Consider the following 57,671-nt stretch of genomic DNA (forward strand, 5'->3'; position numbering starts at 1 on the left):
TCCTAAGGGAGGAAATGTTTATGCGTTAGATTCTATTTATGGAGATCCTAAAGGAAAAATTAAACTAAGTGTTTACGAATCTGGAGTTCAGATGCGTTCTTCTTATTTTGATGGTGGTTCACAATTTGCTCAATTGTATTATACAAATCAGGATTCAGGTACAGATCCTATAAACTTTGATACAAGTAAAATTGGTGCAAGGTTGAATGATGATCCGGATCCGGCACAAAATGATGCATTCTTTTTTAGTGCAGCACAAAGAAAAGATTCAACAGTAGTAGATGCTAATGCAGCTGTAAAAACATATACATATACTTATGTAACTCCGGAAATGCGTTTGAATCTGAATAAAGCATTCTTTTTAGAAAAAATTCTAAAAGCGCCAGCTTCTAAACTTTCTTCTGCAGCTATTTTTCAGGAATATTTCAGAGGATTGTATTTTAAAGTGGAAAAATCAGATGGAAATCCTTCGAATTTAGCGTTATTAGATTTTGCAAAATCCGGGAATGCTAAAATCACAATTAAGTATAAGGCAAAAACAGCTATAACAACTGATCCTGATGATACAATGGAAGAAAAGTCATTGGTTATTAATTTATCAGGGGCTCAGGCTAGTTTGTATCAGGATGTTAAGAATCCAACCTATTATAATGCAGTAACAAATCCTAACAAAACGACGGGAGATGACAGGCTTTACCTAAAAGGAGGTCAGGGATCACTTGCTGTAGTAGATCTTAATGGTTTTGGTGCTAAGTTAGATGAAATCAGAACGAAGAACTGGTTAGTAAATGAAGCTAATTTGGTGTTTTCTATCGATGCTGAGAAAATGGCAGGGGCTTATGAGCCAAAACGTATTTATTTGTATGACTTAGATAATAGTCTGGCATTATTAGATTATAGTTTAGATGGTACTACTGCCACGGCTAATCCGCCTGGTAAAATTATTTACAGTGGTATTATAAATATTGATCCTACTTCAAAAAGAGGGACAACGTACAAAATCAGGTTAACGAATCATATTCGTAATATCATTAAAAATGCAACTGTAAAAAATGTGAAATTAGGTTTAGTGGTTACGGGGGATATTAATACAATAACTTTTGGCCAGTTGAAACTTAAAAATGACATTTTCTCAAATGTGCCAAGAGCCTCGGTTATGAGTCCGTTAGGAACAATATTATACGGTGGAACATCAAGTTCTAATGTTCCTGCCGGGAAAAAACTACAACTTGAGGTCTACTACACGAAACCAAATTAATAAATAATATATGTGTGGAATTGTTGGATATATCGGCCATCGAGAGGCTTATCCTATTGTTATCAAGGGGCTAAAACGACTCGAATACAGAGGTTATGATAGTGCCGGAGTCATGTTATATGATGATGAAACTGGTGTAAAGGTTTGTAAAACAAAAGGTAAAGTTTTGGATCTTGAAGCTAAGGCTAAAGATGTTTTTAATACAAGCGGAAAGATTGGAATTGGGCATACACGTTGGGCGACTCACGGGGTGCCAAATGATGTAAACTCACACCCGCATCTTTCTAATTCAGGTGAGTTGGTAATTATTCATAATGGAATCATTGAGAATTATGCACCGCTTAAAGAAGAATTAATCAAAAGAGGATATACTTTTAAGTCAGATACAGATACTGAGGTTTTAGTAAATCTTATTGAAGAAGTTCAAAAGAAAGAAGGAATAAAATTAGGTAAAGCGGTTCAGATTGCTTTAAATCAAGTAGTGGGTGCATATGCAATTGCTGTTTTTGATAAAAAAAATCCAAACGAAATCGTGGCTGCAAGATTAGGTAGTCCATTAGCAATTGGTGTTGGAGAAGGAGAATATTTTATTGCTTCTGATGCTTCGCCTTTTATCGAATATACTTCGAATGCAATTTATCTTGAAGATGGTGAAATGGCAAATATTAGATTGCACAAACCTCTTAAAGTTAGAAAAATTCAAGATGACTCTTTAGTGAATCCTTATATTCAGGAGCTTCAAATGAATTTGGAGCAAATCGAAAAAGGAGGTTATGATCATTTCATGCTTAAAGAAATCTATGAGCAGCCAAATGTTATAAAAGATACTTACAGAGGAAGACTTCACGCAAATGAAGGAATCGTTCAAATGGCAGGTGTTGAGGATAATTTAGAAAAATTCTTAAACGCAAAACGTATTTTGATCGTTGCTTGTGGTACATCATGGCATGCAGGTTTAGTAGCAGAGTATATTTTTGAAGAATTTACCCGTATTCCGGTTGAAGTAGAATATGCTTCTGAATTTAGATACAGAAACCCAATTATAAACAAAGACGATGTTGTTATTGCAATTTCTCAATCAGGAGAAACTGCAGATACAATGGCGGCTATTAAATTGGCTAAAGAAAATGGAGCTTTTGTTTTTGGAGTTTGTAACGTAGTAGGTTCTTCTATTTCAAGAGAAAGTCATGCAGGTGCTTATACACACGCAGGACCGGAAATTGGAGTAGCTTCGACTAAAGCATTTACAACGCAAATTACTGTTTTGACCATGATCGCATTGCGATTAGGTAAAGCAAAAGGTACATTGTCAAATCCTGATTTTCATGCTTACTTACAGGAATTAGAATTGATTCCGGAAAAAGTAGCTGAGGCATTAGAAACTAACGACAGAGCAAAAGAAATTGCTGCAGCTTTTAAAGATGCGCCAAACTGTTTGTATTTAGGTCGTGGTTATAATTTTCCTGTAGCACTTGAAGGAGCTTTAAAACTTAAAGAGATCTCTTATATTCATGCTGAAGGTTATCCTGCTGCAGAAATGAAACACGGACCAATCGCTTTGATTGATGAGCACATGCCTGTTATCGTAATTGCACCTAAACAAGGTCATTATGATAAAATCGTAAGTAATATTCAGGAAATAAAATCAAGAAGCGGTAAAATTATCGCTGTAGTAACTAAAGGGGATACTCAGGTTCGTGAGTTGGCTGATTATGTTATTGAGATTCCTGAAACTTCAGATGCATTATCACCGTTAATTACAACAATACCTTTACAGTTGCTTTCTTATTATATAGCTGTAATGAGAGGTTGTAATGTTGATCAACCGCGTAACTTGGCAAAATCAGTTACTGTAGAATAATATTTTATTAAAGTACATAAATGTTAAAAAAGCGAGATTTAGGTCTCGCTTTTTTTTATTGTCAAATTTTTTTTCTTCCTGTTGTATTTTTATTAAATCCTCATTTTTTTTGCAAAAAAATATATGTATGCATAGTATTTTTGTTTCTGGGACTTTGTTCTTTGATTTTAATTTAAGAAAACTAATTATCAAATAGTTAAAATTGTAACGAATTTTATATAGAATATTTATTTTTTTTAACATTTTTTTATTAATATCAAAAATATTTGTATTTTGGCTACATTAACTAACCAAAAACAAACCTAAATGAGAGTATGTCTACTAATTATGTTGTTTTTCAGCGGAATAACCTTCGCTCAGAATACAATTACTGGTTCTGTTACTGATGGTAACAAACAATCTATTCCTGGTGCTAACATTAGTGTTGTAGGAGATCGAAGCGGTACTTCAACCGACTTCGATGGTACATTTAAATTGACAACTTCAGTAAAATTACCGTTTACAATTAAGGTATCGGCAGTGGGATTTGAAGCTAAGACTTTTAATATCACATCGGCCAGCCAAAAAGTAAGTGCGGTATTAAAGGATGAAGAAACCAAGTTGAATGAAATCGTTGTTTCGGCTTCAAGAACTCCGGAGAGAGTAATTGAATCGCCTGTTACTATAGAAAGAATGGGAATTCAGGAAATTAAAAATACCACGGCACCCACTTTTTATGATGGTTTAGAGAATTTAAAAGAGGTGAATTTTAATACCAGCAGTATTTCGTTCAAGTCGATTAATACTCGTGGTTTTGCTTCTGTGGCCAATACGCGTTTTATGCAATTGGTTGACGGGATGGATAATTCTTCGCCGGCATTGAACTTTGTGTTAGGGAACTTAATTGGAATTTCAGATTTAGATGTGGCTAGTGTAGAGCTTTTGCCGGGAGCATCATCTGCATTATATGGAGCAAATGCTTTTAATGGTATCTTGTTTATGAATAGTAAAAGCCCTTTTGTTGATGAAGGGATTAGTGTTTATTATAAATACGGACAAACCACTCAAAAAGCGGCTGGAACTAATGATTATAATGATTTTGGAATAAGAGCTGCAAAAGCTTTTACAAAAAGTTTTGCCTTAAAAGCGAACTTTACTTATATGGAAGCAACGGAATGGATTGCTGCCGATACTAGAAGTATGACCGGAGGTTCTGTTGGTCATGCGAATAATCAAAATTATGATGGTTTGAATATTTATGGAGATGAGATAACTACTTTTATTCCAAATGTTGGTCAGGTGAGCAGAACGGGATATCGTGAGCAGGATTTGACAGATAACAAAGTTAAAAATGTGAAAGCAGATTTTTCTGCTCATATTAAACCTTTTAAAGATGAGACAGAAGTTATCCTGCAATATAAAATAGGTTTAGGTAGTACTATTTATCAGGGAGCTAATAGGTATTCTTTGAAGGATTTCATGATGCAGCAAGGAAAAATTGAGGTAAAAGGAAAGAACTTTTTTGCCAGAGTATATGCTACTGATGAGGATGCCGGAAATTCATATGATATGAGATTTGCAGGTTGGAATGTAAACAGGGCTGCAAAATCTGATCAGGAATGGTTTACCAATTATGCTACAGCTTATCAATTATCAGGTGCTGTAATGGGAACTAATGCAAATGAATCTGCAACAATTGCAAGAAATTTTGCGGATTATAATATACTACCTGCGCCAATTTCTTTTATTCCTGCGCCAAAAGGTTCAGCCAGATTTGAGCCGGGTTCAGTACAGTTTAATAATGCACTTGCCACAGTTACTTCAAATCCAGATTTGACACAAGGGGCTAAATTCATTGATCATTCAAAATTGTACCATTCAGATGTGAATTATAATTTCAGGGATATGATAAAATGGGCAGAAATTCAGGTAGGTGGTTCATGGAGGCAATATATTATGGATTCTGAAGGAACTATTTTTACTGATTATGATGGTCCAATTAGTTATAGAGAATATGGTGCTTATGGTCAGTTGACTAAAAAATTCATGGACGACAGATTGAAGTTCACAGGATCTTTGCGTTATGATAAAAGCCAGAATTTTGATGGAAATGTTTCGCCAAGAGTTTCGTTTGTGTATTCTGCGGGAGAATCTAAAAGACATAATTTCAGATTGTCCTATCAAACGGGTTTTCGTAACCCAACAACGCAAGATCAGTATATAGGTTTAGATTTAGGGCCATTTGCTTTAATAGGATCTGCTGCTGATAACTTAGATCGTTTTCAGGAAACTGTAAATGTGAGTGCTGCAGGACAAGCAATAGCGGGTCAGCCGGCAACAATAGGAATGTCTGGTCAAAATGCCTATCACAATGCTTATACAGTAGCCTCGGTTCAGGCGTTTGCTGCTTCTGCAAATCCGGGAGATCTTCAGGTAGCCAACATCGGGTTGGTGAAACCGGAACAAGTTCATGCTTTTGAGGTTGGATATCGTTCGGTAGTTCAGAATGATTTGTCAGTAGATTTAAATGTTTATTATAATATTTATAATGATTTTATGAATACTGCAAGAGTAATATCTCCGTATTATGGAACGGTAGGGACAGATTCTTCAAATCCTGCAGTGCAACAAAGTTATCAGGCTTTGGCATTTGGTGACAGAAGGGTGTATCAGGTTTATACCAATACTACGGCTCAGGTTTCTTCATTAGGTTTTGGAGTTGGTTTGTCTAAAAAGGTATATAAGGATTTTGAATTGGGTGTGAATTATAACTATGCTCAGTTTGATTTTAACCAGGCAGATGATCCAAGCTTCATAGCAGGTTTTAATACTCCAAAGCACAGAATTAAAGCTTCACTTGGTAATGCTAAAGTGATTAAAAACCTTGGGTTTAATGTGAATGTAAGATGGAATACTGAGTATTTATGGCAATCTTCTTTTGGAGACGGAATCGTTCCGGAAAATACAGTTCTGGATGCTCAGATTAATTATGCTTTTACAAAATTAAAATCAGTTATTAAAGTGGGTGCAACGAATCTTTTTGGTTCAGACTATATTCAGGTAATTGGAGCCGGATCTATTGGTCAGCAATGGTTTGTTTCCTGGACAATTAATCCGTAATTATAACAGTAGTAAGATGAAGCGGGTTTCTTTCTTAGATGAAAAATGAGAAAGAAGTAATAATTTTAAACTTAAATAACATGAGAAAAAATATAAAATTGCTATTGTTGGTTTCATTAACCTTTGTGGCGTGTAATAATGATGATAGCAGCGATAATCCGGCAGAAGTTCCGGTTGTTCCGGGGTCTGCAGTGTTTACTAAATACATAGCGCTTGGAGATTCTTTTGCTGCAGGTTACAGCGATAATGCTCTTTTTAAAAAGGGTCAGGAAGGGTCTTATACAAACATAATGGCGCAGCAATTTGTCGCGGCAGGTGGAGGTGCTTTTACAACACCATTTATGAATGATAATCTGGGAGGGTTATTATTAGGCGGGAATGTTGTGGCGGCTACTCGTTTGTATTTTAACGGACAGGCTCCTGTGAATGTTGCCGGAAAACCCACGACAGAAGTTACAACACATCTTACGGGAACTTTTGGTAACTTAGGAGTTCCGGGTGCCAAAAGTTTTCATTTAATAGCATCTGGATATGGAAATGTTGCAGGAGTGGCAAGTGGCGCTGCTAATCCATATTTTGCTCGTTTTGCCAGTTCGCCTTCAACTACGATTTTGGCAGATGCAGTAGTTCAGGATCCAACTTTCTTCTCTTTGTTTATAGGAGGAAATGATGTTTTGGCTTATGCAACTTCGGGAGGAATTGGAAAAGATCAGACCGGAAATATGAATCCTGCTACTTATGGAAGTAATGATATTACTGATCCAGCTGTTTTTGCAAGTGTTTACTCCGGTTTGGTTACGAGTTTGACGGCAAAAGGAGCAAAAGGAGTAGTGGCTAACTTGCCTTACATCACAACTTTGCCTTATTTTACTACAGTTCCTTTTAATCCGGCTCCGCTTACAGCTGCTCTTGCAACTCAACTAAATGCAGGTTATGCAGTTTATAATGGAGGTTTAAAACAAATGGTTGCCAATAAATTATTAACCCAGGAAGAAGCAACAAGAAGAACAGTCAATTTTATAGCGGGAAATAATGCGGTGGTGGTTGTGGATAGTTATTTAACGAATCTTATGGCTTACGGACTTCCTTCGTACAGACAGGCAACTAAAGAAGATTTGATAATTTTGTCCGCCAGAACATTTATTGGTACTACAGTTGGGGGAGATGCAGCAAAAGTAAACGGACTTTCGGTGCCATTGGCTGATAATTGGGTGTTGACAAAAGACGAAATTGCAGAAGTAAAAAAAGCCACAGATGCTTATAATGTAACAATAAAAAGAATTGCAGATGAAAAAGGTTTGGCTTTTGTAGATACAGGCGCTGTAATGACGCAGTTGTCCAGCGGAGGAGTTCGTTTTGGGAATTTTACCATGTCGTCGACTTATGTTACCGGAGGAGCTTTTTCTTTAGATGGTGTACATCCTAGTGCAAGAGGGTATGGTTTGATCGCTAATATTTTTATAGATGCAATAAATGCAAAATATGGTTCAACGTTACGTCATGTCGATTTGGGTATATATCCAATTCAATATCCCGCAACAATTCAATAATGCCAATTTTTTTAGTACGAAAGTCACTCATTTCTAAAATGTAGTGGCTTTTTTTCTTTTCTTAAAAAATGCTATTTTCTGTATTTGAAGCCTGAGTTTTAGGAATCAAACAAAATCGTAGTATTTTTTATAAAAAAAATATTGATTTTATATTTTAAAAAATTATCTTTGCGCTCTGAAAAAAGAGGTATTTTCGATAAACCTAAATAGCTATTTAATAAATACATAAGTAATGTCAAAAGTAATAGGAAAAGTTGCTCAAATCATTGGACCAGTAGTTGACGTAGTTTTCAACGGTAAGGATGTTGAACTTCCAAAAATTTATGATTCACTAGAAATCACTAAAAAAGACGGAACATTATTAGTTCTAGAAGTACAATCTCACATTGGAGAAAACACAGTTCGTACCATTTCTATGGACTCTACAGACGGTTTGTCTAGAGGATATGAAGTAGTTGGAACAGGAAATCCAATCCAAATGCCAATCGGTCCAGATGTATATGGAAGATTATTTAATGTAATTGGAGATGCAATTGATGGTTTAGGAAACTTGCCAAAAACAGGAGAAAACGGTTTGTCTATTCACAGACAAGCTCCTAGATTTGAAGATCTGTCTACTTCATCAGAAGTTTTATTTACAGGTATCAAAGTAATCGATTTGATCGAGCCTTACTCAAAAGGGGGGAAAATTGGATTGTTTGGTGGTGCTGGAGTTGGTAAAACAGTATTGATTCAGGAGTTGATCAACAATATCGCAAAAGGTCACGGTGGACTTTCAGTATTCGCAGGAGTAGGAGAAAGAACACGTGAAGGAAATGACTTACTTCGTGAGATGTTAGAGTCAGGAATTATAAAATATGGTGATGATTTCATGCACTCTATGGAAAATGGAGGATGGGATTTATCAAAAGTAGATATGCCAGGAATGAGAGAGTCTAAAGCTACTTTCGTTTTCGGACAAATGAATGAGCCTCCTGGAGCTCGTGCGCGTGTAGCACTTTCAGGATTATCTATCGCTGAGTATTTCCGTGATGGAGCAGGAACTGATCAAGGTAAAGATGTATTGTTTTTCGTTGATAACATCTTCCGTTTTACACAAGCAGGTTCTGAGGTATCAGCACTTTTAGGACGTATGCCTTCTGCAGTAGGATACCAACCAACTTTGGCAACAGAGATGGGAGCGATGCAAGAGCGTATTACATCTACAAACAAAGGATCTATTACATCTGTACAAGCGGTTTACGTTCCTGCGGATGATTTAACTGACCCGGCGCCGGCAACAACGTTTGCTCACTTAGATGCTACAACTGTATTGTCTCGTAAAATTGCTGAATTAGGTATTTATCCAGCGGTTGACCCGTTAGATTCTACTTCAAGAATTTTGACTCCTCAAATCTTAGGAAATGAGCATTATGACTGTGCACAAAGAGTAAAAGAAATTCTTCAAAAATACAAACAATTGCAAGATATTATTGCGATCTTAGGTATGGAAGAATTATCTGAAGAAGATAAATTATCAGTATCAAGAGCACGTCGTGTTCAACGTTTCTTATCTCAACCATTCCACGTAGCGGAGCAATTTACAGGTATTCCTGGAGTTTTGGTTGATATTAAAGATACTATCAAAGGATTCAACATGATTATCGACGGTGAGTTAGATCATCTTCCTGAAGCAGCTTTCAACTTGAAAGGTTCTATTCAGGATGCTATCGAAGCTGGAGAAAAAATGTTAGCTGAAGCATAATCTAGTTTTCAGTATTCAGTCGCAGTATTCAGTACTGAGACTTTTAACTGAGGCTGTAAACTAAAAAAAGATGATTTTAGAAATAGTATCACCAGAAGCTAAAATATTTTCAGGAGAAGTAACAGCAGTTACATTACCTGGAGTTGACGGAAGCTTTCAAATATTGAACCATCACGCTCCTATTGTTTCTATTCTAGAGAAAGGAACTATTAAAATTGCAGCGTCAAGTTTCAATTTTTCTAAAGATGTAGCGAGTAAATTCACGAAAGTAAATGACCAGACTTATACATTAGAGATCGAGTCAGGTACTATCGAAATGAAAGACAATAAAATTATTGTTTTAGTTGACTAAGGCAATTTTAGAATAAATAAAAAGCCAAACAGAAATGTTTGGCTTTTTTTATTGCCATAAATCATATACTTTTGAAGTATTAGAATCTCTTTATAAAATATTGATTGTTTTATAAAAGCTCAGTAAGCTTTTGTAATTAAGCTTCATCAATTTGATGCAGCCAAATAACTATGTCAAATTTTATAAAGAATATATGAAAAATATAAATAAAGTTGCTGTTTTAGGCGGTGGCGGAAGAACTGGAAATTATCTTGTAAACCAGTTATTGAAAAAAGGATTTAGCGTAAAACTTTTGTTGCGAAATCCTGAAAATTTTACCATTCAGAATCCAGACATCGAAATAATTAAAGGGGATGCCCTTGATTTAGAATCCATACAATTATTGCTAAAAGATTGTCAGGCAGTTGTGAGTACAATTGGGCAACGCAAAGACGAGCCTCTTGTTGCCAGTGCAGCAATCAGGAATATTCTGAAAGTAATGAATAATTACGGAATAGATCGCTATTTGTTATTGGCGGGATTGAATATAGAAACTCCATTTGATAAAAAAAGTGCTAAAACAGAAATGGCCACGGAATGGATGAAAACCAATTTTCCAATAATTCAGGAAGACAGGCAAAAGGCCTATGAATTTTTAGTTGAAAGTAATGTACAATGGACCCAGGTTCGGGTTCCGTTTATAGAATTTAATGATATAAGTGCTGAGATTTCAATAAGTACAGAAGATTGTCTGGGCGATAAGATTAGTGCAATTGATATTGCAAAATTCATGACTCAGGAAATGACAGCATCCAAATTCAACAGACAATCGCCTTTTATAAGTGCAATTTAAATAGTAAGTTACAAACAGCGGGCATGTCAAGCCCGCTGTTTATTTAATATAATTTCAATTTCATAACTTTGCTTTTATGAAATTACCGGAAAATCTAATTCAGAAGCTCGAAAATCGAAAGCAGAATAATTCGCTTAGAAAACTGCCTGTGTTCAATAATCTAGTCGATTTTTCTTCAAATGACTATATTGGATTCGCAAAATCAGAATCGATATTTAAGTCAACTCATGCTTATTTGCTGGAAAACGAAATTTTTGAAAATGGTGCAACAGGTTCGCGCTTAATTTCCGGAAATCATTCGTTGTATCAAATCGCAGAAGCATTTATTGCAGACTTTCATGACGCTCAATCGGCTTTAATCTTTAATTCGGGTTACGATGCCAATGTTGGCTTTTTTAGTGCTGTACCGCAACGAAATGATGTTATTTTGTATGATGAACTAAGTCATGCTTCTATTCGGGACGGAATTATTATGTCGAATGCTAAATCGTACAAATTCAATCACAATGATTTTGAGGATTTAGAACGACTTATTCAAAAATTTCCCGATACAAATATTTACATTGTGACTGAATCTGTTTTCTCTATGGATGGTGATAGTCCAAACTTAGAAGAATTAGTAGGCTTATCTGAAAAATACAATTGTTATTTAGTCATAGACGAAGCACATACTTTAGGTGTCTTTGGCGAAAAAGGAGAAGGATTTATTCAGTATCTTAATTTGCATCACAGAATTTTTGCCAGAATCATGACCTTCGGAAAAGGTTTAGGTTGTCATGGCTCAGTGATTCTTGGAAGCAAAGATCTTAAAGAATATCTGGTAAACTTTGCCAGAAGTTTTATTTATACAACAGGATTATCTCCACATTCTGTTGCTACAATTCTGGTAGCATACCAGCAATTAGAAATTGAAAAACAAAACATCGAAAAATTACGTCACAATATTGTGTTATTCAATCAGCAGAAGAATCTGTTGGGTTTAAAGCCAATGTTTGTTCGAAGCAAATCAGCAATACAATCCGCAATAGTACCCGGAAATGAAAACGTAAAACGATTAGCGCAACAATTGCAGGATAAAGGTTTTGATGTAAAACCAATTCTTTCGCCAACAGTTCCTGAAGGACAGGAACGTTTGCGCTTTTGCATTCATAGTTTTAATTCTGAAGAAGAAATTAATCAAATTCTGAAATTGTTAGAGACTTTATTTTTTAAGATTTAGTATTGTCAGGCTGAGCGGAGTCGAAGCCCATTCCAATAAGCAAGCCTTCGACTCCGCTCAGGATGACACTGCGACTTGTGAGATTATCCTTTTTATTGAGTTCTAAAAGTAAAAAAAATCTGTGACAATCTGTTTGATTCGTTTAATCAGCGGGCCAATTATAGAATGTTACTCCGTAAAAAATCTCTGCAATTCCTTGTCTTTCCTCACTTCTTAAAAAAGTTTTAGTTTCTTTTGTAACGTTTTGAATATTTGATTACTTACGAGTCGTAATCAAAATAACAAAACCATTATGAAATCAAAATCAAATTCTTCAAAACAAAGTGTTTTTAATGTTATCCTTTTTGCTTCAATAGGATTCCTTGTAGGCTTAGTAAGCTACTTTTTAATAAAAATCCTAAGCATCATTTTAACGATCTCAATAGTTTTAGTATTCGTTACTTGGTGGAATAGAAATAAGGACAATAAATATTAAAAAGGAGTTTCAATCAATCAATCAAATACAATCAATCAAAATGAAAAATTTATTTACATCAGCAATCGTTATAATCACTTTAGTTTTTAGTGTATCAGTTCAGGCGCAAACAAAAACGCCAAAATTAGAAAACTCTCTTTTATGGGAGGTGTCAGGAAACGGACTTTCAAAGCCATCATATGTTTACGGAACCATTCATGGTATTTGCCCGAATGATTATTTTATGGCAGAAAAAACGAAAAAAGCATTTCAAAAATCAGATAAACTAATTCTGGAGATTAATTTATCTGATCCTAATGAAATAGCAGAAGCCCAAAAAAGCAGTATTTCGTCAGAGCCGTTAAGTAAGAAGCTGACACAAGAACAATTGTCAAAATTAGATTCGATTTTACAAAAAAATACAGGTTTGAAAGTAAAACAATTAGATGGTTTTACTTTAGCGGCAATTATGGGTTTTATTTCTATAAAGACATTTGATTGTGAAACATTAAAATCATATGAATCAGATTTTATAGATTTGGCTAAAAAAGAAAATAAAACGATTGGAGGTTTCGAAACTGTAAAAGGACAAAGCAGCATATTGTCAAATGCTTACACAGATTCAGAATTGATAGAAACTGTTGGTGATTTTAGTAAGACCGAGACCAAAAAAATGGTTGAAGATTATAAAGCCGAAAACCTGATGAATCTTCATGGGGAGAATGAAAAGGCAATGAGTGACAAAGTTAGAAAATTGATAATTGACGACAGAAATAAAGATTGGGCACACAGAATGCCTGAGATGATGAAAGAGGAAAGTTTGTTTGTGGCAGTTGGAGTAGGGCATTTGCCAGGTAAAGACGGCGTGATTAATTTATTGAAAAAAGCAGGATACAAGGTAAAACCGGTAACGAAATAAAATCGTTTTGAAAGAGAAAGAACAAGAATTTTTAGATCGGATTCAAAGTCATAAAGGAATACTCTATAAAGTTTCTAAAATGTACATGGACAATCATAATGATCAGCAAGATCTGTTTCAGGAGATTGTTTGTCAGCTTTGGAAATCATATGATTCTTTTAGAAACGAAAGTCAGTTTTCGACCTGGATGTATCGGGTTGCAGTAAATACAGCTATTATTTTCTTAAAAAAAGAAAAACGAAAAGTAGATAAATATGAGATTGCTTCAGAAAACATCAAAGATGATGAAGGCGATTCGCATATTAAAGAAAGTCAAATCGATCATTTTTATAAAGCAGTCCAGAAACTGGAGAAAATTGATAAAGCGATTATTTTCTATCAGTTAGAAGGTTTCTCTCATAAAGAAATTGGAGACAATCTGGGAATCTCAGAAGGAAATGCACGCGTGAAATTAAATAGGGCAAAAGAAAAATTAAAAGAAATAATAAAAAATCAAGGATATGGATTTTAACGATATACAAAACGCATGGAATAATGAAAAGACAGAGAATGTTGTGCTTCCGGATAATTTAGCAAAAATACAATCAGCAAATATGCCGTTGGATAAAATTAGAAGAAATCTCAGGCATGAATTTCTATGGCAAATGGTCTTTATAATTTTTTTCGCTTTTATACCTTTTATTTACGCTTTCGAACCAAAAATAGCAAAGATTTACTATTTGTTCTTTAGCATATTTATTGCCGTTTGTATTTATTATTTTGCAAAGCTGTATTTGTTTTATAAACGACTTAATAATATTACATTAAAAACAAAAGATAGTTTGTACGAAACGTATTTTGATGTGAGATTGAATATGGAGTTATATAAGACTTTTGGATTCGCTGTAACGCCTTTTTCAATTTTGTTTTTAATTGGATTTTTCTATACAAAGTTTTCTAAAACTCCTGCTATACAGATAGTTGATGTCAGCGATTCTGAGCTGATTAGTGTTCTCTTAATGATTATTTTCTCTATCTTAGTTATGGGGGTCTTTTTAGAATGGTGGGTGCATTATTTTTATGGAAAATATGCCAGGGAAATAAGAAAAGTTATCGACGAACTAAAAGAAGAGTAGCCGAAAACAATAAACCTATCGTAATGATGGGTTTTGTTTTTAGTGGTATTTTTGCGAAAGCTATTGCACAGAGATACACAAAGAAAAATACAAAGTGACACAAAGCAAAAGTCATTTTAGTGAATCTTTGTTTTTTTTCTTTCTGTATCTCTGCGAAACAAAAAACTTATGAAAATATTTATAACAGGAATTTCTACAGATGTTGGTAAAACAATTAGTGCTGCAATCGTTGTTGAAGCTTTAGAAGCGGATTATTGGAAGCCTGTTCAGGCTGGAGATCTGGATAATTCGGATAGTCATAAAGTTAAAAGCCTATTGAGTTGTCATACTGAGCGAAGTCGAAGTACAAAATCTCAATTCTATCCAAATGCCTACAAATTAAACACACCTGCAAGTCCGCACTTGGCAGCTGAGATAGACGGAATTACAATTAATCTGGAAGAAATCAAAGAACCAGTTACAGATAACCATCTGGTTATCGAAGGAGCCGGAGGGATTTTTGTTCCACTAAATGAAAGCGACACAATTATTGATTTAATACAACCTGATTATAAAATAATTGTAGTTTCAAGACATTATTTAGGAAGCATCAATCATACTTTATTAACGATAGAAGCAATCAGAAATCGTGGTTTTGAAGTTGCTGGAATTATCTTTAGCGGAAGCGAAAACAAATCTACCGAAAGTCTAATCCTGAATAAAACCGGAATAAAATGCATCGGTAGAATTGAGGAAGAGCCTTACTTTGACCAAAATGTAATTCGTGAATACGCTGATTTGTTCCGGGAAAACCTTCTTAGTTTATAAAGAAAAGAATATAAAATAAAGAAAATAGACTTTCCTATCTTTGCCTCTATTAAGAGATATTAAATCTTTGTTTTTTACTCTATTTTCTATATTCTAAATAAGATGACTCTAACAGAAAAAGACAGCCAATACCTTTGGCATCCTTATACACAACACAAAACAGCACAAACTCCAATTGCAATTTCCAGAGGAGAAGGAGTTTTGCTTTGGGATGAAAACGGCAAGGAATATATTGATGCAATTGCTTCATGGTGGGTAAACCCGTTTGGGCACAGTAATAAATTTATTGCAGATGCGATTTACAAGCAATTAACGACTTTGGAGCATGTTTTATTTGGAGGTTTTACACACGAACCAGCAATAAAAGTAGCGGAAAGGTTAATGGAGATCTTGCCAAAAAATCAACAAAAAATCTTCTTTTCTGATAATGGGTCAACAGCCGTTGAAGTTGCGATAAAAGTAGCATTGCAGTATTTTTTTAATAAAAATGAAAAACGTACTACTATTATTGCTTTCGAAAATGCTTTTCACGGAGATACTTTTGCAGCAATGGCAGCAAGTGGAATATCTTTTTACACACAAGCCTTTCAGGGAATGTTTATTGATGTTGTGAGAATTCCGGTTCCGGTAAAAGGAAAAGAACAGGAAAGTTTTGACGCGTTGAAAAACGTGATTGAAAAACATAATTGTGCCGGTTTTATTTTTGAGCCATTAGTACAGGGAGCTGCCGGAATGGTAATGTATGAACCTGAAGCATTAGCAAAATTAATTCAGATTTGTAAAACCAGTAAAGTTTTGACGATTGCAGATGAAGTAATGACGGGTTTTGGAAAAACAGGAAAGACCTTTGCAATGGATTACGTTTCTGAAGAGCCGGATATGATTTGTCTTTCTAAAGCATTAACCGGAGGAACAATCCCAATGGCGATTACGACTTTTACACAAGAAGTTTTTGATGCTTTTTATGATGATGATATTAATAAAGCACTGTTTCATGGACATACTTTTACGGCGAATCCAACAGGTTGTGCAGCAGCTCTGGCAAGTATGGATTTATTGCAGACCGATGAAATGCAAGCCAATATTCAAAGGATAAATAAAAGCCATTTAGTATTTCAGAAGAAAATTGAAAAGCATTCAAAAGTAATAACAGCCAGGACATTGGGCGTTATTTTTGCGGTCGAAATTAAATCCGATTCAGCAGAAAGTTATTACGGTTCTATGCGAAACAAACTTTATAATTTCTTTATAGAAAAAGGGGCTATTTTACGTCCGGTTGGGAATATTGTTTACATTCTTCCTCCGTATATTATGACAGACGACCAGCTTCAAAAAGTGTATTCTATTATTGAAGAAGCTATAGAAATGGTATAAATTTGCCCACAGATTTAAACGGGTTAAACGGATTTTTCGCTGTTTTAAATATAATAATCTGTGTCGATCTGTTTAATCGGTATGATCCGCGTGCCATCTTTCAATAAAACTTCGCGAACTTTGCGATAAAAAAATACCACCATTGAATACCAAAATAGCTATAACATCTTTTTCATCCATTTCTCCTTTAGGAAATACTTCTGCAGGAGTTTGGGAGAAGTATCTCGAGAATCAACATTGTTTTTCTAAACAGTTTTTAGATCAGCAAGAAACTTCAGTTGCTACTCTTGATCCTGCATCAAAGCAAATAATTGCAGAAATAAGAGAATCAGATATTAAATATAAGTTTTTAGATGATTCGGTTTTATTTGCCATTGCAGCTTCCCGAAAAGCGGTTGAACTGGCAGGATGGAATTCTGATGCTGTTTTTGGAATCAATATTGGATCTTCGCGTGGTGCGACAGATTTATTCGAAAAACATTACAAAGAATATCTTGATACGGGCAAGGCACAGACTTTGGCCTCGCCAACAACAACTTTAGGAAATATATCGTCCTGGATTGCACATGATCTGCAAAGTGTGGGGCCTGAAATTTCGCATTCTATAACCTGTTCCACAGCGCTTCATGCATTGTTAAATGGTGTTGCATGGCTAAGATCAGGAATGGCAGATAAGTTTTTGGTTGGAGGAAGTGAAGCTCCTTTAACTGATTTCACAATTGCTCAAATGCGCGCTCTTAAAATATATTCCCGAATCGGTCAGGATGAAAATCCCTGGCCCAATTTAGCTTTTGATTTTGACAAGAGTCAGAACACTATGATTTTAGGCGAAGGAGCCGCAGTTTGCTGTTTGGAAGCCGGAGAGAAACAAAATGCAATTGCATATGTAACTGGTGTAGGTTATGCAACGGAAATCTTAGAGCATAATATCTCTATTTCTGCCGAAGCAACCTGTTTTCAGAAATCAATGAAAATGGCTTTGAAAGATGTTGCTTTAGAAACCATTGATGCGATTGTAATGCATGCTCCGGGAACGATAAAAGGTGACATAACGGAATTACGAGCTATAGAAAAAGTTTTCGGATCTCAATTGCCGCTGTTAACGACTAATAAATGGAAGATTGGTCACACATTTGGAGCTTCCGGCGTACTAAGTCTGGAATTGGCACTTTTAATGTTTCAACATGATACTTTTATTGGAGTTCCGTTTGGGACAAAACAAACCCAGACAAAATCGATAAAAAGAGTTTTAATCAATGCTGTTGGTTTTGGTGGTAATGCGGTGAGTATTTTAATAGAAAAAGCGTAATTCATTTTAAGTATGTAAATATTCTGATTCTATAGAAAAATAATGCTTTGTTACTTAGTTTTCTAAATTCTTTTCTAATTGGGTTACTTTGTCATAAACTAAAAAACTTTCGTATCCTCGTCGCAACATGTAATCACAGAATTTTTTTCGTTTTTTCAGAGTGTTTTTTTCGTTGAGATTATTCCAGCATCTTTCAGAAAGTTGTTCGAACGTGGTTTCATATTCTTCGGCAGTGATTTCTTTTAAGGCGAGCGTAATATTAGTCGATGAAACCTGTTTCATTTTAAGCTCATTCGTAATCCTGATTCTGCCCCAATGCTTAATTCTATGTTTGCCTCTGGCAAAACTGCACGCAAAACGGGTTTCATTTAAGAAATTGTTTTCAATTAGCTGAACAACCACAACATCAATTTCATCAGGAAACATTTTTAAACTGTATAATTTCGAAATTACCTCACTATGACAGCGTTCCTGATAGGCACAAAAGTGCTCTAATTTTAGAATTGCGTCTTTTATTGTGAAAATTGAATTCATGTTTTTTAATGGTTATTGCTAAAAAAAGAATCATTTTAATTTAGCGTATTGAACACGGCTTTGAGTTAGAATTGTAACTGTTATAATAAATTTTTAACGGTCTTAATTGCTATAATCGGAACTTCCTTGTTTTGTTTAATGCAAAAAGCAAATTTAAATATAAATAGTACGAAGGTAAAATAAAAAAACAGCTGAAGTTCTATAAAACTTCAGCTGTTTTTTTATTCAGGTTTATTTTAGGCACTCTTTCTTAAGTTCTCATTTGTGTTTTCAATCGCCTTCTCGTTTTTATAATCAATCCATTTTTGACCTTTAAATTTTCTCATCAAAATATCAAAATGGCGCATAACGAAAATATTATAAACTGCTTTTGATAAATTGGTAATACTTTTAGGAAAAGCACGTAAACTCATAGAAAAACCGGGAGTCAGATATTTCATATAATGCCAATAACCTTCAGGCATGTACAAAACTTCGCCGTGTTTTAAATTAGTAATATAGCCTTCTGTATTTTTAAGGGCAGGGAATTTTTCGTAATCGGGATTATCAAAATCAATGTCCTCTCTTGAAATTAATGCATGAGGTACTTTGTACATGTATTTAGACTGATCCGGAGCAAAAAGCATACATTGTTTTTCGCCATGAAAATGAAAATGCAGGATATTCGAGTAATCGATATCATAATGCATAAAAACTTTTGAGTTTTCTCCGCCAAAAAATAACATTGGCATTTGTTTGACTAATTTTAAGCCAATATCTGGCCATAAAAAATCTTCTTTTAGTATTGGGACTTCTTTCATTAGATTGTAAAGAAATATGCGATAATTAGTAGGCTTTGACTCTAATAGATCGACATAATCGCTCATCTTCATTTTAGTATGCGCTTCGTTAAAGCCATCTTCATGATTTACAGGCCTATTGTCGTATAAAGGGACAATAGTCTCGCCGGCGATTTCTTTGATATAGGACAATTTCCATTTTTGATAAGCAGGCCAATCTTCAGTTAGCTCTTCAATAACAACTGGAATTTGATATTTTACATATTGGGAAATAAAATCAGCTTTTGAGATCTTTTTTACCCTTTCGATTTGCTTTAACTTCATCTCTTAAATAAAAAAATTGCTTATAACTCTGTGTCATAAGCAATTTAAAAATATTTCGCGAGATTTATTAACTCATTTAATTAATTTTTTGATTTGATCGAAGCTTCAAGGTTTCTTTCAATTGTATGCCCCGGTCTTGACCATTTAGGTTTTTCGCCCAATGTAGTAAACTGCGAATCAGTTGCTTCTACTGTTTGTGGTTGAGAAACCTTAACAAATGGTTTTTGCGGAATCAATCCCAGTAAGTCAAACATTTTCATGTCTTCCTGTACGTCAGGATTTGGCGTTGTCAATAATTTATCACCTGCAAAAATAGAATTTGCACCGGCAAAAAAGCACATTGCCTGTCCTTCGCGGCTCATATTTGTTCTTCCTGCAGAAAGACGTACCTGAGTATCCGGCATTATGATTCTGGTTGTTGCAACCATACGGATCATTTCCCAAATTTCAACCGGTTTTTCTTCTTCCATCGGTGTTCCTTCAACAGCAACCAAAGCATTGATAGGCACAGATTCAGGTTGTGGGTTCAAAGTTGAAAGCGCCACGAGCATTCCGGCTCTGTCTTCGATGCTTTCTCCCATCCCGATAATTCCTCCGCTGCAAACCGTAACATTCGTTTTACGGACGTTTTCGATCGTTTGCAAACGGTCTTCGAAACCACGGGTAGAAATCACATCCTTATAATATTCTTCAGAAGTATCTAAATTATGGTTGTAAGCATATAAACCGGCTTCAGCCAAACGTTGCGCCTGGTTTTCAGTAATCATGCCCAAAGTACAACAAACCTCCATGTCTAGTTTATTGATGGTACGTACCATTTCTAAAACCTGGTCAAATTCTTCACCATCTTTTACGTTTCTCCAGGCGGCTCCCATGCAGACACGAGATGATCCGCTGGATTTGGCACGCAAAGCCTGGGCTTTTACCTGACTTACGCTCATTAAATCATTTCCTTCAACACCTGTGTTATAGCGGGCAGCTTGCGGGCAATAACCGCAATCTTCAGGACAGCCTCCGGTTTTGATAGATAATAAAGTAGATACCTGTACGACGTTCGGATCGTGTTTTTGCCTGTGTATTGTTGCTGCTTCATACAGCAAGTCCATCATAGGTTTATTGTATATGGCGATTATCTCGTCTTTTGTCCAGTTGTGTTTGGTAGTGTTCATTAGTTCATTGTTTTTGGAGCTTCAAAAGTAATTAAATTGTTCTAATCAATGATGCTCATCGCTTTAAATGAATATTTTGCATGAAATTTCAAAAAAGAAGCATTCTGAAATCATATAATTGTAAAAATTTATGATTTTAGAATGCTTAAATGATAGTTTTATTTTGAAATGTTAATCGGCGACATACTTATTGTTCCAGTATAGCATCATCATTAAAGTGACAATTACTGACGATGCGACTCCTTCAAATAACAAACAAATACAGTAGGTTGGTACGGACGGATTTCCTCCAAACATAAAAGCTTCTGATAAGGTTTTTACATAAGCATCTCCGCCTCTTGCATAACTATATACTAATAATCCAAAAACACTCATCGCTACACCAACTACAGAAGTTGCCATAGCAGAAACCGCATTCGATACAAAATTGGTTTCTCCTTCCTGAAGATTCATCTTCATCGTTTTATTTACGCCATAAAATATAAAAAATACATTCAGCGTCCGTAAATAGAATAAATGAGCTAAACCTAATACGTTCATCAATAGAAAATAAATTCCTATACCAAGGAAAATCAAGAAACCATTGGTAATTTCTTTAGGTAATTTCATAGTGGTTATTTTTAAATAAGTTAATAGTAAATATTTGATAAACAGAGTTCTATATCAAATTTACTAAAAAAATAACTACGATGATTTAAAAAAGGTAAAAAGTATTTTAGTTGCTTTTTAGAGCTTACTAATAAAAGCCAAAGCATCTTTTTCGTCCTGATTTAATTGAGCTTTAAGCAAGTCTAATGAACCAAATTTTTGCTCATCACGAAGATAATGTAGTAAAGAAACTTCGATTTTTTGACCATAAATAGTAGCATCAAAATCAAATAGATTTACTTCGATAGTTTGGTTTTGCCCATTTACAGTAGGATTAAAACCGATATTCATCATCCCAAAAAATTCCTGATCGGCAATTAAAGCTTTAACTACATAAACACCAATTTTTGGAATTAGCTTGTATTCTTCTTCAATTTTGATATTTGCTGTTGGAAAACCAATTGTTCTTCCTAATTGTTTTCCTTTTACAACCTCGCCAGATAAAAAATAGGCGTAGCCTAAATAATCATTGGCCAAAGTCATATTTCCTTCGTTTAAAGCTTTTCTGATCTTGGTCGAGCTTACAGATACATCCTGAATTTCCTGCGCCGAAATTTGCTCAACTTCAAATCCATATTCTGCTCCAAAAGCGATTAAATCATCAATATTCGCCGTTCTGTTTCTTCCAAAACGGTGATCGTGACCTATAATTATTTTTTGAATATGAAATTGCTCGACTAAAATAGAACGTACAAATTCTTCGGCAGTCAATCTTGAGAAACTTTCGTTAAACGGATGAATAACAAGATTTTCAATTCCTGTCGCTTCAAGAAGTTTTGTTTTTTCAGAGATTGTATTCAAAAGTTTTATCTCTGATTTTTCCTGTAAAACCATTCTCGGATGAGGAAAAAATGTAAGAACTAAACTCTCGTATTTTCCGTTTTCAGTATTTTGAGTAATTCGTTCCAGAATTTTTTTGTGACCAATATGTACGCCGTCAAAGGTACCAAGAGTTAAAATCGTTTTCTTGGTTGACTGAAAATCGTTTATAGAATGAAAGAGCTTCAAAACAAATAATTTAAGATGTTGCAAATTTATACTATCTATTTTAAATTTTATGCTAAGCTCAATTGATTTTTGATGACAATCTATTTCTTTTTTCAAAAATGAACTAACTCGTCTGCTAAAAAGCATTAATTGTAATATATCTGTAAGAATTTAATTTAATTCGCTTAATTTTGATTTTTCAATTCCCACCTGAGTATGAAAAAAAAGCTACTTTTCTTGTTTTTTATTTTTTGTTGCGCAAATATTTACGCTCAAAGTGATGATTTGTGGCAAAAAGTAACCGCCGGTACCTCGGGTAAAAGAGTAAATTTATCTGATTCGCAACGAAGCTATTATAAGCTTAATACCGATTTTTTGAAATCAAAACTTTCAGGGGTAACAAATAAAACGTCAAAAAGAAATACGATACAAATTACAATTCCAAATTCAAATGGTGTTTTAGAAAGATTTACAGTTTGGGAATCGTCAAATTTCGAACCGGAATTACAGGCAAAATATCCTGAGATAAGAGCTTATGAAGGAAGTGGCGTAGACGATAAGACTGCTAAGATACATTTTAGTGTTGCCCCGATAGGAGTGCAGACAATGGTGTTTCGTGCTGATAAATCATCTGAATTTATGGAGCAAAATCAAGATGATAAGTCTGAGTATGTTTTGTTTACTAAAAATAATGGAACATCAAAAAGCAGATTAGATTGTAAGACTACAAATGCAATCCTGAATACCAATAATTCATCATTAACATCTAAATCAGCCAGCAGTAAAGTTTTTAAAACCTTGCGATTGGCGCTTTCCTGTACAGGAGAATATACAGCTTATTTTGGCGGTACAAAAGCTGGCGCATTGGCTGGTATGAATGCTTCTCTAAGCAGGGTAAATGGTATTTTTAATAAAGATCTTGCTGTAAAATTAGTCTTGATTGCAAATACAGATGCTGTTATTTACACAAATGCGGCGACAGATCCTTATTCTGATGCGAGCAAAGGAACGTCAGAAGATAAGTCAGATGGTAATGATTATTGGAGTAAAGAAGTTCAAAAAACATTAACAACTGTCATTGGTGAAGCAAATTATGATATTGGACATTTATTTGGAGCTACGGGAGGCGGAGGTAATGCGGCCTGTATAGGGTGTGTTTGTGATAGCCCAACAGCTACAAATGTTATTGGTAAAGGTAGTGGTTATACCTCGCCATCTAATGGAAAACCTCAGGGAGATTCGTTTGATATTGATTTTGTGGCTCACGAAATGGGACATCAGTTAGGTGCAAATCATACTTTTTCTTTTGATGGAGCCGAAAGAACAGGTGTGAATGTCGAACCTGGAAGTGGTTCTACGATAATGGGATATGCAGGAATAACAAAATATGATGTTCAGGATAATTCAGATGATTATTTTGCATACGCCAGCATTGCGCAAATTCAAAATAATCTTGCTACAAAAAGTTGCCCGACAGATGCGCCAATAATAAACAACCCTCCCATGATTGATGCAGGTTTAGATTATTCGATCCCTATTAGTACAGCATTTGTTTTAACCGGTACCGGTTCAGATCCTGAAGGTGATACTATTACGTATACCTGGGAGCAAAATGATAGTGCATTATCATCATCAACGGCAAATAGTAATAGTATTGCATATTCAACAAAACCAGACGGACCATTGTTCAGGTCTGTAGTTCCGGAAAGTTCTCCGGTGCGATATATGCCGGATTTTAATACCGTTCTTCAAAATAAATTAACCACAACATGGGAGTCTGTTTCGTCTATTGCAAGAACGTTGCATTTTACCTTAACCGGACGCGATAATGCAGCTCAGGGATCTGCGCAGACAAGTACAGATGATATGATTGTGAATGTGCTGGCGAATGCAGGGCCATTTGCGGTTACGTCTCAAAATACTAATGATGTGAGTTGGCAGATAGGATCGTTTCAGACTATAACCTGGAGTATAAATAATACCAGTATATTGCCTGGTTCTTCAACTGTAAATATTAAATTATCTACAGATGGCGGCATTACATTTCCAATAGTTCTGGCGTCAAATACTCCAAATGATGGAACAGAAGTAATTCAAATTCCTGAAAGTATAGAAAATTCGACAAATTGCAGAATTTTGATCCAGCCTACAGCTAATATTTATTATGCCATAAACAGCAAACCATTTGCGGTTGGTTATACATCGACAACAACTTGCGATTCGTATAATTTTGGCAATGCTTTTGATATTCCTTTTGCAACCAATTTTACAACCAGAACGGTAAATGTACCTGCTTCGACAGGAACGGTTTCTGATGTGAATGTTCTGGTGAATTTTACACATGAAAAACTTTCTGATGTCGAAATTCAAATGGTAAGTCCGCAAGGGACAATTGTAAATCTTTACAATAATAAAAGCTGTGGAGGAATACAGTCTACTTTGTCACTTCAATATGACGATGATGGAGTTGCGTTAGATTGTTCTAAAACAATAAGTCAGATTGTGGTTCCGGTTGATTTGTTAAGTGCTTTTAATGGTCAGGACCCTAAAGGAAACTGGACTTTAAGAGTTCGCGATGCAGTTACGGGTAATTTGGGGAAAATAAATTCAGCATCGATAAATATCTGTAATAAAACGTTTATCCCGGGAACACCTGATGTTCAAAATGCTGATTTTACACTATATCCAAATCCTAATAAAGGTAATTTTACCATCCAGTTCAAAAGTGATGCTATAAATACCATTCAGGTTTTTATATATGATATTTTAGGTAAAAAAGTATATTATGATTTTTTTGAGAAAACAGCTTATTTTAATCAAAACATTCAATTATCAAATATCTCATCAGGAGTTTATTTTGTTACAGTTCTTGAAGGAAATAAAAGAACGGTTAAGAAAATAATCGTAAATAAATAAAGAAACAAAATTCCATAACAATTGGAATTTGGAATTTATTTTTTGGATTTTTATTATAAAAGGTTACGAGTTCGCAATTGCCATACAGACAATACTGATTTTGGCTCCCGGAATTTTTAATAAAGCACGTGAACATGCTTCAAGAGTGGCGCCGGTAGTCAAAACATCATCTACAATTAGAAAATGTTTGTTTCGATTTTCTTCAGTAGAAATAACATCAAAAATATTTTCGATATTATCAGATCTTCCTGCGAGATTCTTTTTTGATTGTGTTTTAGAATATTTTTTTCGATATAAAACAGCTGCATTATAATCAATATTTAAACCTTTGGCGAGTGCTTTTCCAAAAGTAGTAACCTGATTATAGCCTCGTTCCCGAAATTTTTTGGGATGTAAAGGAACAGGAATTACGATGTCAAAAGGAATTTCCAGAACTATTTCCTTTAAATCTTCAACAGACCAATTTCCTAAAACGGTTCCAATTTCTTCATGACCCTTGTATTTTAGGTTGTGAATGAGTTCCTGGACAATTCCTTTTTTATTAAAATATAAAAGAGCCGATGCATGTTCGATAGCAATCTTTCCATAGAATTTTTTGACCGCTTCGTTTTTAGGATCTAAATGATATTGCGTCAGGGGCATTTCGTGACGGCAACTGGTACATAAAACGGTTTCGTTTGTGATCAAAATAGTATGACATCCGGCACAAACTTTAGGGAAAAACAGGTTAATAAGGTAATTAAACACAAATAGAAAGAATTTGGTTACAAAAATAACGAAATGAATGCTTCAATCTTTATAATTTTTCTTTTTTTTCAACGTACTTTTTATATTTTTGCATCACTATGGCAAAACAAGAAGATATATTTAAGAATGTGGTTTCGCACGCAAAAGAGTACGGATTTATTTTTCCGTCAAGCGAAGTATACGATGGATTGAGTGCAGTGTATGATTATGCACAAAATGGTGTCGAGTTAAAAAAGAATATCCGTGAATATTGGTGGAAATCAATGGTTCAGATGAATGAGAATATTGTAGGCCTTGATGCCGCAATATTAATGCATCCAACTACCTGGAAAGCTTCAGGCCACGTTGATGCATTCAACGATCCGTTGATTGATAATAAAGATTCAAAAAAGAGATATAGAGCTGATGTTTTAGTTGAAGATCATGCTGAAAAGATTAATCAAAAAGCTCAAAAAGAAATTGAAAAAGCGAGAGCTCGTTTTGGAGATGCATTTAATGAGGAAGAATTTGTTGCAACAAATGCCCGCGTCGTAGAATATCTTTCAAAATACAAAGAAATTTTATCAAGGCTTGCAAAAGGAATGACTGATGATCTTCAGGATGTAAAAGCATTAATTGAAGAATTGGAAATTGCTGATCCTGAAACCGGTTCTAGAAACTGGACAGACGTAAAGCAATTCAACTTAATGTTTGGAACTAAGTTAGGAGCTTCTGCAGATTCTGCAATGGATTTATATTTACGTCCGGAAACGGCGCAAGGTATTTTTGTGAACTTTTTAAATGTTCAGAAATCTGGTCGTATGAAGGTTCCTTTTGGAATTGCTCAAACGGGTAAAGCTTTCAGAAACGAAATTGTTGCAAGACAATTCATTTTCCGTATGCGTGAATTCGAACAAATGGAAATGCAATTTTTCGTTCGCCCGGGTGAAGAAATGAAATGGTACCACCATTGGAAAGAAACACGTTTAAACTGGCACTTATCTTTAGGATTAGGAAAAGAGAATTACCGTTTTCATGATCACGAAAAATTAGCACATTACGCAAATGCCGCTGCTGATATTGAGTTTAATTTCCCTTTTGGTTTCAAAGAATTAGAAGGAATTCACTCTCGTACGGATTTTGATTTAAAAGCGCACGAACAATATTCTGGTAGAAAATTACAATATTTTGATCCTGAACTAAATGAGAACTACGTGCCATACGTAGTAGAAACTTCAGTAGGTTTAGATCGTATGTTTTTGGCTGTTTTTGCAACATCATTGCAGGAAGAAACTCTTGAGGATGGTTCGACAAGAACAGTTCTAAAATTACCATCAGTTTTAGCGCCAACAAAAGCTGCGGTACTGCCATTAATTAAAAGAGATGGATTACCTGAAATTTCTAAAAAAATCATAGATGATTTAAAATGGGATTTCACGGTAGCGTATGATGAAAAAGATGCTGTAGGACGTCGTTACAGAAGACAAGATGCTCTTGGAACTCCGTTTTGTATAACAGTAGATCATCAGACAATCGAAGATCAGACAGTAACAATTCGTCATAGAGATACAATGAAACAAGATCGTGTAAAAATATCTGAATTAAAGGATATAATAGAAAACGAAGTTTCAATGAAAAATTGGTTAATGAAAATGTAATTTTTTTTAAAAACAATATTTATAAAAAATCCCAAATTCCATATCGGAATTTGGGATTTTTTTAGTTTTATTAATGCATTTCGTCGGATTTTTTTGCATTTCATCCTTATGTGTTAACATTTGTGTGGAATGTATTAACAATGAAATAGTAAAATAGTTGAAATTTGTATTTTTAATTGCGAACCACTAAAACAAATTTTTTCAAAGTATTGATGAGGCTAAAGGAATAGTTGTCTGTGATCCATGAAAATTCAACAAAAACTAATATTGAAAAAGTATTCGTATATTATCATTGACGATGATGCAGAAAGTATTCTAAAAACAAAAACAGTTGCAGAAGGTTTCCCTGAGTTAGCTTTTTTGGCTTCGGCTGCAAATTATCATGATGGTTTGCATTTGGTTTTAGAACACCGGCCTTCGATTATTTTTTTAGAAATTGATCCGCGGGACTTATCCAGTAATCTGTCGCTGGCATTTATAAATGAGCTTTACAGATTTTTTTCTCATCTTCCGAAGATCATTATTACCACACCAAAAAGAAAGCTGGCATTTGAAGCCATTCAATACAGCGTTTTTGATTATATATTAAAACCGGTTCAGTCAATAGATTTATTGAAGATGCTTTTAAAACTTGAAAAAAGTGTTTTAGAAGCTAATTCAGCTGAAATAAGGAACGAAACAGCTTCGGCAATACTTCCATTTGCCCAAACACCCGAAGTTGTCGAAAAGCCACTTATTATCTGTATTAAATCATATGGGGATTATCGCTATATCAGCGCCCAGGATATTTGTTATTTTCAGGCAGATAATAATTCAACGGATATTTATCTGAACTCCGGAGAAATGATCACTGCTTTTAAAACTTTAAAGCATTTCGAGGGTGTTTTATCACATCCTTTTATCCGAATTCACAATAGTTATATTATCAATAAAAATTACATTTCGAGAATTCATAGCGGAAGCTCAGTTTGTTACATAAAAAACTCACTAAAAAAGATTCCTTTTTCTAAAACCTACAAACCAAATGTAGATCTAATTATTGCTGATTTTTCTATAGGAAATTACTTAGAAGTCTAAAAACTAGACGTTTACATCTATTTGGTGCCCATTGACTATCAATTGGGTATGTTCTACCATAAACCTATTTTTTCGTATATATTTTCTTTGAATCCGGAGTTAGTTTTACACCATGATTCGCACAAAGCGATGATTTCCTAAAACAATAAATCAAACAAATAAATACCTCAAATCATGAAAAAAGCAGCTTTAACATTCGGATTATTTTCTTTAGTAATGGTAGCAACTTCATTTGCAACTCCACAAATTAATGATGTATATAAAGGTGATATTAACACAACTCTTGAAACAGACGGAACTGGTGCAACAGGAGGACCTACAAAGAAAGTAGATTCAAATAGAATTACTTTTGACACAAGTAATGATTCCAGTCTTGGAACAATCAATCAATCTGTAGGTGGAAACAAGAAATTAGACTAAAACCTTACAATAAAAAATATATTTAAGCTGCCATTTCATGGCAGCTTTTTTTTGTATCTATAGTTTTACTATTTTTGGTAAAATTCAGGCTGCAATTGAAAAAACACCACCAAATAATTGTCCTTTTATTCATTGTTTTTGGGGCTTGTACCAAAAAAGCATCTTCGTTAGATGGTTTACATTCTCCTGTAGACAGTCTTCCCAGCTATCTTTCTTTAGCCAATGACGATAAATTACCTTTAGAATTTAAGAAAAAATACAATCAAAAAGCACTTGATATAATTCTGGATCAAAAAAATGATTCAATGAATAAGGTAAATCTTTTTAAAGTTGCCAATCGATATTATAATATGAACGATTGGAAATCCTATCGGGAGACAGCAAAACTTATACTAGAGAGGTCAAAAAAATCAAATGATTCTGTTAGTATTGCCAAAGCGTATTCTTATTTAGGAGATTATTATATCGTTAAGTCCATTGCTGATAGTGCTTTTATGAGCTATTTTAAAGCCGAAAAGTATTATTTGAGATTAAATGATCAATATAATATTGCAAGAACTTTTTTAAATAAGGCAAGCCTTCAGTATAATGAGGGTGATTTTTTTGAGAGCGAAATAACTGTTTTCAAAGCATTGAATAGCTTAAAGAAACAAAAAAAGGTAAATGATCTTTTTTATGAAAGTTATAATCTTTTGGGAATCCTTTATAATGAAAGAGAGGAATATTCAAAAGCCCTGGAATTTCAAAATAAAGCTTTAAATGTTTTAGATGATAAATCAATTCCGTCACAATTTCAGTATAGAGCAACTTCATTAAACAATATTGGATATGTTTATTTAAATAAACATGATTATAAACAAGCGAAGGTTTATTTCAAAAAAGGTCTGGACGAAAAAAATCTGTTTGTTGACAAGACAACTTTATATGCCATATTAATGGACAATTTAGCATATTCTAAATTTAAGTTAAATGAATCAGATCAGTTACCCGACTTATTTTACAAATCGTTAAAAATTAGAGATAGTTTAGGTTTAGATGGCGCAACAGTTGCGAGTAAAATTCATTTATCGGAATATTATGCTTCAAAAAATGATTCACTCAGAGCGATTCAATTTGCAAAACAAGCACTTAATTCATCACGGGGTGCAGCTAAATTAGTCAGTACATTAGAAGCGCTTAAACAATTAGCGATTGTTGATGCTAAAAATGCTTCAAATTATTCGCAGGAATATATTAAGCTGAATGATAAAATGCTAAAAGCTGAGCGCAAAATGGGTGAGAAATTCTCTCGAATTGGTTATGAAACCTCCGAAATTAAAGATCAAAACTCAAGTCTGCAAGAAAAGAACAAAACCCTAATTTACGTTTTTAGTATCTGTACATTAATAGGATTGTTTTTTTATGTTTACAAAACACAACAGGCCAAAAATAGAGAATTACTTTTTAAACAACAGCAGCAAATAGCGAACGAAGATATCTATAATCTTATGATTTCGCAACAAAATGATATTGAGCAAACCCGAATAAAAGAAAAGAAAAAAGTGGCTCAGGATCTGCATGATGGAGTTTTAGGGAGAATGTTTGGTGTAAGGATAAGTTTAGACAGTCTTGATAAAATTGATGAAGTAGAAGCTGCTCCCAAAAGAAAAAAGTATCTGACGGAATTAAAACATATTGAAGAAGATATACGTGAAATTTCGCATGACTTAAATAGAGAGAAATCCGAATTAATTAATAATTTTATCGCGATTTTAAAAAAATTATTCGAAGACCAGCAAAACACATACGATTCAAAATTAATTACCTCGTTCGACTCTAATATTAAATGGGAACTGGTAAGTAATACTGTTAAGATTAATTTATACAGAATCGTGCAGGAAGCACTTCAGAATTGTAATAAGTATGCAAATGCAAACACGATTACTGTTGAATTTAAAAGTGAAATAGATCATTTGGTATTGTCTATTTCTGATGATGGAATTGGATTTAATGTGAAAAGAATAAAAAATGGTATAGGATTGCATAATATCCAATACAGAGCGACAGAATGTAAAGGTACTGCGACCTTAAAATCAACCCAGGGAGAAGGAACGCTTCTTGAAATTAAAATCCCTATAGATCAGAAAATAAACCTACAGAATACATGATAGTTGACCAAAATGCCACAGATCCTGAATTAATTAAAATGAATATTTTAATTGTTGACGATCATCCCTTTATTATTGAGGGATATAAAAATGCAATAACACGTTATAATCCTGATCAATACGAATTTATAATTTCGCAGGCTCACGATTGTAAATCAGGATATGATTTAATCGAAGACGAAAAAAGCCCAAATTTCGATATCGCTTTTTTAGATATTAGTATGCCATCCTATGAAGAGAAAGATATTTTTTCAGGCGAAGATTTGGCAAAACTAATTTTAAAGAAAATGCCAAGTTGTAAAGTGATTTTGTTGACAATGTATACCGAATTACTAAAAATTAAAACCATTATCAGAACCATTCAGCCCAATGGTTTAGTCATAAAAAATGATCTTACTTTTGATGAATTGCTTTTTGCACTGGACAAAGTGATGAAAAATGATAAATATTACAGTCAGTCAGTTCAGAAGATACTCAATCAATCGCCTCATAATTCAATTGAAATCGATGAGTTTGATAAGCAAATTTTATTTCATTTGTCAAAAGGAACATCACTTGAAGACATGCCGCAATACATTCCGATTTCTTTAAATGCGATTGAAAAACGTAAAGTGAGCCTTAAGGAATTACTCAAAGTAAAATCTGGCTCTGATGAAGAATTGCTGAAAGAAGCCAAGAGTAAAGGACTTTTTTAAAAATGAAACTCTAAATAAAAAAATTCCAAATTCCAATAATACAAGATCATTGGGATTTGGAATTTTTTTTATTGAAATTTTAAATCTGCTATTCAGTCAAAGCATCCCAGCCACGCGCTTTTAAAGGAATTTGAGTGTTGGCACGAGTCACTAAATTTATCCCTTCGCTTTCGTCTGCCATATGGCCAATAACAGAGAAATTTGGATTCCCTTTTATCTTGTCAAAATCATTAATGTCGATCGTAAATAATAATTCATAATCTTCGCCACCATTAATCGCCACAGTTGTACTGTCAATATTAAACTCTTCGCAAGTTGAAATAAATTGAGGATCTAACGGAAGTTTCTCTTCGTATAAATTACAGCCTACTTTTGATTGTTTGCATAAATGGATAATTTCAGAGGATAAACCGTCTGATATATCGATCATCGAAGTTGGTTTAATTTCAAGTGCATGCAATAAAGTACGAACATCTTTTCGCGCTTCAGGTTTTAACTGACGTTCGATTAAATAACTGTACATATCAAGATCAGGCTGACTGTTTGGGTTTACCTGAAAAACCTGCTTTTCGCGTTCTAAAACTTGTAATCCCATATAAGCAGCACCAATATCTCCGGTTACAACAAGTAAATCTGTTTGTTTGGCACCATTTCTATATACAAGTTCATCTTCATCAGCTTCACCAATTGCAGTAATGCTAATAATTAATCCTTTTTGCGATGAGGTAGTGTCTCCACCAATAACATCCACTTTATATTCTTTTGCAGCGTGTGTAATCCCTTCAAACAATTCTTCTAATGCTTCTAGCGGAAAACGGTTAGAAACAGCTACAGAAACCGTTATTTGCGTTGGTCTGGCATTCATTGCACAGATATCAGATATATTTACAACAACAGCTTTATATCCTAAATGTTTTAATGGCATATAAGCCAAATCAAAATGTACTCCTTCTATCAATAAATCAGTTGAAACAACTACTTTTTTATCCTTAAAATCAAGAACAGCAGCATCATCACCAATACTTTTTAAAGTAGATTCCTGAGTAACATCAAAATTTTTTGTTAGATGTTCAATTAAGCCAAATTCACCTAATTGGGCTATACTGGTACGTTGCGGATTTTTATCTTCGATCATTTTTTCTAAATTCCAATTTTATTAGGGTGCAAAGGTACAAAGGTTTTATCGAACTTAATGACATGTTATATCTGAACGTATTATTTATGTGTAAAGAGGTGCTGATTTGTAGCTTCTTAATGCGTGTACTAAACCCGACAGGTTTTCAAAACCTGTCGGGTTTGAATTGCGCTACGTGTGCGATAACCGAAAAAAAATATTTCTGCAAACAAATATTCCTCATAATCTATATCGTAGAGGCGCACAGCAGTGCGTCTCCCGTCCAGTAACCACCATTTATTCCATTATTAATTATCATTTATCTCTTTATTTAATGTAAATAAATGGGATTATGTTGTGTCAATAAAATGGGGTTACGTTGTGTGAGACGCACTGCTGTGCGTCTCTACGTTTGTCAGCAGGAAAAAAACATTTATTTTTTTTTCCTGCTGACAAACTGTTGTCACCGACCCTCGATACTTTTGAAGTATTAAAAATATAAAACTTTAAAACTATGAAAACATTAGCTGCACAAGTAATTACTCCAGAAGATTTATTGAAACACTGGCAAGGTCATCGCGCCCTTACACGTAATGTTATCGAGGCGTTTCCGGAGAAAGATTTTTTTGAATTCTCGATAGGAGGAATGAGAACTTTTTCTAAAATGGCTGATGAACTTTTGGCGATTGCAGTTCCCGGATTAAAAGGAATTGTAAATAAAGAAGTAAAACCTTTTACTGAAGGATCAGAAAAACTGATTTTTAAAGCGCAATATCTTGAAAAATGGGATGAAGCGACTGCGGAAATTAATCAATACTGGGAGAAATTATCTATTGAAGATTTTAGTGCAAACTTTAATCTTTTTGGTCAATATGAATTTCCGATATATCAGAATATTTTATACTTTATTGATAATGAAGTACACCATCGAGGACAAGGATATGTATATCTGAGAGCTTTAGGAATTGAACCTCCTTTTTTCTGGGAAAGATAGTATTCTTGAAGATTGGCTAAATAAAAAAACTCCTGAGAGATGAACTTGAAATTCTTCTTTTAGGAGTTTTTTTATGATAATCTCTTTATATAACTTTCAACAAGTTCCAGTGTTCTGATTTTTAGTTTTTCGGGCTCCACAATGGTCGCATAATCTCCAAACATCAGAAACCAACGCGGAAAACTTTCCTGAATATCACGTGACATAAAAGTCATTTCGATTTGATTGCCAATTTCTTTTTCAGAAATGTAACCGTGATATTTTTGCTCGTATCGAATATAATTGATGATTTTTTTATCGACTAAAATCCTAACTTTTGTCGTAGGAATTGTTTCTATTTTAGTTAAATACGTTTCCAGAGAATCGTGTTCTATCGTAAAATTACATTCCGTTTTTTGTATTCCCAGAATTCTGTCTGTTCTAAACTGGCGGTAATCTTGACGTAAATGGCAATATCCCAAAAAATACCAATTATTATGATCATGAAAAACCCCAACAGGCTCAATGTTTCTGTTTGTTGCTTGTTCCGCTTCTGCAGTTTTATAACATAAAATGATTTGCTTCTTTTCTGCGATACTGTCAAACAAAATAGCTAACGTATTAGGTGAGCTGTCATGAAATAAAGGTTCTTGGGTTTGCATCAAAATTCTGGACTCAATATTAGATACCCAATCTTTGTCAGTAGTTTTTAGCACTGATTTTAGTTTATACATTGCCGATGCGTAATGAGATCCCAGAGAGGGATCCGTAAACTTTTGCATTAGTTTTTCGGCAGCAATAAAACTGCCTACTTCTTCGCGTGTAAACATAACGGGAGGTAAACGATAACCGTCCATCAAAGCATAACCAACACCGGCTTCGCTATAAATAGGAACTCCAGAAGCTTCAAGAGTTCGAATATCCCTGTAAATAGTCCTTAAACTAACTTCAAAACGATTGGCTAATTCCTGAGCTTTTACAATTTTTTTAGATTGTAACTGAATAAGAATAGCGATAATGCGATCAAATCGTTTTGGGGTTTCGTCCATTTTATTTTTATAGGTGCAGAGGTTTTTTGAAAAGTTACAAAGGTTCAAAGATACAAAGGTTCAGCGTTTAAAGAAATAAAAAAGCTGTTCCATATTAGGACAGATTTTGTGGTTAAAGAATGATACACAGTTTGCATTTCTATAGACGCACTGCTGTGCATCTTGGTAATCTATTTATCAAAAACAAAACCCGATAACGAAAGTCATCGGGTTATAAATTAGTTTGTAAATTTTGCAGTTAAATTTCAGAGTATGATAACTTGAAACATTAAACCTGAAACAAAATTAAGTTTCTAGAATCTGTATAAAAGTCCAAATTGTGGTTGGTCGAAAATGTTTTCAAATAAATTAATGTTTAAATTAAAAGTATCTGATGATTTTCCATTTTCTGGTGCAACGCTGTTGTATGCCAGTACATTTGCTAATGTAAAAGTTACCGCAATATTTTTGGTAACAAAATAATTAAGACCAACAGTAATGTCTGCTGTAACGCTGTTGCTTGTGTCGCTGTTTGGAGGAGTTTCGATTTTATTACGTCCGTAACCTAAACCAGCTTCAGCAAAGGCTTTAAAACGTTTTTTATCTAATTCTAAAAAGTAGTAACGAGCAAAAGCACCAACTCCAAATACATTTGTTTTAACCCTTGTGGCTTCTACTTCTTCACTGGAGTAATTCAGTTTTGCTCCAACCGCAAATTTATCACTCAATAGATAACCAAATTTTGGACTAAACCCATAATAATCCGTGTCACCACCTGTGCTAATTTTAATAGAACCTTCAAGAAACATATCGCCGTTTTGGAAAGTAACACCTTTTGCTGAATTCATTTCAGAGTCGACCTCACCCTGTTGCGCATTGGCAAATGAAAAAGTTAGCATCGATAAAATAATAAAAAATTTAGTTTTCATAATAATTGCTTTTAAATGTTGTAAGATTAAAATTATGTTTTTAGTCTTAAAAATTTGATGAAAGCAATCAATAGGATTAAAAATGAAGTTATTGAGTTAATAATCTTACATTTTAGTAGGTATTTACGTGTTTATTTTAATGGGTTAATTAACGTTTTGTGTGTGTTAAATGGGTTTTTAATGAAGTGAAAAATGGGTTTTCATTAAAATAAAAAACCCGATAACGCAAGTCATCGGGTTCAATCTATATTCTATTCTCTTTATTCTTTCTTCTAAAAAAATTAATCGTTAAGTTTCAAAACAGCCATAAAAGCTTCCTGAGGAATCTCAACGTTTCCTACTTGTCTCATACGTTTTTTACCTTTCTTCTGTTTTTCAAGTAATTTACGCTTACGCGAAATATCACCACCATAACATTTTGCGGTAACGTCTTTACGAAGTGCTTTAATCGTTTCACGAGCAATAATCTTAGCCCCAATTGCAGCCTGAATCGGAATGTCGAATTGTTGTCTTGGGATTAATTCGCGTAATTTTTCGGTCATTTTTTTACCAATGTTATACGCGTTGTCTTCGTGAATCAATGCAGAAAGCGCATCAACTGTTTGAGCATTCAAAAGAACATCCAGTTTTACCAGTTTCGAAGTTCTCATTCCTATCGGAGAGTAATCAAAAGAAGCATAACCTTTAGAAACTGTTTTTAGACGATCATAAAAATCGAATACAATTTCTGCAAGAGGCATGTCAAAATTCAATTCAACACGTTCAGTAGTCAAATACGTTTGATTGGTAATTACACCACGTTTTTCGATACATAAACTCATTACGTTTCCAACAAAGTCAGCTTTTGTAATGATGGTTGCTTTAATATATGGTTCTTCAACTCTGTCTAAACGAGATGGTTCAGGTAAGTCAGAAGGATTATTAACAACAAATGGAACTTCTGGTTCTTTTTTAGTATAGGCAAGATACGAAACGTTAGGAACTGTAGTAATTACAGTCATGTCGAACTCACGCTCTAAACGTTCCTGGATAATTTCCATGTGCAGCATTCCTAAGAATCCACAACGGAAACCAAATCCTAAAGCCGCAGAACTTTCAGGAGTAAAAACAAGCGAAGCATCATTCAATTGCAATTTCTCCATAGAAGAACGCAAATCTTCATAATCTTCAGTATCTACAGGATAAATTCCGGCGAAAACCATTGGCTTTACATCCTCAAAACCCGTAATCATATTAGTAGTAGGTGTTTTAGCATCAGTTAGAGTATCTCCAACTTTTACATCTTTGGCTTCTTTAATTCCTGAAATCAAATAACCAACATCACCAGCCGAAATCACATTTTTAGGAACCTGATTTAATTTTAAAGTTCCAATTTCGTCAGCAAAATATTCATTGCCGGTAGCCATGAATTTAATTTTTTGCCCTTTTTTAATCTGCCCGTTTTTTACACGGAAAATAACTTCAATTCCACGAAACGGATTGTAATGAGAATCGAAAATCAAAGCCTGTAGCGGCTCATCAACATTTCCTGACGGAGGAGGGATTTTTTCGATAATGGCAGCTAAGATATTTTCAACACCAAAACCTGTTTTTCCTGAAGCATGAATAATATCTTCTAATTTACATCCTAATAAATCGATAATGTCATCGCTAACCTCTTCAGGATTAGCACTTGGTAAATCTACTTTATTCAATACCGGAATAATTTCCAGGTCATTTTCTAAAGCAAGGTATAAATTTGAAATCGTTTGTGCCTGAATACTTTGAGCAGCATCAACAATCAAAAGTGCCCCTTCGCAGGCAGCAATAGATCGTGAAACTTCGTATGAAAAGTCAACGTGACCGGGAGTGTCAATAAGATTTAAAATATATTCCTCTCCTTTATAAGTATATTCCATTTGAATGGCGTGACTTTTTATGGTGATTCCACGTTCACGTTCCAGGTCCATGTTGTCAAGCAATTGAGCTTTTTCTTCACGAGCTGTAACGGTTTGTGTAGCGCCTAATAATCGGTCAGCCAATGTACTTTTACCGTGGTCAATGTGTGCAATAATGCAAAAGTTACGTATCTTTTTCATTTTAATATATCAATTCTCTAAACGAGTTTTTAAGTAATTTTCAGGGTATAAATTACGCTGTAGCAATTGCTGTAGAGCGTGTTATTAAGGCGCAAAGATAGCGCAAAGTTTTGGATTCTGGAATGTAGTTGTCCGATAGTTAGAATCTCAGTTTTAAAACAACCGTTAAAACTCAAAATTTAACCCTTTTTCAGTCAGTTTTTTGTAAGTTTCAGCATCAAATTTGTATAATTTGGCAGCTCTGTGCGAAACGTCCTGTTGCTTTTCGTCAAGAGCAATCAATAACTTCATGTGAAGAATTTTTCGGCGAAAATTAGATTTATCCAATTCAATTCCTAAAATTTCCTCATACAAATGCATTAATTGCAATAAAGTAAATTTTTCCGGCAAAAGATTAAAACCAATCGGAGCCTGACGAACGCGATTACGCAATTGCATCAAACTAAATTTAAGAATCTCATTATGATCAAAAATTAAATCCGGAATCGTATTAATTTTATACCATTTTGCTTCGATTACAGACAAACTGGCTTTAATATTATAATCTTCCCGATTCACCAAAGTATAATAACCAATAGTTACAACCCTTCTTTCCGGCACACGATCCGGATTCGTAAACGCCTTTAACTGCTCTAAATAAATATTGTCAAGACTTGTAAGTTCATACACAATACGATGTGCGGCATCATCAGCACTTTCCTCCCTTTTCATATATCCACCAAGAAGACCCCATTTTCCTATGCTTTCTCCTTCAGCATGCTGTACTAAAAGCACCTCAAGACTCGCTTTGTTAAAACCAAAAATAACGCAGTCAATCGTGATTCCGTCAATTCCCGGAGTAGTAATTTTGTGATCAGATTGAGGCGTATGTTGAGAAGAGGGAAAAGTCATTTGTTATAATTGTCAAAAGTATTAAAATTCAAAGTTGAATCCTTTTTCGGTCAGTTTAGTATAAATTTCCGGATCAAATTTGAATAATTTAGCTGCTCTGTGCGAGACATCTTGTTGTTTCTCGTCTAATGCCACAAGTAATTTCATGTGAAGAATTTTTCGTCTGAAATTAGATTTGTCCATTTCAATTCCTAAAATTTCTTCGTATAAATGCATTAATTGCAATAGTGTAAATTTTTCCGGTAAGAGATTAAATCCAATTGGAGCCTGACGTACTCTGTTTTGAAGATGTTTTAGACTATATCCTAAAATTTCGTTATGGTCATAAATCAAATTCGGGATACTATTGATCTTGTACCATTTTGCATCAGAGGCCGTAAAACCAGCTTTAATATTATAATCTTCTCTTTTTACCAACGCATAATATCCAATAGTGATAACGCGTCGAAGCGGAAATCGGTCCGGATCCCCAAATGCCTTCAATTGTTCCAGATAAATATTGTCAAGGCCCGTAAGTTCATTCAGTAAACGGTGCGCAGCATCATCAGTACTTTCTTTTTTATAAATCCATCCTCCCGGAAGACCCCATTTTCCTTTACTGATTCCTTCACCATGTTGTACAAGAAGCACTTCCAAACTTCCCTTATCAAATCCAAATATCACACAGTCAATAGTGATCGCGTTCATTGCGGTCTGCTCGCTTTTTAAAGCTGAATCGTCCTCTGTATTTTTAACCATGCGCTATTTTATATTTTGACAAATTAAATAAATAAAATGAATAGTTGCCTTCGTAAAAGCTTTATATTTTTCTTAACATAATAATTTTCTGATAATCAGTGATTTGGAATTTGATTAAAAATGATGTTTTAAAATAGTTATTCTTAAACGCTTGATTGTCAAATTGGTAATTCGTTATTTTTTTGATATTTTTTTATTGTGTTTCAACTAAAATTTTATTATATCGATAATAATTTGGTTCTAATAATCAGAATCGGAAAAAAATAACCCTAATATTTTGTTAATATAGAAAAAATGTTTTACACTTGTAGTCAAAATAACCATAAGATAAGTTCAGTTTGACTATAAGATTAAAAAGGACAAATCTATAACTAACTTTAAATACAACCAAATGTTTTTTTTAGGAATTGATTTAGGAAGCTCTTCGATAAAATTATCAGTTTTCGATCCTGAGAACGGAACGACTATTGGCGCAGTGAGTGTTCCTGATTTTGAAATGCCAATTGTTGCCCCAAAATTTGGCTGGGCAGAACAAGATCCTGAATCCTGGTGGTTGTATGTTAAAGACGGAATCAAACAATTGGGTTCAAAATCTAATGTTGATTTAAAAAAAATTGCCGGAATAGGGATTGCCTATCAAATGCACGGTTTGGTTTTAACCGATGAAAATTTGAATCCTGTTCGATCGTCGATCATCTGGTGTGACAGTCGTGCTGCTAGTATTGGAGACGAAATTTATAATCAGATTGGAGCAGATAATTGTCAAAAACAAATTTTAGGAAGTCCCGGAAATTTTACCGCTTCAAAACTAAAATGGGTAAAAGACAATCAGCCTGAAATTTTTGCAAAAGCAAAATACATGATGCTTCCGGGAGATTTTATTGCTGCCAAATTATCGAAAGTAGCACAAATAAGCACTTCAGGATTATCAGAAGCTGCTTTATGGAACTTTTCCGAAGGAAAACTGGCAACTGAAATCCTTTCTCAAATGGGATTATCAGCAGATATCGTTCCGGAGATTGTTTCAAATTTTGGAATTCAGGCAACGATTCACTCAGACATTGCACAAGAATTAGGATTAAATCCTGATGCTAAAATAACCTACCGCGCAGGAGATCAACCTAACAATGCATTGTCATTGAATGTTTTGAAACCTGGCGAAATCGCTACAACAGCCGGAACTTCGGCAGTTGTATATGCTGTAAGCGATCAGGAAGCTTACGACAAACAAAACAGAATCAATACTTTTTTACACGTCAATAATACCGAAGCTGAAAAACGCAACGGAGTAATGTTGTGCATCAATGGTTCAGGAATTTTATACCAATGGCTGCGCAAAATCATGTCTGTTGACAGAACTGAATTAATTGCCTACGAAAAACTAAATGCCGAAGCTGCAAAAGTCGAAGCAGGAAGCAACGGACTTCGTTTTTATCCTTTCGGGAATGGTGTGGAGCGTATTTTCACTAACAAAAATGCCACTTCAGGAATTCAGAATTTAAATTTCAACATACATCAACCGTCACATTTGGTGCGTGCAGCCTGTGAAGGAATCGTGTTTGCTATGAATTACGGTTTTGATGTGATGAAAGAAGTTGGTGTTTCAGGAACGGTGGTTAGAGCAGGAAATTCAAATCTGTTTTTAAGTCCGGTTTTCAGGGAGATTTTCACCAATACTACACAAACAACTTTAGAATTGTACAATACATCGGGTGCAGAAGGTGCTGCAAGAGGCGCCGCTTACGGTTTTGGATATTACAATTCATTGGAAGAAGCCTTTCGTGGATTGCAATGTTTAGATAGAATTGAACCCAACAAAATCCTGACTTCTCAATATCAGGATTTATATCAGGAATGGAAAAATCAAATTAAAATAGAACAATAATAATGAGCACAACCAACCCAACTTACTTTAAAAATATAGACACGATTAAATTCGAAGGAAGAGATAGTGATAACCCGTTAGCTTTTAAATGGTATGATGAAAATCGTGTCGTTGCAGGAAAAACACTAAAAGAACATTTACGCTTTTCGATGGCATACTGGCATACGCTGTGTAATACGGGAGGAGATCCGTTTGGAGCTTCGACTGAAACTTTCTCCTGGGATAAAAATGAAAATGTAATCTTAAGAGCCAAAGATAAAATGGATGCGGCTTTTGAATTCATGACAAAATTAGGTTTGCCATACTACTGTTTTCATGATGTTGATATTGTTGATGATGCGCCAACATTGGCTGAATTTGAAACACGTATTCAGACTATGGTAGAGTATGCGAAACAAAAACAACAAGAATCAGGAATTAAATTGTTGTGGGGAACTTCAAACTTATTCAGCAATCCACGATTCATGAATGGTGCTGCAACGAATCCAAACTTCGATGTTTTGGCGTACGCCGGAGCTCAGGCAAAAATCGCAATCGATGCAACGATCGCATTAGGCGGAGAAAATTATGTTTTCTGGGGAGGTCGTGAAGGATATATGAGTTTGTTAAACACAGACATGAAAAGAGAATTAGACCATTTAGGAAGATTCCTGAATACATGTAAAGATTATGCTCGTAAAGAAGGTTTTAAAGGAAACTTCCTGATCGAACCAAAACCAATGGAACCTACAAAACATCAATATGATTATGATGCAGCGACTTCATTAGGATTTATTAATAAATACGGACTTCAAAACGATTTCAAATTAAATCTTGAAGTAAACCACGCCACTCTTGCCGGACATTCTTTTGAGCACGAATTACAAGTTGCAGTTGATGCAGGAATGTTAGGAAGCATTGATGCCAATCGTGGAGATTACCAAAATGGCTGGGATACAGATCAGTTCCCAATCAATCTTCAGGAAGTTACCCAAGCGATGTTAGTGATTCTTGAAGGTGGCGGAATTAAAGGCGGTGGTGTAAACTTTGATGCAAAAGTGAGAAGAAATTCAATCGATTTAGAAGATAAATTCATTGCACACATTGCAGGAATGGATGTTTTTGCACGAGGATTAATTTGTGCCGATCAGATACTACAAAATACAGATTATAAAAAATTACGTACTCAGCGTTACAGTTCATTTGACGGTGGAAACGGAGCAAAGTTCGAAAATGGGGAATTATCTCTTGAAGATCTTAGCAAAATTGCCCGTGCAAGTGGAGAACCTCAACCATTAAGTGGAAGACAAGAATTATTCGAACAGATCATTTCGAATGCATATTAAGCAGGTAAAAAATAACTAACTATAATTTAAACCAATTCTTAACTATTATGAAAAGCAAATATTGTATTAAAACAACACCGCTCTCGTTTTGTATGGCGCTGTTGCTTAGTGTATTTATGATGCAGTCTGGTTTTGCACAGGAGCAATCCCAAGTTATCACCGGAAATGTAAAATCAGCAGATGATGGTATGGGAGTTCCGGGTGCAACAGTTGCAATCGAAGGAACTAAAACAGCAACATCGACAGATTTTGACGGAAACTTTAAACTGGAAGCAAAAACAGGCAACGTGATTGTGATCAGTTTTATGGGATTTAAAGCGCAACGTATCACCGTTGGAACTCAAAAAGTAATTACGGTTACTTTACAAACAGAGGCGGCGGACCTTAAAGAAGTTGTCGTTATTGGGTATGGTTCACAAAAGAAAACACTTGTTACCAATGCTGTTACTCAGGTAAGTGGTGAGAACCTTGCCAAAACCAATACTACAAATGCATTGCAAGCACTTCAGGGTCAGGCAGCTGGACTTCAGATTACCTCTACTTCAGGTCAGCCCGGAGAAGCTTTAAAAGTTGTGATTAGAGGTGTGGGATCTGTAGCAGGAAGCAGCCCGCTTTATGTGGTAGATGGAATATTGACTGGTGATATTTCGTATTTAAGCAACTCGGATATTGAATCTATTTCGGTTTTAAAAGATGCTGCTTCTGCTGCCATTTATGGTTCGCAAGCTGCAAATGGAGTTGTTTTGGTAACTACTAAAAAAGGAAAACGTGGTGCACCCGGAAAAATCACTTTTGACCAATACTACGGTGTACAATCAGTATCGAGAAAAGTCGATTTATTAGATGCAACGCAATATGCTACAATATTAAATGAGGCTGCAGTAAATTCTGGAAAAGCTCCTTATTTTACGAATAGCCAAATTGCCGGTTTAGGAAAAGGAACAAACTGGATGGATAAAATGCTAACGGATAATGCCGCTACAAAAAATTTCTCATTTGGAGCTTCGGGAGGTTCAGATACGTCAGTTTATTCTACATCATTATCCTACTTAGGACAAGAAGGAGTTGTAGGAGGAAAAGATCTTTCAAATTATCAGCGTTATAATTTTAGATTCAATTCAGAACATAAACTATATAAAGATGTTGTTACAATAGGTCAGAATTTAAGTTTTGCTTATGTAGACAAAAACGGTATTGGTGTTGGTAATCAGTACAGCAACTCTTTAAGAAGTGCTTTTCAGGTTTCACCATTATTACCAATGTATGATGCAAACGGAAATTATTTTGATACATCAAATAGCACAGAACCCTGGTTATCAGGTACAGCAAATCCGTATGCTTTAATGGAGTATACAAATCAAAATGAAAGTAATAATCAAAAATTATTAGGGAACGTTTATTTACAAATTGAGCCTATAAAAAACTTAACCTTTAAGACTACTTTGGGGCTTGATTATTATGTATCCGAAGGACATGCCTACACTCCGATCTATAGATTGTCAATTTATGCCAACACTGCTTTTGATAAAGTAAATCAAAACATGAGCAAAAATAAAAGTATTACATGGGATAACCTGGTATCTTATAAGTTTAATGCTGCTGATAATCATCATTTTGAAGCCATGTTGGGTACATCATTTATTAACTACGATGCAACTTCTATAGAAGTTAACAATGCAGATTCTGTTTTTAATGATTTAGAGCATGCCTGGATCGATAACACGACCAACAAAGACGGATCTAAAATTGCAATTAAGGGCAAAAAAGAAGAAAATAAGCTGATGTCTTATTTTGGAAGATTAAATTACAACTATAAAGAAACATACTTATTCAACGCAACACTTAGAGCAGACGGTTCATCAAAATTTGCTCCGGGAAACCAATGGGGTTATTTTCCTTCATTATCAGGAGGTTGGGTAGCTTCAAATGAAGAGTTTTTGAAAGATTCAAAAGTATTCAACTTTCTTAAATTAAGAGCGAGTTGGGGACAGGTTGGTAATCAAAGTATTAGATCATTTCAATATTTGACATTAATTAAATCAAATAATACGAACTATAATTTTGGTAATGAAGAAGGAGTTCAGACACCGGGAGCATATCCGCAAAACATATCAAATACAAATATAAAATGGGAAACTTCAGAGCAGATTGACCTTGGTTTAGATGCGAGATTTCTAAACAATGCTTTGAACGTAACGGTTGATGTGTACCAAAAAACAAATAAAAACTGGTTAGTCCTGGCGCCAATTTTGGCAACTGCAGGTGCAGATGCTCCCTTTATTAACGGTGGAGATGTTGTAAACAAAGGAGTTGAGTTAAGCCTTAATTATCAAAACAAAATAGGCGATTTTAATTATAGCATAAGTGCAAATGGAGCTTATAATAAAAATGAAGTAGGTAAAATTCCCACTATCGATGGTCTTATTCACGGATTAAACAATGAACTTTATGATAATGCCGGCGAATTTTACAGAGCAGAAAACGGACAGCCATTAGGTTATTTCTGGGGATACAAAACAGGAGGAGTTTTTCAAAATCAGGCACAAATTGATAATTATAAATCAGCAAACGGTGTAGTGCTACAGCCTAATGCAGCTCCCGGAGATCTTATTTATGTAAATAAGAATGGTGATGATAAAATAGATGCAAGCGACAAAACCAATATCGGAAATCCAAATCCGGATTTTACTTACGGTTTCTCTTTGTCAGGTAGTTATAAAGCTTTTGACTTCTCTGTTATGGCAAATGGTGTAGCAGGAAATCAAATCGTGCAATCGTATAGAAATCAAGCGGGTGCTTACGGAAATTATACTACTGCAATATTAGACCGTTGGCACGGAGAAGGTTCTTCGAACACAATGCCAAGAGTAACAGAAGACAATAGAAACTTTACGCAATTTTCAGATTTGTATGTTCAGGATGGTGATTTCTTAAGAATCAGTACCGTTACATTAGGATTTGATTTAGCGAAAATGAGACAATCTAAACCATTTTTTGCAAGCCAGTTCAGAGTTTATTTTTCAGTGTTGAATCTTTATACTTTCACGAAATATAACGGTATGGATCCTGAAATTGGATTTGGTTCTTCAAATGATGACCAAAAGTTTTCATCAGGTGTTGATGTAGGATACTACCCAAGACCAAGAACATTCATGTTGGGATTAAATATTAAACTTTAATAAATAAAAAGATGAAAAATACATATCTATATATTTTCTGTTTGAGTTTATTGTCGCTGGGTTCTTGTAGTTTAGAAACAGAACCATTGGTACAACAAACAGATACGAATTTTTATAAAACAACAGATGATGCTTATGCAGCATTAGTAGGATGTTATGATGGTCTACAGGTGGCAACCGGAGCCAGTGGCTTGGGAGTTCCTGTAATAAGTGAAGTAATGTCTGATGATTGTTTTGGAGGAACGGGTAACTCTGACGGATACAGTTATGCCGCCATCGACGAGTTTGATATTAGCCGTTCTCCTTCAGATGTTGATTTGCTTAATAACAACTGGATTGCCTATTACAAAGCCATTTATCGTTGTAATATCTTTTTGTCTAAAATCGATCAGATTGACTGGAAAGAGAACACTACTTTAAAGAATACATACGAGTCAGAAACTAAATTCATCAGAGCTTACCTTTATTTTGAAATGGCGCGTTTATGGGGAAGCGTACCATTGTTAACGGCACCTTCTACTGAAAATATCCCACAAGCAGCTCCAGAGGAAATTTATAAAGTAATTGCAGAAGATTTAGTATTTGCTTCAAATAATTTACCAGGTGGAGGATATGCCGCAACAACTAGCGGACGTATTACAAAATGGGCTGCTAAATCTTTATTAGGACGTGTTTATTTGTATTATACAGGGTATTACGGCAAAACAGATTTAGCAGGTATAGTTACCAAAACACAGGCTTTAGGACATTTAGAAGATGTTATTGCTTCTAGCGGACATGGTTTAGTAGATGATTTCTCTACTTTATGGCCAGCAGCATCAGTTGATAAATATGCCGGAGAAAGCAATAAAGAAATTGTGTTTTCTATAAAATATACTTACACAAGTGATTATAACGGAAACACAGATGGTAACCATTGGTTAGTAATGTTTGGTATGAGAGAATTCTCGTCTTATCCTTACGGACGCGGATGGGGAGTTACGGTAAATTCGAAATTATGGAATGCTTATACTGCCGGAGACACAAGACGCGTAGCAACTGTAATTGGAATCGATCAGGAAAAAATAAAATTTGATAAAATAAACAGCCAGAGAGAATATACAGGTTATTATAATAAGAAATATTCACCAATGGTGGATAAAGACGGAAAAGATCTTCCTCTTGTTATGGGTAGCCAGTATTGGGATATTGGTCAATTTCAGGATTATGTTGTCTTGAGATATTCAGATGTTTTGCTAATGGCGGCAGAATTAGGAAGCGGAAGCGCGCAAACTTATTTCGACAACGTTAGAAGAAGAGCGTATAAAGACAACTTTACCTCTTTACCGGTGAATTATGATAATATCATGAACGAAAGACATTTAGAATTTGCTCTTGAAGGAGTCAGATATTGGGATTTATTACGTCAGGGTATCGGAAAAGCTTCTACAGCTATTGCAGAAACTACAACATTGCTAAGTGGCGGAGTTGCCGGAACAAAAACAATTTCAGCAGCTAAAATACAGGCGACAAAAGGACTGCAGCAAATCCCGAATACTCAGATCACATTATCAGGTGGAGTATTGAAGCAAAATGCGGGTTGGTAATTTTAACTTAAAAAGCAAAGAAATGAAAAATATTAAATTATTAATTACATCATTTTTGATGGTAGCACTAATGCTAGTATCATCTTGTTCACCGGAAACCTATTCTCTGGACAGCCCGATGAGCAAATCGGATATACATTTTGAGATTACCCAGGATTTAGTAACAGATGCGGGAGGAAACACGGTAATACTGAAAAATACAACTCCGGGAGTGGTATTAAACTGGGATTATGTTACAGGAAAGTCGAGTAAAGCTGTGCAAACTGTACAATATGCTTTTAAAGGAAGTTATACCATCAAAATTACTGCTGTAACCGGCGGTGGTCTTGTAGAGTTAGATCCGGTAACAATTGTTGTAAGTCAGGACAACTTAAATTATGTTAATGATCCTCTTTGGACAGCATTATCAGGTGGAGTTGGCAAAAAGAAATCATGGGTAGCTGATAATGGTAAATATGGTTTAGCTCCGGGTGCTATGTCTTTTGCAGATCCTAATGATCCTACAAAACCGGTAGAATGGAATAATTTTACACCAAACTGGGAACCTGAAGGTAACGCTAATTCAAGTACAGATGCTGATATGCATTGGGGAAGATACATGACATTCAGCCTTGAGGGAGGACCTTTTATGACGGTTCATGAAAAGGATGGAACGACGATTCAAAACGGATCTTACTTCTTGGATATTAATGCGCATACCCTAACAACAACAGGAGCAACTATTCTAAGACCAGACAATTATATCGCAAATGCAAGTAACTGGAACAATGAAATTAAAGTACTGAAACTTACTGATAATCAGTTGAGAATTGCAGTAAAGAGAACCAATAGCGAAGGACCTTGGTGGTACATCTGGAATTTTGTTGCTAAAGATTATGCAGACAGCTACGTTCCTCCAATTACAGAACCTGTTCTTGACGAAGGTTATAATCCAACTTTTGCTTCTGGCGAATTGTTGACAATGTTAACCGGAGGAGCCGGAGCAGGAAGAGTTTGGCAATTAGATGCAGCAGGTAATCCTGTTGACTGGGTTGCGGCAGGAAAAGGATGGACAGTTAACGCTGGAAGTTCTTCTGATTGGGGATGGAATGCTGGTTGGACAGCTGTTGCCGGTAATTCATGGGTACGTTTTGACCAGTGGGGAGGTAAATTAAATTATACCCGTAGCCAAAATGGTGTTGTAACTACAGGAATTTTTACCATAAATGCAGCAACCAATGAAATTAATTTAGGAACAGATACATTGATTCAAAATTCAGAAAGCTGGATGAGTCCAACTGCGAATATTATCAAAGTAGTAAAAGCATACAATAAAGATTATCTTCAAAAAGGTATTTGGTTAGGGACATCTTATGATGCCGGTAAAGATGAATGGTTTGTTTTCCATTACATCATCCCTTAAATAATTACGGGTTTTCATAAACCGGAAACCTGATTATTTAAAGTATAAAACAACCGGTAGGGGATTTACAAAGTCACCTATCGGTATGTTTATATTTGTTTTTAAATATTAAAATCCTTTCAAAATGAAGAATAAAAGAAAATATTTAAATAATGGACTACCATTATTAATGCTAATCGGAATTATCTTATTGGGCTCTTGCAGCAAAAAAGAGGATGCTTTTGCAAACAGAAAAGTTTCTTTTAATTCAGATTGGAGTTTTCATCTTAATGACAGCATAATCGACAAAGATACTATTGGAGCTTCAACCAAATGGAGAACATTAAACGTTCCTCATGATTGGAGTATCGAAGGAAAATTTGACAAAAAAAGTCCTGCCGGATATGGAGGCGGAGCCCTTAACGGAGGTTTAGGCTGGTACAAAAAAACATTTAAAGTTGCCGCTGAAGACAGCACAAAAGTAACTTCGATTACTTTCGACGGCGTTTACAGAAACAGCGAAGTATGGGTAAACGGACATTATTTAGGGAAACGTCCAAACGGATACATTGGTTTTCAATATGAAATCTCCAAATACTTAAATTACGGAGACAAAAACAATGAAATTATTGTAAAGGTTGACAATTCAAAACAACCCAATTCACGTTGGTATTCAGGTTCCGGAATTTTTAGAAATGTCTGGATCGAAACCACAGATAAATTGCACGTTGCACAATGGGGAACTTATGTGACAACACCAAAAGTTACGGCTGAAAAAGCTTCGGTTAGTTTTGAAACTACTATTCAGAATCAAAACCCAGCTTCAAAAAAGGCAACAGTAACCACTACTATTTTTAAAGAAGATACAAAAGTAACATCGGTTACTCAAAATATAACGATTGGTGCGAATACCAATCAAACCATCAAGCAAGAAACTGAAGTTGGAAATCCAATTTTATGGTCAGTTGAAAAACCGGAATTGTATACAGTTGTAACAGAAATTTCAGTAGATAATAAAATTGTAGATCAGTACAAAACCAACTTAGGAATCAGAGATTTTAAGTTTGATGTAGATAAAGGTTTTATTCTTAACGGAAAACAAGTTAAAATCAAAGGTGTTTGTATGCATCATGATTTAGGTCCGTTAGGTTCCGCAATTAATACAAGAGCCATCGAACGTCAGTTGGAAATTTTGAAAGAAATGGGCGTAAACGGAATCAGGACTTCTCATAATCCTCCGGCTCCGGAACTTTTGGATTTATGTGATAAAATGGGTTTCATTGTCATGGATGAGGCTTTTGACATGTGGAAACAAACTAAAACCAAATATGATTATGGAAACGACTGGGACAAATGGCATAAGAAAGATTTAATCGATCAATTGCTTCGCGACCGTAACCATCCAAGTATTTTTATCTGGAGTATAGGAAATGAAATTCCGGAACAATGGAATGAAACCGGTGTTACAATCGCAAAAGAATTAGCCGCCATTACACGTCAGTACGATAAAACACGTCCGTTGACCGCAGCGATGAATCCGCCAGTGAACATGAATATTGACGAAGTAACGTTACAGTTCGAAAAAAAGAATGTCCAGTTTAATGCCATAGCAAAATCCGGTGTTTTAGATATTATCGGTTATAATTATGCGCATCAAACCTATAAGTATCATCAAAAGAATTTCCCGGGAGTTCCTTTCATCGCAACCGAAACAACTTCGGGTTTACAAACCCGCGGTTATTATGATACCGTTTCGGATAGTATTAAAAAATGGCCGGTACGATGGGATCTTAAATTTACAGAGGGAAATCCAGGTAACACCGTTTCGGCTTACGATCAGGTACAAACGCCTTGGGGTTCGACACATGAAGCCACCTGGAAAGTAATTAAAAAATACGAATTTCTTTCGGGAATGTACATTTGGACAGGTTTCGATTATATTGGAGAACCAACTCCGTACGAATGGCCATCAATCAGTTCCTATTTCGGAATTGTAGATTTAGCCGGTTTCCCAAAAGATGTTTATTATATGTACCAAAGCGAGTGGACAGATAAAACTGTGCTGCACATTTTTCCACATTGGAACTGGAAAGCAGGACAAACTGTAGATGTTTGGGCATATTACAATAAAGCCGATGAGGTTGAATTGTTCCTTAACGGAAAATCAGTTGGGATTCGAAGTAAAAAAGGAGACGATTTGCATGTAATGTGGAGAATTCCTTTCCAGCCCGGAACGCTAAAAGCAATTTCTCGTAAAAACGGAAAAACAGTTTTAGAAACCGAAATCAAAACAGCCGGAAATCCTGAAAATTTAAAACTGACAGCAGATAGAAGCAACATCAAAGCCGATGGAAATGATTTGTCATTTGTAACAATTGATATTCTGGATGCAAAAGGAACTTTGGCTCCAAATGCAAATAATGAAATCCATTTCTCGTTAAAAGGAAACGGAAAAATCGTAGGGGTTTGCAGCGGAGATCCGGTAAGTCATGAATCGTACAAAGGTTCAAAACATACCGCTCTTAACGGAAAATGTTTAGTCATTGTCCAGTCTGATACAAAAACAGGAAGACTGGAATTAACCGCTCAGGCAAATGGATTAAAACCCGCAACGATTGTAATTACAGCAGAATAATAAGTTACCCTCCTAACAGGTTTCCAAAACCTGTTAGGTATGGATAGATTTTTATTAAAGTATTAAATAAAATACCTAACAGGTTTTGGAAACCTGTTAGGAGAATTAACATTTAGAATAAATTAAACCAATGAGAAACGCACAACTAAAAGCATTGTTTTCGATCTTCATGTTTGGATTTTTGGTAACGCCAAAAGCGTCTGCACAAATTCAGAACGCAGATGTGTTGAATGCTCCTATAGATATCAGCAAGGATTTTCAGAATTATATGAATACCTTTTATTTTGCCGATGAACTGACTGCTTTTGATCCTGCAACAGGAAAAGGAACAATTAAATATCTGAGATACAATTACAAAACGCGTCAGGCTTTCAACAACATGATGATGAAACCGGAGGTAGTTCCTGCAAACGAATTTCCAACGACAGAATATCAGGCTTCACCAGAATTGCCGTTCCAGATTCAGTTTGTATCAGATAGAACCATCAGAATCAAAACCACTTCAGGACCGCAATTTCATCCTGAAAAAGAGTCTTTGATGTTGATAAATGGTGTTGCACCAAATCATCCTGAATTATGGAAATATTCTAAAATCGAAGGCGGACATAAATACACCAGTAAACATGGTTCAGTTGAAATTTTAACAAAACCATGGCACGTAAAGATTTACGACGAAACAGGAAAATTATTGACCAGTACACTTCATGATTCAGATCTGCAAAATACGTATACGCCAACACTTCCGTTTTCGTATGTGCGCAGAAACAGCGACTATTCAAGAAGTATGGGAGCTGCTTTCAGCCTAGAACCGGACGAAAAAATATTTGGTTGCGGAGAATCTTTCACACAATTCAATAAACGCGGACAAAAAGTAGTTTTATGGACAGATGATGCAAACGGAATCCAGAACGAAACGATGTACAAACCTGTTCCGTTTTATATGAGTAGTCGTGGTTACGGAGTTTTCATGCACCATTCAACACCCATTACGGTTGACTTTGGAAAATATTACGCAAGTGCCAACGAAATGTATATTGGTGATGATGAAGCCGATTTATTTTTCTTCATCGGAGAACCAAAAGACGTTTTAGACCAATACACAGATTTGACCGGAAAAGCAGCAATGCCACCACTTTGGTCGTTTGGTTTCTGGATGAGCCGAATCACTTATTTTTCTGAAAAAGAAGGAAGACAAGTAGCAAAAGATTTGCGTAAATACAAAATCCCAACAGATGTAATTCACTTTGATACCGGTTGGTTTGATGTAGACTGGAGAAACAATTATGAGTTTTCTAAAGACCGTTTTCCGGATGCTCAAAAAATGATGTCAGATCTTAAAGACGATGGTTTTCATGTATGTTTATGGCAATTGCCGTATTTCTCACCAAAGAATACCTTGTTCAACGAAATCATGGATAAAAACTTAGCGGTAAGAGATCGCAAAGGAAATCTTCCTTACGAAGATGCTGTTCTTGATTTCTCAAACCCTGAAACTGTAACCTGGTATCAGGCAAAATTGAAACATTTATTCGATCAGGGCGTTTCAGTTTTCAAAGTTGATTTTGGAGAAGCAGCACCGCCAGACGGAATTTACCATTCAGGAAGAACCGGTTTCTACGAACACAATTTATATCCATTAAGATACAACAAGGCTGTAGCCGAAATTACCCAAAAAGAAAAAGGTTATACTTTAATCTGGGCAAGAAGTACTTGGGCAGGATCTCAGCGTTACCCATTGCATTGGGGTGGAGATGCAGAAACTACAAACGGAGCAATGTCGGCAGAATTGCGTGGCGGACTTTCATTAGGATTAAGCGGATTTAGTTTCTGGAGTCATGACGTTGGAGGATTTGCAACAAAATCACCGGAGAATTTATACAGAAGATGGGCGCCTTTCGGGATGTTTACCTCACACGTAAGAAGCCACGGAGAACCTCCGCGCGAACCTTGGTTGTACAGCAAAGATTTCCTTGAAGGATTTAGAAAAGCAGATAATATGCGTTACGAATTAATGCCATATATCTACGCCCAGGCAAAAGAAAGTTCACAAAAAGGATTACCAATGATGCGCGCTTTATTTGTAGAATATCCAAATGATCCGGGCGCATGGTTAGTTGACAATGAATATTTATTTGGATCAAGTATATTAGTTGCACCACTTTTTGAAGAAGTGACAGAAAGAGACGTTTATCTTCCTGAAGGAACTTGGATTGATTACCAAACTAAAAAAGTATACCAATCAGGCTGGCATAAAATCAAAGCCGGAGAAGTGCCAATTGTAGTTTTAGTAAAAGACGGAACTGCATTGCCTCACATCGCTTTGGCACAATCTACAAAAGACATGGATTGGAGCAAATTAACCTTGAAAGTATACGCAAGCGATAAAACAACTTCGGCAACAGCCAAAGTATTTTTACCTGACGGCGATGCGGTACAAGAAATTAAAGTAACCAAAAACGGAAACAATTTTGACGTAACTTCAAATCCATTAAAAGGAAAAACGACTCTAAAAACGGAGTGGATAAAATAAATCAGTTGCTTTATCCCATAGGGATTTAATGTCGGTAGAAACATCAACCATTGTAGTCATTTTTCCCGTTAGGGAATACACAAAATAAGATATATAATTCCTGACGGGACATTGAAACGGGTATTCTGTTTTTTTCTACCAACATTAAATCTCTACGGGATAAAAAAAATGAAAATCTGCTGAATCTGCCAGATCTGCGTGAAAAAAGAAACACATAGAAAAAGAAATCATTTTAATCGGTGTAATTAGTGGCAAAAAAAATAATTCGTGCAATTCGTGGCAAAAAATAGACATAGATTAAAAAGATTAAAAATTGAGAATTAAAAATCTGCCAGATATGCGTGAAAAAAAATAAACACATAGAAACATAGGATTTTGCAAACTTTAAATAAGTAAACAAAAAAGCACGCTTTTCACACATAGTCCCCATAGCTATCGGGATGTGTTAATGCAAGTGAAACGCCTATTACAAGATTACAAAATCCTATGTTTCTATGTGTTAAAAATATTTCCAATCAGAATAAAAATAAGTTTTTGTTGAGTTTCTAAATCGGGTGAAAGCACAAGCAACACCCGATTTATTAAAAATGAATTAAGAAAAAAATATCATGAAAAATTACCTCATTCTTCCCGCTTTAATCCTTTCAGTTTCGATTGGATACAGTCAGAAAAATAAAAATGCTTATGAATTGGCCTCGCCAAACGGGCAAAACAAAATCAAATTTGAGTTAGTAAAAAACGCTCCAAAATATGCGGTTTCACACGGGAAAACCGAAGTGATTACACCATCAGATATGGGATTTTTGCTAAAAGGAAATGAAAACTTAAGCACAGATTTCGAAATCAAAAGTGTAAAGAATTCGACTTTCGATGAAACCTGGGAACAAGTTTGGGGAGAAAAGAAGAACATCAGAAACCACTACAATCAGCTTTCTGTTCAATTACAGCAAAAAGCGGGAAACAAACGTAAGCTTGAAATCCAGTTTCGTGCGTTTGATGACGGAATCGCTTTTAGATATGTATATCCAAAACAAAGTGTAAAAGACAGTATTTTCATTATGGATGAAAAAACCACTTTTAACTTAAAAGAAGATGGAAAAGCATGGTGGATTCCGGCAAACAGAGAAAACCGTGACGAATATCTTTTTAACGATGCGGCGGTAAGTAAGCTGGACACGGTTTTGACACCATTAACGATCGAAAGCAAAAGCGGATTAGCATTGAGTTTTCACGAAGCAAATTTAGTTGATTTTGCCAGTATGACTTTGGTAAACACAACCGGAACGCAACTTAAATCTGATTTGGTGCCGTGGTCAGATGGTGTAAAAGTTCGAGTAAAAGATACGTTTACATCTTCATGGAGAACACTTCAAATAGGAGAAAATCCATCAGATTTGATTACTTCTTATTTGATTTTAAATCTGAATGAACCAAATAAATTAAAAAACATCACAAGTTATTTCAAACCATACAAATACTTCGGAATTTGGTGGGGAATGCACATTGGGAAATATACTTTTTGGGAAAGCGACAAACAAGGCGCAACCACGAAACACGCCGAAGAATATATTGATTTTACAGCAAAAGAAGGATTTCATCATTTGTTAATCGAAGGCTGGAACAAAGGCTGGACACCACAATGGTATGAAAACCACATGCACATGTTCAGTTTTACAAAAAGTGCAGACAATTTCGACTTAGAAAAAGTAGTAGAATACGGAAAGAAAAAAGAGGTAGAATTGATTGGTTATCACGAAACAGGATCAAACTTAATCAATTATTTAAAAGAAGTTGATGCAGGTTTTGCTTTATATAAAAAACTGGGAATTCATTCGGTTAAAATTGGACACGTAGGTTCAAAACTGAACATGAAAGAAATGCATTTTGGACAATTTGGAGTAAATTATTTCAGATATATATTAGAAAAAGCGGCGCAATATGATTTAGCCGTATTGTACCATGAATCGATAAAAGATACAGGAGAACGAAGAACTTTCCCAAACATGGTTTCGAGAGAAGCAGCAAGAGGACAAGAATACAACGCTTGGAGCGAAGGAAATCCGCCAAATCATTTGACAATTCTTCCGTTCACCAGATTGCTTTCAGGACCAATGGATTATACACCGGGAATTTTTGATGTTGAGGTAAAACAAGGATATCCAGGCAAAAGAGTGCACGGAACCGCAGCACAACAATTGGCATTGTATGTAACGATTTATGCGCCAATCCAGATGATGGCAGATCTTCCTGAAAATTATGAAGGAAAACCAGCATTACAATTCTTAAAAGATGTTCCAACAGATTGGGAAGATACTAAAGTTTTGGAGGGAAAAATTGGAGAATATATTACAACAGCCCGTAAAGACAGACACAGTGCTGATTGGTATTTAGGAACAATTACCAATGAAAATGCAAGAGACGTAAATGTTTCTTTATCATTTTTAGATCCAAACGCAACTTATGAAGCTCAGATTTATGCTGACGCCGAAGGAACTGATGAAACACATAATCCATCAGCAATAGCAATTTCGAAGAAAACAGTAAAAGCATCAGATTCATTAAAATTGCATTTAGGCGGAGCAGGAGGAACAGCAATTAGATTTAAAAAATTATAGATATAGATTGGCAAACCCGACAGGTTTTCAAAACCTGTCGGGTTTACTTGACGTAAAGATTAGAATTTAAATATCCTAACAGGTTTCCAAAACCTGTTAGGTATATATTTAACGTAACGATTAGATTTAAAAAAATATAATTTATTAGGTTTCAAATATCCTAACAGGTTTTTAAAACCAGTTAGGTATATATTTAACACAACGATTAGCTTCAAAAAAATATAATTTATAAAAATGTAAAACCCGTAGGGTTTAATAACCACAATTTTTTTAAATGAAAAACGACATACTACATATTGTTTTTATTTTGGCTATCAATTTGGTGTCTTCACAGCAAAAGCAATATCCTTTTCAGGATCCTAAATTAGATACTGAAAAGCGTATTGATAATTTGTTATCGTTGATGACGCTTGATGAAAAAGTTCAGGCATTAAGCACGAACCCGTCGGTAAAAAGATTAGGCGTTTTAGGTACAGGTCATGTAGAAGGATTGCACGGTTTAGCACTTGGCGGACCGGGAGAATGGGGCGGAAAAAACAAACAACCCGTAACCACCACCACTTTTCCTCAGGCTTATGGTTTGGGAGAAACCTGGGATGTTGATTTGTTACAAAAAGTCGCGAATGTTGAAGGTTACGAAACCCGTTATGCATTTCAAAAATACCATCGCGGCGGTTTAGTCGTTCGTGCTCCAAATGCCGATATTGCAAGAGATCCGCGTTGGGGACGTACCGAAGAAAGTTATGGAGAAGATGCTTTTTTTAACGGAACTATGACCGTTGCTTTTGTAAAAGGATTACAAGGAAATAAT

The 57,671-nt window shown here is 35.0% G+C and carries 42 protein-coding genes (2 of these 42 running past the window's edge); 30 read left to right on the forward strand and 12 right to left on the reverse strand.

From position 1 onward, the window contains the following. From NJT12_RS00935 to NJT12_RS01000, 14 genes are all read left to right on the forward strand, one after another. Positions 1–1,258, forward strand: partial view of a BamH family beta-barrel-assembly machinery protein gene (locus tag NJT12_RS00935; RefSeq protein WP_271334048.1) — the 3' portion only. The gene continues 356 nt to the left of window position 1, outside the view; only the last 1,258 of its 1,614 coding nucleotides appear in the window; the start codon falls outside the window, past its left edge; its stop codon occupies positions 1,256–1,258. A 10-nt stretch (positions 1,259–1,268) separates the two neighbouring features. Beyond that, positions 1,269–3,119 carry a glutamine--fructose-6-phosphate transaminase (isomerizing) gene (gene glmS / locus NJT12_RS00940; protein WP_271334049.1) on the forward strand — a complete coding sequence of 617 codons (1,851 nt, stop codon included), beginning with the start codon at positions 1,269–1,271 and terminating at the stop codon, positions 3,117–3,119. A gap of 306 nt (positions 3,120–3,425) precedes the next feature. After that, complete coding sequence (locus tag NJT12_RS00945; protein WP_271334050.1) at positions 3,426–6,218, forward strand: TonB-dependent receptor; 2,793 nt, start codon at positions 3,426–3,428, stop codon at positions 6,216–6,218. 80 nt (positions 6,219–6,298) lie between these two features. Beyond that, a complete protein-coding gene (locus tag NJT12_RS00950) occupies positions 6,299–7,768 on the forward strand; it encodes an SGNH/GDSL hydrolase family protein (RefSeq protein WP_271334051.1) in 1,470 nt (489 codons plus the stop codon). A 232-nt stretch (positions 7,769–8,000) separates the two neighbouring features. Next, complete coding sequence (gene atpD, locus NJT12_RS00955) at positions 8,001–9,512, forward strand: F0F1 ATP synthase subunit beta (protein ID WP_072957076.1); 1,512 nt, start codon at positions 8,001–8,003, stop codon at positions 9,510–9,512. 70 nt (positions 9,513–9,582) lie between these two features. Next, positions 9,583–9,864, forward strand: a complete 282-nt coding sequence (locus NJT12_RS00960; RefSeq protein ID WP_271334052.1) for a FoF1 ATP synthase subunit delta/epsilon — start codon at positions 9,583–9,585, stop codon at positions 9,862–9,864. A gap of 193 nt (positions 9,865–10,057) precedes the next feature. Further along, the gene (locus NJT12_RS00965; protein WP_271334053.1) at positions 10,058–10,696 is read left to right on the forward strand and encodes an NAD(P)-dependent oxidoreductase; all 639 of its coding nucleotides are present in this window, start codon (positions 10,058–10,060) and stop codon (positions 10,694–10,696) included. A gap of 76 nt (positions 10,697–10,772) precedes the next feature. Next, positions 10,773–11,915 (forward strand): aminotransferase class I/II-fold pyridoxal phosphate-dependent enzyme, encoded by a 1,143-nt coding sequence (locus NJT12_RS00970; protein WP_271334054.1) that lies wholly within the window; start codon positions 10,773–10,775, stop codon positions 11,913–11,915. Between the two features lie 515 nt (positions 11,916–12,430). Beyond that, positions 12,431–13,288 (forward strand): TraB/GumN family protein, encoded by an 858-nt coding sequence (locus tag NJT12_RS00975; protein WP_271334055.1) that lies wholly within the window; start codon positions 12,431–12,433, stop codon positions 13,286–13,288. A 7-nt stretch (positions 13,289–13,295) separates the two neighbouring features. Continuing rightward, positions 13,296–13,799, forward strand: coding sequence for an RNA polymerase sigma factor (locus NJT12_RS00980; protein WP_271334056.1), 504 nt, complete (start codon positions 13,296–13,298; stop codon positions 13,797–13,799). Further along, complete coding sequence (locus tag NJT12_RS00985; RefSeq protein ID WP_271334057.1) at positions 13,789–14,403, forward strand: hypothetical protein; 615 nt, start codon at positions 13,789–13,791, stop codon at positions 14,401–14,403. The genes NJT12_RS00980 and NJT12_RS00985 overlap by 11 nt, the downstream gene beginning before the upstream one ends. Before the next feature lie 168 nt (positions 14,404–14,571). Next, positions 14,572–15,210 (forward strand): dethiobiotin synthase, encoded by a 639-nt coding sequence (bioD, locus tag NJT12_RS00990; protein ID WP_271334058.1) that lies wholly within the window; start codon positions 14,572–14,574, stop codon positions 15,208–15,210. A 102-nt stretch (positions 15,211–15,312) separates the two neighbouring features. Beyond that, positions 15,313–16,584, forward strand: a complete 1,272-nt coding sequence (gene bioA / locus NJT12_RS00995) for an adenosylmethionine--8-amino-7-oxononanoate transaminase (protein WP_271334059.1) — start codon at positions 15,313–15,315, stop codon at positions 16,582–16,584. Between the two features lie 142 nt (positions 16,585–16,726). Beyond that, on the forward strand, positions 16,727–17,893 hold the full coding sequence (locus NJT12_RS01000; RefSeq protein WP_271334060.1) for a beta-ketoacyl synthase N-terminal-like domain-containing protein: 1,167 nt from the start codon (positions 16,727–16,729) through the stop codon (positions 17,891–17,893). Between the two features lie 54 nt (positions 17,894–17,947). Here the strand turns inward: NJT12_RS01000 and NJT12_RS01005 are convergent, their stop codons facing one another. From NJT12_RS01005 to NJT12_RS01025, 5 genes are all read right to left on the reverse strand, one after another. Then, on the reverse strand, positions 17,948–18,427 hold the full coding sequence (locus tag NJT12_RS01005; RefSeq protein WP_271334061.1) for a regulatory protein RecX: 480 nt from the start codon (positions 18,425–18,427) through the stop codon (positions 17,948–17,950). Positions 18,428–18,663: 236 nt separating this feature from the next. Beyond that, positions 18,664–19,530, reverse strand: a complete 867-nt coding sequence (locus tag NJT12_RS01010) for a cupin-like domain-containing protein (protein ID WP_271334062.1) — start codon at positions 19,528–19,530, stop codon at positions 18,664–18,666. 80 nt (positions 19,531–19,610) lie between these two features. Beyond that, positions 19,611–20,699 carry a biotin synthase BioB gene (bioB, locus tag NJT12_RS01015; RefSeq protein WP_271334063.1) on the reverse strand — a complete coding sequence of 363 codons (1,089 nt, stop codon included), beginning with the start codon at positions 20,697–20,699 and terminating at the stop codon, positions 19,611–19,613. A 171-nt stretch (positions 20,700–20,870) separates the two neighbouring features. Then, a complete protein-coding gene (locus NJT12_RS01020) occupies positions 20,871–21,308 on the reverse strand; it encodes a hypothetical protein (RefSeq protein ID WP_230033726.1) in 438 nt (145 codons plus the stop codon). Positions 21,309–21,425: 117 nt separating this feature from the next. Then, positions 21,426–22,355, reverse strand: coding sequence for a bifunctional riboflavin kinase/FAD synthetase (locus NJT12_RS01025; protein WP_271334064.1), 930 nt, complete (start codon positions 22,353–22,355; stop codon positions 21,426–21,428). 195 nt (positions 22,356–22,550) lie between these two features. Between NJT12_RS01025 and NJT12_RS01030 the strand changes: the two genes are divergently transcribed. Then, positions 22,551–25,250, forward strand: coding sequence for a zinc-dependent metalloprotease (locus NJT12_RS01030; RefSeq protein WP_271334065.1), 2,700 nt, complete (start codon positions 22,551–22,553; stop codon positions 25,248–25,250). A 63-nt stretch (positions 25,251–25,313) separates the two neighbouring features. Here NJT12_RS01030 and NJT12_RS01035 read toward each other — a convergent pair whose 3' ends face one another. After that, positions 25,314–25,997, reverse strand: a complete 684-nt coding sequence (locus NJT12_RS01035; RefSeq protein WP_271334066.1) for a ComF family protein — start codon at positions 25,995–25,997, stop codon at positions 25,314–25,316. A gap of 98 nt (positions 25,998–26,095) precedes the next feature. Between NJT12_RS01035 and NJT12_RS01040 the strand changes: the two genes are divergently transcribed. The 5 genes from NJT12_RS01040 to NJT12_RS01060 all read left to right on the forward strand — a co-directional run bounded on the left by NJT12_RS01040 (position 26,096) and on the right by NJT12_RS01060 (position 31,973). Continuing rightward, a complete protein-coding gene (locus tag NJT12_RS01040; RefSeq protein ID WP_271334067.1) occupies positions 26,096–27,634 on the forward strand; it encodes a glycine--tRNA ligase in 1,539 nt (512 codons plus the stop codon). A gap of 267 nt (positions 27,635–27,901) precedes the next feature. Then, positions 27,902–28,711: a LytR/AlgR family response regulator transcription factor gene (locus NJT12_RS01045; RefSeq protein ID WP_271334068.1), complete on the forward strand. Its 810-nt coding sequence runs from the start codon at positions 27,902–27,904 to the stop codon at positions 28,709–28,711. 174 nt (positions 28,712–28,885) lie between these two features. Further along, entirely contained in the window at positions 28,886–29,131 is a 246-nt protein-coding gene (locus tag NJT12_RS01050) for a hypothetical protein (RefSeq protein ID WP_271334069.1), read from the forward strand. Positions 29,132–29,226: 95 nt separating this feature from the next. After that, complete coding sequence (locus NJT12_RS01055) at positions 29,227–31,278, forward strand: tetratricopeptide repeat-containing sensor histidine kinase (protein ID WP_271334070.1); 2,052 nt, start codon at positions 29,227–29,229, stop codon at positions 31,276–31,278. Then, positions 31,275–31,973: a response regulator gene (locus NJT12_RS01060; RefSeq protein ID WP_271334071.1), complete on the forward strand. Its 699-nt coding sequence runs from the start codon at positions 31,275–31,277 to the stop codon at positions 31,971–31,973. Before NJT12_RS01055 ends, NJT12_RS01060 begins: the two co-directional genes overlap by 4 nt. Before the next feature lie 88 nt (positions 31,974–32,061). On the opposite strand, the gene thiL is transcribed toward NJT12_RS01060, so the two are convergent. Further along, positions 32,062–33,108 (reverse strand): thiamine-phosphate kinase, encoded by a 1,047-nt coding sequence (thiL, locus tag NJT12_RS01065; protein ID WP_271334072.1) that lies wholly within the window; start codon positions 33,106–33,108, stop codon positions 32,062–32,064. Positions 33,109–33,601: 493 nt separating this feature from the next. On the opposite strand from thiL, the gene NJT12_RS01070 reads away from it, so the two are divergent. After that, positions 33,602–34,081 carry a DinB family protein gene (locus NJT12_RS01070; RefSeq protein WP_271334073.1) on the forward strand — a complete coding sequence of 160 codons (480 nt, stop codon included), beginning with the start codon at positions 33,602–33,604 and terminating at the stop codon, positions 34,079–34,081. Between the two features lie 71 nt (positions 34,082–34,152). Here the strand turns inward: NJT12_RS01070 and NJT12_RS01075 are convergent, their stop codons facing one another. The 5 genes from NJT12_RS01075 to NJT12_RS01095 all read right to left on the reverse strand — a co-directional run bounded on the left by NJT12_RS01075 (position 34,153) and on the right by NJT12_RS01095 (position 39,724). Continuing rightward, positions 34,153–35,109, reverse strand: coding sequence for a helix-turn-helix transcriptional regulator (locus NJT12_RS01075; RefSeq protein WP_271334074.1), 957 nt, complete (start codon positions 35,107–35,109; stop codon positions 34,153–34,155). 293 nt (positions 35,110–35,402) lie between these two features. Further along, a complete protein-coding gene (locus NJT12_RS01080; RefSeq protein WP_271334075.1) occupies positions 35,403–36,017 on the reverse strand; it encodes an outer membrane beta-barrel protein in 615 nt (204 codons plus the stop codon). A gap of 281 nt (positions 36,018–36,298) precedes the next feature. Beyond that, on the reverse strand, positions 36,299–38,095 hold the full coding sequence (gene lepA, locus NJT12_RS01085; protein ID WP_271334076.1) for a translation elongation factor 4: 1,797 nt from the start codon (positions 38,093–38,095) through the stop codon (positions 36,299–36,301). 165 nt (positions 38,096–38,260) lie between these two features. Continuing rightward, positions 38,261–38,986, reverse strand: a complete 726-nt coding sequence (locus NJT12_RS01090) for an NUDIX hydrolase (RefSeq protein WP_271334077.1) — start codon at positions 38,984–38,986, stop codon at positions 38,261–38,263. A 21-nt stretch (positions 38,987–39,007) separates the two neighbouring features. Further along, a complete protein-coding gene (locus tag NJT12_RS01095) occupies positions 39,008–39,724 on the reverse strand; it encodes an NUDIX hydrolase (RefSeq protein ID WP_271334078.1) in 717 nt (238 codons plus the stop codon). A gap of 391 nt (positions 39,725–40,115) precedes the next feature. Between NJT12_RS01095 and NJT12_RS01100 the strand changes: the two genes are divergently transcribed. The 9 genes from NJT12_RS01100 to NJT12_RS01140 all read left to right on the forward strand — a co-directional run. After that, the gene (locus tag NJT12_RS01100; protein ID WP_271334079.1) at positions 40,116–41,609 is read left to right on the forward strand and encodes a xylulokinase; all 1,494 of its coding nucleotides are present in this window, start codon (positions 40,116–40,118) and stop codon (positions 41,607–41,609) included. 2 nt (positions 41,610–41,611) lie between these two features. Next, the gene (xylA, locus tag NJT12_RS01105) at positions 41,612–42,934 is read left to right on the forward strand and encodes a xylose isomerase (protein WP_271334080.1); all 1,323 of its coding nucleotides are present in this window, start codon (positions 41,612–41,614) and stop codon (positions 42,932–42,934) included. Between the two features lie 47 nt (positions 42,935–42,981). After that, positions 42,982–46,113 carry a SusC/RagA family TonB-linked outer membrane protein gene (locus tag NJT12_RS01110; protein ID WP_271334081.1) on the forward strand — a complete coding sequence of 1,044 codons (3,132 nt, stop codon included), beginning with the start codon at positions 42,982–42,984 and terminating at the stop codon, positions 46,111–46,113. 11 nt (positions 46,114–46,124) lie between these two features. Then, on the forward strand, positions 46,125–47,699 hold the full coding sequence (locus tag NJT12_RS01115; RefSeq protein WP_271334082.1) for a RagB/SusD family nutrient uptake outer membrane protein: 1,575 nt from the start codon (positions 46,125–46,127) through the stop codon (positions 47,697–47,699). 22 nt (positions 47,700–47,721) lie between these two features. Then, positions 47,722–49,101 carry a hypothetical protein gene (locus NJT12_RS01120; protein WP_271334083.1) on the forward strand — a complete coding sequence of 460 codons (1,380 nt, stop codon included), beginning with the start codon at positions 47,722–47,724 and terminating at the stop codon, positions 49,099–49,101. Between the two features lie 124 nt (positions 49,102–49,225). Next, positions 49,226–51,715, forward strand: coding sequence for a glycoside hydrolase family 2 TIM barrel-domain containing protein (locus tag NJT12_RS01125; protein WP_271334084.1), 2,490 nt, complete (start codon positions 49,226–49,228; stop codon positions 51,713–51,715). Between the two features lie 130 nt (positions 51,716–51,845). After that, positions 51,846–54,245: a glycoside hydrolase family 31 protein gene (locus NJT12_RS01130; protein ID WP_271334085.1), complete on the forward strand. Its 2,400-nt coding sequence runs from the start codon at positions 51,846–51,848 to the stop codon at positions 54,243–54,245. Between the two features lie 608 nt (positions 54,246–54,853). After that, positions 54,854–56,860, forward strand: a complete 2,007-nt coding sequence (locus NJT12_RS01135; RefSeq protein WP_271334086.1) for a glycoside hydrolase family 97 protein — start codon at positions 54,854–54,856, stop codon at positions 56,858–56,860. A 274-nt stretch (positions 56,861–57,134) separates the two neighbouring features. After that, positions 57,135–57,671, forward strand: partial view of a glycoside hydrolase family 3 C-terminal domain-containing protein gene (locus NJT12_RS01140; RefSeq protein ID WP_271334087.1) — the 5' end (the start) only. Its footprint extends 1,623 nt past the window's final position; 537 of the gene's 2,160 nt are visible here — the first part of the coding sequence; it begins with the start codon at positions 57,135–57,137; its stop codon lies off the right edge, out of view.

Origin of the sequence: Flavobacterium azizsancarii (assembly GCF_027980145.1) — a bacterium.
Classification (GTDB): Bacteria; Bacteroidota; Bacteroidia; order Flavobacteriales; family Flavobacteriaceae; genus Flavobacterium; species Flavobacterium azizsancarii.

Bases quoted from the DNA above. Each gene is read 5' to 3' on its own strand.
- glmS (WP_271334049.1), top strand. From the start codon at position 1,269: ATGTGTGGAATTGTTGGATATATCGGCCATCGAGAGGCTTATCCTATT.
- NJT12_RS00945 (WP_271334050.1), top strand. From the start codon at position 3,426: ATGAGAGTATGTCTACTAATTATGTTGTTTTTCAGCGGAATAACCTTC.
- NJT12_RS00950 (WP_271334051.1), top strand. From the start codon at position 6,299: ATGAGAAAAAATATAAAATTGCTATTGTTGGTTTCATTAACCTTTGTG.
- atpD (WP_072957076.1), top strand. From the start codon at position 8,001: ATGTCAAAAGTAATAGGAAAAGTTGCTCAAATCATTGGACCAGTAGTT.
- NJT12_RS00960 (WP_271334052.1), top strand. From the start codon at position 9,583: ATGATTTTAGAAATAGTATCACCAGAAGCTAAAATATTTTCAGGAGAA.
- NJT12_RS00965 (WP_271334053.1), top strand. From the start codon at position 10,058: ATGAAAAATATAAATAAAGTTGCTGTTTTAGGCGGTGGCGGAAGAACT.
- NJT12_RS00970 (WP_271334054.1), top strand. From the start codon at position 10,773: ATGAAATTACCGGAAAATCTAATTCAGAAGCTCGAAAATCGAAAGCAG.
- NJT12_RS00975 (WP_271334055.1), top strand. From the start codon at position 12,431: ATGAAAAATTTATTTACATCAGCAATCGTTATAATCACTTTAGTTTTT.
- NJT12_RS00985 (WP_271334057.1), top strand. From the start codon at position 13,789: ATGGATTTTAACGATATACAAAACGCATGGAATAATGAAAAGACAGAG.
- bioD (WP_271334058.1), top strand. From the start codon at position 14,572: ATGAAAATATTTATAACAGGAATTTCTACAGATGTTGGTAAAACAATT.
- bioA (WP_271334059.1), top strand. From the start codon at position 15,313: ATGACTCTAACAGAAAAAGACAGCCAATACCTTTGGCATCCTTATACA.
- NJT12_RS01005 (WP_271334061.1), bottom strand. From the start codon at position 18,427: ATGAATTCAATTTTCACAATAAAAGACGCAATTCTAAAATTAGAGCAC.
- NJT12_RS01010 (WP_271334062.1), bottom strand. From the start codon at position 19,530: ATGAAGTTAAAGCAAATCGAAAGGGTAAAAAAGATCTCAAAAGCTGAT.
- bioB (WP_271334063.1), bottom strand. From the start codon at position 20,699: ATGAACACTACCAAACACAACTGGACAAAAGACGAGATAATCGCCATA.
- NJT12_RS01020 (WP_230033726.1), bottom strand. From the start codon at position 21,308: ATGAAATTACCTAAAGAAATTACCAATGGTTTCTTGATTTTCCTTGGT.
- NJT12_RS01030 (WP_271334065.1), top strand. From the start codon at position 22,551: ATGAAAAAAAAGCTACTTTTCTTGTTTTTTATTTTTTGTTGCGCAAAT.
- NJT12_RS01040 (WP_271334067.1), top strand. From the start codon at position 26,096: ATGGCAAAACAAGAAGATATATTTAAGAATGTGGTTTCGCACGCAAAA.
- NJT12_RS01050 (WP_271334069.1), top strand. From the start codon at position 28,886: ATGAAAAAAGCAGCTTTAACATTCGGATTATTTTCTTTAGTAATGGTA.
- NJT12_RS01060 (WP_271334071.1), top strand. From the start codon at position 31,275: ATGATAGTTGACCAAAATGCCACAGATCCTGAATTAATTAAAATGAAT.
- thiL (WP_271334072.1), bottom strand. From the start codon at position 33,108: ATGATCGAAGATAAAAATCCGCAACGTACCAGTATAGCCCAATTAGGT.
- NJT12_RS01070 (WP_271334073.1), top strand. From the start codon at position 33,602: ATGAAAACATTAGCTGCACAAGTAATTACTCCAGAAGATTTATTGAAA.
- NJT12_RS01075 (WP_271334074.1), bottom strand. From the start codon at position 35,109: ATGGACGAAACCCCAAAACGATTTGATCGCATTATCGCTATTCTTATT.
- NJT12_RS01080 (WP_271334075.1), bottom strand. From the start codon at position 36,017: ATGAAAACTAAATTTTTTATTATTTTATCGATGCTAACTTTTTCATTT.
- lepA (WP_271334076.1), bottom strand. From the start codon at position 38,095: ATGAAAAAGATACGTAACTTTTGCATTATTGCACACATTGACCACGGT.
- NJT12_RS01090 (WP_271334077.1), bottom strand. From the start codon at position 38,986: ATGACTTTTCCCTCTTCTCAACATACGCCTCAATCTGATCACAAAATT.
- NJT12_RS01095 (WP_271334078.1), bottom strand. From the start codon at position 39,724: ATGGTTAAAAATACAGAGGACGATTCAGCTTTAAAAAGCGAGCAGACC.
- NJT12_RS01100 (WP_271334079.1), top strand. From the start codon at position 40,116: ATGTTTTTTTTAGGAATTGATTTAGGAAGCTCTTCGATAAAATTATCA.
- xylA (WP_271334080.1), top strand. From the start codon at position 41,612: ATGAGCACAACCAACCCAACTTACTTTAAAAATATAGACACGATTAAA.
- NJT12_RS01110 (WP_271334081.1), top strand. From the start codon at position 42,982: ATGAAAAGCAAATATTGTATTAAAACAACACCGCTCTCGTTTTGTATG.
- NJT12_RS01115 (WP_271334082.1), top strand. From the start codon at position 46,125: ATGAAAAATACATATCTATATATTTTCTGTTTGAGTTTATTGTCGCTG.
- NJT12_RS01120 (WP_271334083.1), top strand. From the start codon at position 47,722: ATGAAAAATATTAAATTATTAATTACATCATTTTTGATGGTAGCACTA.
- NJT12_RS01125 (WP_271334084.1), top strand. From the start codon at position 49,226: ATGAAGAATAAAAGAAAATATTTAAATAATGGACTACCATTATTAATG.
- NJT12_RS01130 (WP_271334085.1), top strand. From the start codon at position 51,846: ATGAGAAACGCACAACTAAAAGCATTGTTTTCGATCTTCATGTTTGGA.
- NJT12_RS01135 (WP_271334086.1), top strand. From the start codon at position 54,854: ATGAAAAATTACCTCATTCTTCCCGCTTTAATCCTTTCAGTTTCGATT.